This is a genomic window from Streptococcus sp. 517s (assembly GCF_054445985.1).
On record NZ_CM136847.1, the window covers coordinates 325,934 to 383,604 of the forward strand.

Genomic DNA, 57,671 nt, shown 5'->3' on the forward strand with positions numbered 1-57,671 from the left:
TTCTTCCTTGGCTTTCTGTGTACCAGTTTCACCAAAGGCGGCAGCTAATGATTCGATATTGGTCTTGGTAGAAGTCCAGTAGTCGTCCTTACTTGCTTGGAAGAGAACAGTCGGAGCAATTTCTTTGAACTTGTCTACGAATTTTTGGGTACGTGGGGAAGCAATGATCAAATCTGGTTCAAGAGCAGCGATGGCTTCTAGGTCTGGCTCAACCATAGAACCCACATTGTTGACATTCCCTGCAAGCTCTCTTAGGTAGGTCGGAACAGTTTTTGTAGGCATTCCGACGATATTTTTTTCAAATCCAAGAGCACGAATAGTATCCGCAGCACCAAGGTCAAAGGTAACAATCTTTTCAGGAACCTTTGAAAGTTTGACATCGTCTAGTGAACTTTTGATAGTTACTTCTGTTTGAGCAGAACTGCTTGTCTCTGTTTGCTTCGTAGTTTTAGTTGTACTACATGCACCAAGTAAGAGCAAGAAGCTAGCCGCTAGGGCAGTGAGATAAAGTTTAAGGGATGTTTTCATGATTTCTCCTTTTTAAAATGTGATAACGATCTAGGGAGTCTCTGGGACTTATTGACCAAGAGACAGAGGTTTCTCTAACATGATTTCTGCTTGTCTAGCTATAGATACAGATCTTTTTGCCATTGATATCAGCCAGAGTGATGGGAATCTCATAAAGTTGGCTGAGCAGGTCAGCCTGCATGATTTGAGCAGTTGTTCCCTTGCAGAAAACTTGGCCGTCTTTGAAGGCGACAATTTCATCCGCATACTGACTGGCTATGTTGATATCGTGGAGGACGATGATAATGGTTTTGCCAAGTTCCTCCACCAGTCGTCGAAGAATCTGCATCATGCTGACGCTTTGCTTGATATCGAGATTGTTAAGCGGTTCGTCTAGCAAGATAAAGTCTGTATCCTGGGCCAGTACCATCGCGATAAAAACACGTTGGAGCTGTCCACCAGACAGGCTATCGATGTAGCGGTCTTTTAAGTTGGTCAGTTCCAGATAGTCCAGAGTTTCTCGGATTTTTTCCCAGTCTTTCGCCCTCAGTCTACCTCGACTGTAGGGAAAACGTCCAAAACTGACCAATTCTTCAACAGTCAATTTGGCTTGGTAATTGATTTTCTGCTTTAGGATGGTAAGCTCTCGAGCCAGTTCTTGCGAATTCCAGCTCTCGATTTCACGGCCTTTGATACTGAGGATTCCCTGATCTTTCTTGGTCAGTCTGCTCATGATGGAAAGAAGAGTCGATTTCCCGGCGCCGTTTGGACCAATAAAGGCTGTCAGTTTCTGAGGACTGACTTCAAGGGAAATGTCTTGCAAAATATCCTGTTTTTGAATGGATTTGTCAATGTTTTCCAGTTTCATTGACGCGCCCTCCTGTAAAGTAAGATAAAGAATAAGAAGCCACCCACACTCTCAATGATCATACTGATGCGAATTTCCAGTGCAAAGACTCGTTCGATGAGGGCTTGCCCCAAGGTCAAACTAATAAATCCAATCAGAATGGCTACGATAAAGAGCAACTTGTGCCGATAATCTTTGACGATTAGGTAGGTAAGATTGGCCAACATAAAGCCGAAGAAGGCCATAGGTCCTACCAAGGCAGTGGCTGTTGAGGTCAAAAGCACGATGCCCCAGAGGAGTTCTTTTTGTTCTTTTTCAACATCGAGCCCCAGTATCTGAGCTGTTTCTCTTTGCAGGTGCAAGACATCTAGAACAACTGCTTTTCGAAAGAAAAAGATTGTCAAAGCGAGGATGATCAGAGAACCGATGGCTAGGATGGGAGTGTTGAGATGCTGAAAGGAGGCAAAGAGACTGTTCTGCAGTTTATCGTATTCATTTGGATCCATCAGGACTTGGAGGAAGGTACTGATATTTCGAAAGAGACTTCCGAGGGCTAGACAGATTAGCAGAATGAAGACCAGATCTTGCTTCATCAGCGTCTTCAAGTAGCCTTGTAAGGCGAGAAAGAAGAGGGATTGAAGCAGAAGCAAGACTAGAAATTCTAAGATAGGGGACTTTCCAAGCTGAAGAAATTTACTTTCAAATATCAGTAGCAGGGTTTGTAGCAAGACATAGAAGGATTCGATTCCCAAAATACTTGGCGTCAGAAAGTGATTTTCCGTCAGGGTTTGAAAACTAATAGTCGAAATCCCTGTCGCGATAGCTACCAAAAGATAAACGATGATTTTTTGGGAACGCAGCTTCCAGGCAAAGGCAGACAGCTGGGTGATGGGCCAAAAGTAGAGGAGACAAGCTCCGATGGCCAGAATAATGAGAAGGCAGAAGAGTTTCACATGTTTGCTTTTAAGCTGCATCTTTTCGTCCCCCTCTCCATAGAAGTAGGATAAAGACGAGGCTACCGATGATTCCTAGTAGGAGACTGACAGACAGCTCATAGGGCCGAATCAAGACTCTAGAGAGGATGTCGCAGGCCAGAACCAGATTGGCTCCGACCAGTGCGACCATGAGTTTGGTTTGACTCAGATTGTCTCCATAGCGCTTGCGAACCAGATTGGGAACGATAACCCCGAGAAAAGGCAAGGCACCCACGGTAATCATGGTGACACTTGTCGTTAGCGCCACTAGAAAGAGGGCCAGTTTTTCAAGTAGGGAGTAAGAAATACCCAAACTTTCGCTGGTTTCCTTGCCCAGATTCATGATGGTGAAGGTTTGGGATAATTTCCAAACGGCTATCAGGATGATGAGGCCTAAGAAGAGCCACTCATACTGATGGGTCTGAATCATGGAGAAGGAGCCCTGGGTCCAAGCCGTCATACTCTGAACCAGATTGAAACGATAGGCGATAACTTCTGTGATAGAACCGATAATCCCACTATAGATGATCCCGATCAAGGGCAACATCCACCTTTCCTTTATAGAAAAAATAGTCATAAAGGCCAGGAAGAAGAGGGTAAATAAGATGGATGAGACAAAAGCAAAGAGCATCTTTTGGGTCAGACTCGCAGATGGAAAGACAAAGAGGCTCAACACCATTCCCAGTTTGGCGGCTTCTGTCGTTCCGACTGTACTCGGAGCAGCAAATTGATTTTGAGTAATGGTCTGCATGAGGAGTCCTGCCATGCTCATACTGGAAGCTGCAAGGAGAATACTGATGGTTCTTGGAAGACGCGACTCTTGAAAGAGAAGCCAGGTCTGTTGGTCAAAAGTAAAGAATTTTTCCCAAGAAAAATCACTGGTTCCAATACTAATGGAGAGAAAGACCAGGAGTAGAAGTAAGCCTGTTAAAATATGAGAGAGTTTCATGCCCCGTCCTTTCATGTAGATTAGGTATAAAAATACCCTTGGAGATAATGTAACACGAATTCTCTAATCTGTCAATAAATTTTCTGACAATTTAATGTAAAAAGAAAGAAAAATTCCTGAAATTACATCTGCCCCTCTCTTTTATTGGAAAAATGAGTAAAAACCAATCTACCTTCCCACTATCCTTCTCCTATAAAAAGTGGTAAAATGGAGGACAGAAAGAAGGAACTGATATGACAACATTATTTTCAAAAATCAAAGAAGTAACAGAGCTTGCTGCGATCTCAGGTCATGAAGCACCTGTCCGGACTTATCTTCGTGAAAAGTTGACACCGCACGTGGATGAAGTAGTGACAGATGGCTTGGGCGGTATTTTTGGTATCAAACATTCAGAAGCAGCCGATGCACCACGCGTCTTAGTCGCTTCTCACATGGATGAAGTTGGTTTTATGGTCAGCGAGATTAAGCCAGATGGAACCTTCCGTGTGGTTGAAATCGGTGGCTGGAACCCTATGGTGGTCAGCAGTCAACGCTTTAAACTTTTTACGCGTGACGGTCGTGAAATTCCTGTGATCTCAGGTTCTGTTCCTCCACATTTGACTCGTGGAAAGGGTGGACCAACCATGCCAGCCATTGCCGATATCGTTTTTGATGGTGGGTTTGCGGACAAGGCTGAGGCAGAAAGTTTTGGCATCCGTCCAGGTGACACCATTGTCCCAGATAGTTCTGCTATCTTGACGGCCAATGAAAAAAATATCATCTCAAAAGCTTGGGATAACCGCTATGGTGTCCTCATGGTAAGCGAGCTTGCAGAAGCTCTGTCAGGCCAAAAGCTCGGAAATGAACTCTATCTTGGTGCCAATGTCCAAGAAGAAGTTGGTCTCCGTGGCGCTCATACCTCTACAACTAAGTTTGATCCAGAAGTTTTCCTAGCAGTTGACTGTTCACCTGCTGGTGATGTTTACGGTGGCCAAGGCAAGATTGGGGACGGAACCTTGATTCGCTTCTACGATCCAGGTCACTTGCTTCTCCCAGGTATGAAGGATTTCCTTTTGACAACAGCTGAAGAAGCTGGCATCAAGTACCAATACTACTGTGGAAAAGGTGGAACAGACGCTGGAGCAGCTCATCTGAAAAATGGTGGTGTCCCATCTACAACTATCGGTGTCTGCGCTCGTTATATCCATTCTCACCAAACTCTCTACGCGATGGATGACTTCCTAGAAGCTCAAGCTTTCTTGCAAGCCTTGGTGAAAAAATTGGATCGTTCAACGGTTGATTTGATTAAACATTATTAAACATAAGGGAGGTGGTCAGGATGGCAGAACCAAACCTAGAAAGCCTTATAAGAGATCTCTATAATCATGCCCGTCAGGGCTTGAGTGAAGATTTAGTTGCTGCTCTCCTAGAGACTGCTAAAAAACTGCCTACTACAAATGAGCAATTACTAGCAGTCCGTCTCTCAGGACTGGTCACCCGTGAATTGCTCACCAATCCCAAACACCCAGCACCTGAATTGATCAACTTGGCTCGCTTTATCAAAAGAGAAGAAGCCAAGTACAGAGGTACTGCAGTTTCTGCTATCATGTTTGGTGAACTCTTTAAGATGCTTTGATTACACTGTGAATCAAAGCATTTTTTATGTCAGAAAAGCCATTCTTGATGAGGAGACGAAAAAAGCCATCCCATTCAGGATAGCTTTTTGTTTATTAGATTTGTTCAGCGATGACTTTTTCAGCTAGATTCATAGCGTGGTCAGATACACGAGTATAGTGGGAAATGATATCGATAAAGTTGACCCCAGCTTGTGTAGAACACTCGCCCTTGTTAAGGCGTTTGATGTGGGTCTTTCTGAGAACGCGTTCCATATTGTTGATTTCTTTATGACGTTCAATCAGCCTTTGAGCTTTTTCAATATCATTGTTTTCCACACTATCAAGGGCGTCTTTGATAAATGCAGTCGTTGCTTGATAAATCTCAGCTAATTCCTGCAAAGCTGCTTCAGAAAAATGAACATTCTTACGTTGGAGATAGTCTGTTAGGTTGAGCAAGCCTTCTGCGTGGTCCCCAATTCGTTCCAAATCACGAGATGAATCCAGAATGTTGGTCAAGACTTCGCTTTCCTTTTGACTCAAGGATTCGCTTGAGAGTCTGATGAGGTAACGAGTGAGTTTTTCATCGATGGTGTTGATGGCTTCCTCTGTCTTGTGCCCTTTTTCAGCTACCTTTTCATCCAAACCGATGATATAGCTATAAGAAAGGTCAAAAGCTTTGGCTGCATAGTTCCCCAAGTGCAAGAGTTCTTTTTTGGCATTTCCTAGGGCAATAGAAGGAGATTGCTGGATAAGCTGTTCGTCGAGATAAAGAGGCTCGTACTTAACAACTTCGTCTTCACCAGGGATGATCTTGGTGACAAAGTAGGCCAAGGCTCCGATGAATGGAAATTGTACAATGGTATTGCTTACGTTAAAGGCTCCGTGAGAGAAGGCGATGGTCATCTCAGGTGAGAGATGAAGTAAAGCTTGGAAATACTCAATCATAGCAGTGAAGGGGCCTAACAAGATTAAGCAAAGGATGGTTCCTAAAACGTTAAAGGTAACGTGAGTTGCCGCAACACGTTTAGCGGAGATGTTAGCTCCAGCTGCGGCAATGATAACGGTTAAGGTTGTCCCGATATTATCTCCGAAGAGAACTGGTAGCGAACCTTTAAGGTCAAGGAAACCACCTGCATAGAGACCTTGTAGAATCCCGATAGTTGCAGAAGATGCCTGAATGAGGACAGTAATCACCGCGCCAGCAAAAACTCCCAACACAGGATTTTGTCCTAAGGTTACCATATATTCCTTGAATTGTGGTAAATCTTTAAGCGGACTCATACCAGCACTGATGAGGTTGAGAGCGTAGAAGATCCCCCCGACACCAAACAGGATGCGCCCGATATTGTTTGCTGTTCTGTTTTTTGTAAAGAAGAGGAACATGGTTCCAAGGAAAATCAAGGGTAAAGCATACTCGCCTAGTTTGAAACCGATGATAAAGGAAGTAACAGTGGTTCCAATATTGGCTCCCATGATAATTCCGATAGCCTGTCTAAGAGTTAGAAGACTAGCGCTGACCAGTCCAACCGTGATAACTGTAACCCCTGTGCTTGACTGAATGAGAGCAGTTACGACAATCCCGACTAGAACACCTAAAAAGGGATTGCTAGTGTACTTGTCAATGTAAAAACGAAGGCGATCTCCAGCAGCTTGTTGCAAACCGTCTCCCATGGTCTTAATACTATATAAAAACAGTCCTAGACCTCCTAAAAAGTGAAATAAAATTTCCTGCCAATTAATGGACATTTCTTTTTCCTCCGAAAAATAATAACGGAATTTCTCCTATTCTATTTTAAAGGATAAAAGTAAATCTCACAAGTGTTTAGCTGAAATTTTCATAAGAAACAAGAACTTTCTTTTAAAATGAGAGATAGATTCCCTTTAAGATAGATGATTTATAGGATTGTGTCCAAATTTTACTGATTTTTATCCTAGTTATAGTTTTTATGTTAAATAGATTGACATCGCTTTCATATAGGATAAAATGAAGATGATCCTGTTCTGGTGTCGTACACTGAGAACAGTTACTTCTTATCAAAAAGCAAAGCGCTTACTTTATATTTTATTAGGAGGATAAGATGAAAAATCTATTTTTTGAAAAACGTTGCCGTTACAGTATTCGTAAGCTGTCGATTGGGGCTTGTTCCTTGATGATTGGTTCAGCTCTATTTGCGAGTCCAGCTCTTGCCGAACAGGTCGCTGTCCCTGAAACAGCCGCAAACACGAGCGCTCAAGCTACAAGCACTAATGAGACAACTAATCCAGATACTGCAGCTATCGAAAAACAATTATCGGAAACAGAGAATAAAGTAGCTGAGCAACCAATTTCAGAAAACACTCCGGCAATAACGGATTTGGTTAATGAAAAAGAAGAAGCAAAGCCAACTCCGACAGATAAAACTGAAAAACCTGCTCAACCAACTGAAAAAGAAGAAGTCAAACCAGAGGAAGCTCCTCAAGTGGCTGAGAAGAAAGCCGACAAACCAACTCTAGCAGATGTTCCTAAAAATGAAGCAAAGAGTCTCCGACCAAAAGAAATCAAATTTGATACTTGGGAGGATTTGTTGAAATGGGAACCGGGTGCGCGTGAGGATGATCCTATCAACCGTTCTTCTGTTGAACTCGCTAAGCGCCACAGAGGCCAGTTGGTCAATGAAAAAGCAAGCAGAAGAGGCAAGGTTCAAGCACTAGCAAACACCAACTCAAAGGCCAAAGACCATGCTTCAGTTGGTGGAGAAGAATTCAAGGCCTACGCTTTTGACTACTGGCAATACTTGGATTCAATGGTCTTCTGGGAAGGTCTAGTTCCAACTCCCGATGTCATTGATGCAGGGCACCGCAACGGAGTTCCCGTTTATGGAACCCTCTTTTTCAACTGGTCAAACAGCATTGCTGACCAAGAGAAATTTGCCGCTGCTTTGAAACAAGATGCAGATGGTACCTTCCCGATCGCACGAAAACTTGTCGATCTTGCTAAGTATTACGGATTTGATGGCTATTTCATCAACCAAGAAACAACGGGTGAATTGGTAGAACCTCTTGGTGAAAAAATGCGCCAATTCATGCTCTATACAAAGGAATACGCAGCCAAAGTCAACCATCCAATCAAGTATGCTTGGTACGATGCCATGACCTACAAATATGGTCGTTACCACGAAGATGGCCTTGGTGAATACAACTACCAGTTCATGCAAAAAGAAGGTGACAAGGTTCCTGCAGATCAATTCTTCGCCAACTTCAACTGGAACAAGGAAAAGAATGACTACTCTGTAGAGATGGCAAAATGGCTAGAACGTAGTCAATATGATGTCTTTGCAGGCTTGGAATTGCAACAAGGTGGTTCTTATAAGGCCAAAGTCAAATGGGATGCCCTCTTAGATGAAAAAGGCAAGTTGCGTTTGTCACTTGGACTCTTTGCACCAGATACGATTACCAGTCTAGGAAAAACAGGCGAAGACTACCACAAGAATGAAGACATCTTCTTTACAGGTTACCAAGGAGATCCAACGGCTCAAAAACCAGCAGATAAAGAGTGGTATGGAATTGCCAATTTAGTTGCTGACCGCACACCAGCAGTAGGACGTACCTTCACCACCTCTTTTAATACAGGTCATGGTAGAAAATGGTTTGTAGACGGTAAAGTTTCTAAGGATTCTGAGTGGAACTACCGTTCGGTTTCAGGTGTTTTGCCAACATGGCGCTGGTGGCAGACTTCGACGGGGGAAAAACTTCGTGCAGAATACGACTTTACAGATGCCTACAATGGTGGGAACTCCCTTAAATTCTCAGGTGATGTAGCTGGTAAGACGGATCAGGATGTGAATTTGTATTCTACCAAACTAGAAGTAACTGAGAAAACCAAACTTCGTGTTGCCCACAAGGGAGGAAAAGGCTCTAAAGTTTATATGGCCTTCTCTACGACTCCAGACTACAAATTTGAGGATGCAGCTGCATGGAAAGAGCTAACACTTTCTGATAACTGGAAGAATGAAGAATTTGACCTTAGCTCACTAGCAGGTAAAACCATCTATGCAGTCAAACTCTTCTTCGAACATGAAGGGGCTGTAAAAGATTATCAGTTCAACCTAGGACAATTAACAATTTCGGACAATCACCAAGCACCACAAGCGCCGACGGGGCTATCTGTGGTGAAACAATCTCTTAAAAATGCCCAAGAAGCTGAAGCAGTGGTCCAATTTGCTGGTAACCAAGATGCAGATTTCTATGAAGTCTACGAAAAAGATGGGGATAACTGGCGCTTATTGACAGGATCATCTGCTTCAACCATCTACTTGCCAAAAGTTAGCCGTTCTGCTAATGCGACTGGTACGACTCAGGAACTGAAAGTCGTTGCAGTTGGTAAAAATGGCCTCCGTTCTGAAGCGGCGAAGGCATCCTTCAACTGGGGCATGACTGTTCAGGATACAACTCTCCCAAGACCTTTGGCTGAAAATATTGTTCCAGGGGCAACGGTTATTGGTAGCACTTTCCCGAATACTGAAGGCGGCGAAGGTATCGAAGGTATGTTGAACGGTACCATTACTAGCTTGTCAGATAAGTGGTATTCAGCTCAGTTGAGCGGTAGTGTGGATATTCGCTTGACCAAGTCACGTACCGTTGTTAGATGGGTCATGGATCATGCGGGAGCTGGTGGAGAATCCGTAAACGACGGTTTGATGAACACCAAAGACTTTGACCTTTATTATAAAGATGCGGATGGTGAATGGAAGTTAGCTAAGGAAGTCCGTGGCAACAAAGCACACGTGACGGATATCACTCTTGACAAACCAATCACTGCCCAAGACTGGCGCCTAAAAGTTATCACTTCAGATAATGGGACACCTTGGAAAGCCATTCGTATCTATAACTGGAAGATGTACGAAACCTTGGATACAGAAAGTCAAAATATTCCAATGGCTAAGGTAGCTGCCCGTTCACTTGGAAACCATCAAGTTCAACTTGGTTTCTCTGATGTTCCAGCGGGTGCAACTATCACCGTTTACGACAAGGCAGATTCACAAACACCGATTGCAACCTTGAAGTCTGAAACTGGAGGCGACTTGGCAACAGCACCATTGGCTTTTGACAAGCAGCCAACTCTCCTCTACTATCGTACCCAACTACCTGGCAAAGAAATCAGCAACATCTTGGCAGTAGCGATTCCACAGGATGAGAGGAAAATTGCTGCAGTTAGTCTTGAAAAAGGGCCTAAGAAGACAGTTTATAAAGAGGGAGAAAAACTTGACCTCAGAGGCGGAACCCTCCGTGTTCAATACGAAGGGGGGCAAGCCGATGAGCTGATCAACCTTACTCACTCAGGTGTGACAGTATCTGGTTACGACGCTCATCAAAAAGGGGAACAAAAGCTCACAGTCAGCTACCTTGGACTTCCAGTTACTGGTGACTTGAAGGTACAAGTGACTGGTCAAGATGAAGGAAAACCAAAGGAAGTAGCAGGTCTGTACATTACTCAGAAACCGAAAACAGACTATCTAGTAGGAGAGCAACTGGATCTTGCAGAAGGTCGCTTCGGCGTTCTCTATGATGATGAGACAGAAGAAAGTCATGCCTTCACAGATCAAGGTGTTGAAATTACAGGTTACGATGCTCAAAAGACTGGACGACAAACCTTGACCTTGCATTACAAGGGGCACACCGCTGAGTTTGATGTCTTGGTTTCTCCAAAAGCAGCTGTCAACGATGAGTACCTCAAACAAGAAATCACTGCTGCCCAAGGCCGTCAGTCAACTCTTGCCTACACCTTCTCAAGCGAGGACAAACAAGCAGCGCTAGTAGAGAAGCTCAATGCAGCGAAAGCAGTAGCAGAAAACCACAATGCTAGCCAAGAAGAAGTCAACCAGGCTTTGAATGAGTTGAAACAAGCAGGAGCAGACCTGGATGGAAATCAACGTTATCAGACTGCTAGAGAAGAATTGGAAGGCTTGTTGACAAAAGTTCGTGAAAAAGATTCTCAAGCTGAGTTGATTGCCCAAGCAGAAGCTTTATTATCTTCACAAACATCAACTCCTCAAGCATTTGCGGACATGAAAGAAAAGCTAAATAAGAAACTAGCTCCTGCAGAAGAAAGCCACCATGTTGGTAGCATGGATCCAAATGAAGTAGCTCCGACAGTTGAGGCCCTCCCTGAACTAGTTATTGAAATTGAAACAACAGCCTATGAACGTCAGGAGCGACCAAATTCCGAATTTCTCAAAGGACAACGCCGTGTTGTGCAAGCAGGAGCGGAAGGGCAAATTCGTCATTTAGTAGAAGTAAATGCCCAAGGCAAACGCACTCTTCGTTCGACTGAGGTAGTCAAGGAAGCAATCCCAGAAATCACCGAAGTTGGTACAAAAGTTCTATCAAGCAACCAACCAGCTGAAGGTGTGAAAGATCTAGTTTTAGAAATTCCGAAACTGGAAATTGAAGAGGGGACAGTTTCCTTCGAACGTCAGGAACGACCAAATGCAGCCCTTCTCAAAGGCCAACGGCAGCTAGTTCAAGCAGGAGTTGAAGGCCAAGTTCGTCGCTTTGTAGAAGTTGATGCTCAGGGCAAACGCACCCTTCATTCTATTGAGGTTCTCAAGGAAGCCCTTCCAGAAATTGTTGAAGTTGGAACGAAAGAAGTGGCGCCAAGTCTAGATAAACCTCATGCTGATCCCCTCTCTAAAGAGCAAAAGGGACTTCCAGCTACACCAAGTACAAATGCTCCAACTGCAGAAGTGCCTGTCAAAGTTGAAGCAGCAAGCAAACAACTTCCAAATACAGGTACTGAAGTAGATGCAAATCTAGTAGCATTTGGACTTCTTGGAGTTTTAAGTGGTTATGGACTTGTAGCTTGGAAGAAAAAAGAAGATTAAACGACTCAAGATTTCTTGATTCGTTTGAGGGAAAAATAAAAAAAGATTTGATTCTAACTAGAATCAAATCTTTTTTGAGTTTAAGAAGTGAAAATCTTGTTTTTGGGGGGTTAAAATGCATTCCAAATAAATAGGAAGATAAAAATACACCCCCAAGCGTTGCCTGTTCTCTTTTGAATAACGAGCATACCATAAATCAAGATAAAAACAGACAAGGCCTCTAAAATGGCATGGAGATGAAAGCTAATCATCCCATGAATCATCAGACAGATCAGAGCACAAGTTAGGGCTCCGTAATCAAGCCAAGTATGATGTGATGGAAAGCGACAGTTGATTTTGTTTGCAATGACAACATAATTAAAACCTTCCCAGAATCCCCAAACAAGAGCAGTGAAGAGAATGCCCAAGACATTTGTAGGGAAAGGACTTGTGAGAATTTCTTTGGCAATGAGGATGGATTGAAAAGGGAGATAGGAATGAAGCTGTCCTCTACTGATGAGAAAAAGAAGTAAGGGGAGACAGATAATAGCCGTCTGAATGAGGGTTGGGAGGAAGTGTTTAGCTAGCAAACCATATTGTTTCCAGCTTTCTTTTCTTCGAATCATTACCACGCTCGTCCCCAATCCAGCAACACAAAACTGAAGAGTTGCGAGAAAAAGAAGACGAATCCAGATGGGAAACTCTGTTTGGTGAGAGAAATCAAGTATTTGTTTTTGGAAAAGGATATATCCTATAAACGAAAGAATTGTCAAAATGGCAATAATATTGAGGTCTTGATCGGCTTCTTTTTGCTTAACTGTCAGAGTATTTTTCATCATTTAGAGCTCCTTACTTTATTTCTTATTATAAAATAATAAAAAATAAAGGGCAATAAAGAACCGGAAAAGTTTAGGGTTTTGCTATCTCTTTTGCTGATTTTGTGATATAATTAACACGTATAAAAAAAGAAGGAGTCATATCTAATGGCAAAATTGACTGTTAAAGACGTTGACTTGAAAGGGAAAAAAGTTCTCGTTCGTGTTGACTTCAACGTACCTGTTAAAGATGGCGTGATTACCAACGACAACCGTATCACTGCAGCTCTTCCAACTATCAAGTACATCCTTGAACAAGGTGGACGTGCAATCTTCTTCTCTCACCTCGGACGTGTAAAAGAAGAAGCAGACAAAGCTGGTAAATCACTTGCTCCTGTAGCTGCTGACTTGGCTGCTAAATTGGGACAAGAAGTTAAATTTATCCCAGGTGTTACACGTGGTGCTGAATTGGAAGCAGCAATCAACGCTCTTGAAGATGGACAAGTTCTCTTGGTTGAAAACACTCGTTTTGAAGATGTTGATGGCAAGAAAGAATCTAAAAACGATCCTGAACTTGGTAAATACTGGGCATCACTTGGAGATGGTATCTTCGTAAATGATGCATTCGGTACAGCTCACCGTGCTCATGCATCTAACGTTGGTATCTCAGCAAACGTTGAAAAAGCTGTTGCTGGATTCCTTCTTGAAAATGAAATTGCTTACATCCAAGAAGCTGTTGAAACTCCAGAACGCCCATTCGTAGCCATCCTTGGTGGTTCAAAAGTATCAGACAAGATCGGTGTTATCGAAAACTTGCTTGAAAAAGCTGATAAAGTCCTTATCGGTGGTGGGATGACTTACACATTCTACAAAGCTCAAGGTATCGAAATCGGTAACTCACTTGTAGAAGAAGACAAATTGGATGTTGCGAAAGCTCTTCTTGAAAAAGCAAACGGTAAATTGATCTTGCCAGTTGACTCAAAAGAAGCAAACGCATTTGCTGACTACACTGAAGTGAAAGACACTGAAGGTGAAGCAGTAGACCCAGGTTTCCTTGGTTTGGATATCGGTCCAAAATCTATCGCTAAATTCGATCAAGAATTGACTGGTGCGAAGACAGTTGTATGGAACGGACCAATGGGTGTATTTGAAAACCCTGACTTCCAAGCTGGTACAATCGGTGTCATGGACGCTATCGTGAAACAACCAGGCGTGAAATCAATCATCGGTGGTGGTGACTCAGCTGCCGCAGCAATCAACCTTGGTCGTGCAGACAAGTTCTCATGGATCTCTACTGGTGGTGGTGCCTCAATGGAACTCCTCGAAGGTAAAGTATTGCCAGGATTAGCTGCACTTACAGAAAAATAAGTTTTCTTAAATGAAATGATAGAAAAGAGGAACTCTGTTTCCTCTTTTTTATAGCCTAAATTAAAAACGCTTCCTATTGATTTTTACTCATAAAATCAACTGATTTATGTTAAAATGGTAGTAGAAAGTTGAGATTATGAGTTATTTTAACAAATATAAATTCGATAAGTCACAGTTCAAACTTGGTATGCGGACTTTTAAAACGGGAATTGCCGTTTTTCTAGTTCTTTTGATTTTCGGCTTTTTTGGCTGGAAAGGTCTTCAAATCGGTGCTCTGACAGCGGTTTTTAGTCTGAGGGAGAGTTTTGATAAGAGCGTCCATTTTGGAACTTCACGTATTCTAGGAAATAGTATCGGTGGCTTCTACGCCCTTATCTTTTTTCTCTTAAATACCCTATTTCATGAAGCCTTTTGGGTAACCTTGGTGGTTGTTCCAATCTGCACTATGTTAACCATTATGACAAATGTGGCCATGAATAATAAATCGGGGGTTATTGGTGGTGTAGCAGCTATGTTAATCATTACCCTATCAATACCGAGCGGTGAAACAATTTTGTACGTGTTTGCGCGCGTATCGGAAACTTTCATGGGAGTTTTTGTCGCAATTCTCGTAAATTATGATATTGATCGTATTCATCTCTTTTTAGAGAAAAAAGAAAAATAATGTTACATTTTATGACATTATTAATTGACGTTTGTCTTTTTTTAGACTATAATAGACAGAAAGAAGGAAAATGTAAATGAAGGAAAAAGAATTTCGCCGAAATATGGCTGTTTTTCCTATCGGCAGTGTTATGAAGTTGACCGATCTCTCGGCGCGTCAGATTCGTTATTATGAAGATCAAGAGTTGATTAAACCTGATCGAAACGAAGGAAACCGTCGCATGTATTCGTTGAATGATATGGATCGTCTGCTTGAAATCAAAGATTATATCTCTGAAGGCTACAATATCGCTGCCATTAAGAAAAAATATGCTGAACGTGAGGCGAAGTCCAAGAAAGTGGTGAGTCAGACGGAGGTGCGTCGCGCACTTCATAATGAACTCCTCCAGCAGGGACGCTTTGCTTCAGCACATTCACCTTTTGGTCGCGGTTAGGCAATCGCAAGTAGTCATATATTAAGGAGAAAAACCATGCCAATCACAGCTGCAGATATTCGTCGTGAAGTCAAGGAAAAAAATGTTACCTTTATTCGTCTCATGTTCTCAGATATTTTGGGAACGATGAAAAACGTCGAAATTCCTGCTACAGATGAACAGTTAGATAAAGTCTTATCAAACAAGGCTATGTTTGATGGATCTTCTATTGAAGGTTTTGTACGTATCAATGAGTCAGATATGTACTTGTACCCAGACTTGGATACATGGACAGTCTTCCCTTGGGGAGATGAAAACGGAAGTGTTGCAGGTTTGATCTGTGATGTCTATACAACAGAAGGTAAGCCATTTGCAGGTGACCCTCGTGGCAATTTGAAACGTGCTCTTCGTCATATGGAGGAAGTAGGATTCAAATCCTTCAACCTTGGTCCAGAACCAGAATTCTTCCTATTTAAGCTGGATGAAAATGGGGATCCGACTCTTGAAGTAAATGACAAGGGTGGCTACTTCGATTTGGCACCTACAGACCTTGCGGACAATACACGTCGTGAAATCGTTAATGTCTTGACTAAAATGGGATTTGAAGTAGAAGCAAGTCACCACGAGGTTGCGGTTGGACAGCACGAAATTGACTTCAAGTATGATGAAGTCCTCCGTGCCTGTGACAAGATTCAAATCTTTAAACTCGTTGTTAAAACGATTGCTCGTAAACATGGTCTTTACGCAACCTTTATGGCAAAACCAAAATTTGGTATCGCTGGATCAGGTATGCACTGTAATATGTCCTTGTTTGATGCAGAAGGAAACAATGCCTTCTTTGATCCAAATGATCCAAAAGGAATGCAGTTGTCTGAAACGGCCTACCATTTCCTTGGTGGTTTGATCAAGCATGCCTACAACTATACTGCCATCATGAACCCAACAGTTAACTCATACAAACGTTTGGTTCCAGGTTATGAAGCACCTGTTTACATTGCTTGGGCTGGTCGTAACCGTTCGCCACTTGTGCGCGTACCAGCTTCACGTGGTATGGGAACTCGTCTTGAGTTGCGTTCAGTGGACCCAATGGCAAACCCATACATCGCTATGGCGGTTCTTTTGGAAGTTGGTTTGCATGGTATTGAAAATAAAATCGAAGCACCAGCTCCTATCGAAGAAAATATCTATATCATGACAGCTGAAGAGCGTAAAGAAGCTGGTATTACCGACCTTCCATCAACGCTTCACAATGCTTTGAAAGCTTTGACAGAGGATGAAGTGGTCAAGGCTGCCCTAGGAGATCACATCTACACTAGCTTCCTTGAAGCGAAACGTATCGAGTGGGCTAGCTATGCGACGTTTGTGTCACAATGGGAAGTTGATAATTATCTTGATTTGTATTAAGAACATAAAAAAGATTGTCTGATTGGGCAATCTTTTTTTGCTTATCAAAGAAGAAAAATTTATATTCTATATTGGATAGGTATTTGAATAAAGTATAATAGGGAAGGTGTCCTAGTTTGATGTAATTAAAAATACGAGGTAGTCGGAATTTAAAGTACTGTCTAATCAATCTTTGCTATCACAAATAGGCTTACTGCCAAGAACCTAATTGAAATTTTATCTATCAAATGGTAAAATGTTTCCTAGTTAGGGTCGGTAAAAAATAGGCAGTTCAAGTTCTTGTCCTGCTTCTATCTTTAAACTACTCAGTTCTAAAATATAGAATAACTAAAAAAGATAAAAAATGAAAAAAGATAAGCGATGGCTTCTAATTTTGGTGGTAGGAAGTTTCCTTCTTATGGTGCTTGGTATTTTTTACTATACCAACCATGGTAAAATAGGACAGGGAGATGCCAACCAATCTCAAACATCGTCAACGAGTAATCTAGAAAATAGAGCACTGGAATTAAATTCTCAACAACTACCGGATTTTAAGATAACTTCACCTGATGGTAGAGAACTTTTGATTTCTAGTTTTTCTGACAGACCTCTTTTAATAGTAGAATGGGCTAGTTGGTGTCCTGATTGTCGAAATCAACTGCCAATTATCCAAAAAATGTATGAAAAATATGGAGACCAGGTGTATTTTGTATTGATAAATTTGATTGAGCCAGAGAAGGAAACTACAGAGACTGCTAATCGCTATATTACTCAAGGTGAGTATACCTTCCCTTACTACTACGATATGGATCAGTCTGCAGCGGATGCGCTTCAAGTACAAACGATTCCGAGTATGTATTTTGTAGACAAACAAGGTCAAATCAAGAATGTACTTATCAAACATACTCCTGAAGATGCCTTGGAGAAAGAATTAAAGGAATTGTTGGAATAATATTGATGTGAGATTAAATCAAGACAGAAACTGCTTTCTAGTATTTTTTGTCCTGCTTAAAGTTTCGCTGTTGTTTGTTTTTGGGTGAAAAGCAATTTTTCAACCTGAGAATCAGGGGTGAATATCGATGAAAAATAAGTTTCTAGGTCTTCAGACTGATTTTTAGCACTCTTGGCAAAAGAGTGCTAATTTTTTAAGTTTTTGTCTTGACATTCTCTTCTAAGGGTGTATAATAGAATCATGAGTTAGCACTTGGACATATAGAGTGCTAATCGATCGGACAGAGAGGAGTGATGAGATGGTTACAGAGCGTCAGCAGGATATTTTAAATCTGATTATTGACATCTTTACCAAAACGCACGAACCTGTCGGATCCAAAGCCTTGCAAGAGTCTATTAACTCTAGCAGTGCTACCATTCGTAATGATATGGCGGCTCTAGAAAAACAAGGATTGCTTGAAAAAGCGCATACTTCCAGCGGTCGGATGCCAAGTGTCGCGGGATTTCAGTACTATGTGAAACACTCACTTGATTTTGATCGACTGGCCGAAAATGAGGTTTATGAGATTGTCAAAGCCTTTGATCAGGAATTCTTCAAACTGGAAGATATTCTACAAGAGGCTGCTAATGTCTTGGCAAACTTAAGTGGCTGCACAGTTGTAGCGCTAGATGTTGAGCCGAGCAGGCAACGTTTGACAGCCTTTGATATCGTTATTTTAGGACAACATACAGCCTTGGCAGTATTTACCTTAGACGAATCGCGAACGGTTACCAGTCAGTTTCTGATTCCAAGGAACTTCTTGCAGGAGGATTTGCTGAAACTGAAGAGCATCATTCGGGAGCGTTTCCTCGGACACACTGTTCTAGATATTCACTACAAGATTCGGACGGAGATTCCGCAGATTATCCAGCGTTACTTTACGACAACGGACAATGTCATGGATCTCTTTGAACACATTTTTAAAGAAATGTTCAATGAAAACATTGTGGTATCGGGCAAGGTCAATCTCTTGAATTTTGCCAATCTAGCAGCCTATCAGTTCTTTGACCAACCACAGAAAGTGGCTCTGGAGATTCGTGAGGGTCTGCATGAAGATCAGATGCAAAATGTTCGTGTTGCGGACAGTCAGGAATCCTGTCTAGCTGACTTGGCGGTGATTAGCAGTAAATTCCTCATTCCTTATCGAGGTTTTGGAATTCTAGCGATTATCGGTCCGGTCAATCTGGATTACCAGCAATTGGTCAACCAAGTCAATGTAGTCAACCGCGTATTGACCATGAAGTTGACAGATTTTTATCGCTACCTCAGCAGTAATCATTACGAAGTACATTAAGATTGAAATCATTAAAGGAGGCGAAAATGGCCCAAGATAAAAAAAACGAAGAAATGAAAGAAGAGGAAATTGTTGAAACAGTAGAAGAAACAACTCCTGAGAAGTCTGAGTTGGACTTGGCAAATGAACGTGCGGATGAGTTCGAAAACAAATACCTTCGCGCTCATGCAGAAATGCAAAATATTCAGCGCCGTGCCAATGAAGAACGTCAACTCTTGCAGCGCTATCGTAGCCAAGACCTGGCAAAAGCAATTTTACCATCGCTCGACAACTTAGAACGTGCACTTGCAGTTGAAGGATTGACAGACGATGTCAAAAAAGGATTGGAGATGGTGCAAGAGAGTTTGATTCACGCTTTGAAAGAAGAAGGAATCGAAGAAATCGCAGCTGACGGCGAATTTGACCATAACTATCATATGGCCATCCAAACTCTCCCAGCAGACGATGAACACCCAGCAGACACTATTGCACAAGTCTTCCAAAAAGGCTACAAACTCCATGACCGCATTCTACGCCCAGCCATGGTAGTTGTTTATAACTAAGATACAAAGCCTGTAAAAAGCTCACAGTAAAAATAGGAGATTGACGAAGTGTTCGATGAACACAAGAAAATCTATCTTTTTTACCCAGAGCTTAGGGCGTGTTTGATTAGGCAATTCTGACGGTTGCAACATACATAATAGAAAACTTGTCCGAAACGACAATAAACTACGAAAGAAAGATAAGAAATTGTTCAGCTTTGCAATAGTGAGCAAAGCGAACCAAAGACGATACTCTTCGCCGTGGCGCTATTTGCGCAAACTTTGAGACCTTAGGCTCAAAGTTTAGTCAAAGAGATTGACGAGTCAAGCTCTGACGGCGTCGCCACCTAAGAAGAGTATCAACAAAAAGAAAGAATATAAAATTTAAGGAGAAAAACACATGTCTAAAATTATTGGTATTGACTTAGGTACAACAAACTCAGCAGTTGCAGTTCTTGAAGGAACTGAAAGCAAAATCATCGCAAATCCAGAAGGAAACCGCACAACTCCATCTGTAGTATCATTCAAAAACGGTGAAATCATTGTTGGTGATGCTGCAAAACGTCAAGCAGTCACAAACCCAGATACAGTTATCTCTATCAAATCTAAGATGGGAACTTCTGAAAAAGTTTCTGCAAATGGAAAAGAATATACTCCACAAGAAATCTCAGCTATGATCCTTCAATACTTGAAAGGTTATGCGGAAGATTACCTTGGTGAAAAAGTAACCAAAGCAGTTATCACAGTTCCAGCTTACTTCAATGACGCTCAACGCCAAGCAACAAAAGACGCTGGTAAAATCGCTGGTCTTGAAGTAGAACGTATCGTTAACGAACCAACTGCAGCAGCTCTTGCTTACGGTTTGGACAAGACTGACAAAGAAGAAAAAATCTTGGTATTTGACCTTGGTGGTGGTACATTCGACGTATCTATCCTTGAATTGGGTGACGGTGTCTTCGACGTATTGGCGACTGCAGGGGATAACAAACTCGGTGGTGACGACTTTGACCAAAAAATCATCGATCACATGATTGCAGAATTCAAGAAAGAAAATGGTATTGACTTATCAACAGACAAGATGGCTCTTCAACGTTTGAAAGATGCGGCTGAAAAAGCTAAGAAAGACCTTTCAGGTGTAACTTCAACTCAAATCAGCTTGCCATTTATCACTGCTGGTGAATCTGGACCTCTTCACTTAGAAATGACCTTGACTCGTGCGAAATTTGACGATTTGACTCGTGATCTTGTAGAGCGTACAAAAGTTCCAGTTCGTCAAGCCCTTTCAGATGCAGGTTTGAGCTTGTCAGATATTGACGAAGTTATCCTAGTTGGTGGTTCTACTCGTATCCCAGCCGTTGTAGAAGCTGTTAAGGCTGAAACTGGTAAAGAACCAAACAAATCAGTAAACCCTGATGAAGTAGTTGCTATGGGTGCTGCGATCCAAGGTGGTGTGATCACTGGTGATGTGAAAGACGTTGTTCTTCTTGATGTAACGCCATTGTCACTTGGTATCGAAACAATGGGGGGTGTCTTCACAAAACTCATCGACCGTAACACAACAATTCCAACATCTAAATCACAAGTCTTCTCAACTGCAGCAGACAACCAACCAGCCGTTGATATCCACGTCCTTCAAGGTGAACGCCCAATGGCGGCAGATAACAAGACTCTTGGACGTTTCCAATTGACAGACATCCCAGCTGCTCCTCGTGGTATCCCACAAATCGAAGTAACATTTGACATCGACAAGAACGGTATCGTATCTGTTAAGGCTAAAGATCTTGGAACTCAAAAAGAACAAACTATTGTCATCCAATCTAACTCAGGCTTGACTGATGAAGAAATCGACCGCATGATGAAAGATGCAGAAGCAAATGCTGAAGCAGATAAGAAACGTAAAGAAGAAGTTGACCTTCGTAACGAAGTAGACCAAGCAATCTTTGCGACTGAAAAAACAATCAAAGAAACTGAAGGCAAAGGCTTTGACGCAGAACGTGACGCTGCTCAAACTGCCCTTGATGACCTTAAGAAAGCCCAAGAAGACAACAACTTGGACGAAATGAAAGCAAAACTCGAAGCATTGAACGAAAAAGCTCAAGGACTTGCTGTTAAACTCTACGAACAAGCCGCAGCAGCCCAACAAGCTCAAGCAGGAGCAGAAGGCGCACAAGCAACAGGAAACGCAGGCGATGACGTCGTAGACGGAGAGTTTACGGAAAAATAAGATGCAAAGCCCGTTAAAACCTCACAGTGAAAATAGGAAATCTGACGCAGAAACTTTAGTTTCTAGGAAGATTTGTCTTTTTCACCAAGAGGTTAGGGCGTGCTCAATTCGGTAAGATGTTGAGGCGTTAAGAAAACGAAAGAAAAATAGGAAGCCATCGCTTTGTGCGATGCACAAAAGATGGCTTATCTTTTTTCCGAAGTTTTTAGCGGAAACTCAGTTAAGCCTAACTCGTTAAGAATGACGAATTACTAAGGTTCATTGTCTAAATGTAATAATGATAGGAAGAAATCCAGAGGTTGCAACCCAGCCTCTGTTTTTCGGTAAAAAGGGACTTACCTGATTTGTTTGTGGTTTGTCTCATCAACATAAAAGAAAGGAATTGAACCCGACCTAAATCGAGGGTTGATTCACAATATCAATAGAAAGGAATAAGGGTGTTCGAGTAACTGAACACGGGCTACGGACTGTGTCAAAAAGATAGTTTTTTATAGGATGTAAGCGTCCATCGTCAAAACTCCTAGATGGCTGTGTCCGTTTGACGCCCTTTGTATCTTGAATTATGAACAATACTGAATTTTATGATCGTCTGGGGGTGTCAAAAAACGCTTCGGCAGACGAGATCAAAAAGGCTTATCGTAAGCTTTCGAAGAAATATCACCCAGATATCAACAAGGAGCCTGGTGCTGAGGAAAAGTACAAGGAAGTTCAAGAAGCCTATGAGACTTTGAGTGACGACCAAAAACGTGCAGCCTACGACCAATATGGTGCTGCAGGTGCCAACGGTGGCTTTGGTGGTGCCGGTGGTTTTGGTGGCTTTGACGGAGCAGGTAGCTTCGGTGGTTTTGAGGATATTTTCTCAAGTTTCTTCGGTGGAGGCGGAGCTTCGCGCAATCCAAACGCTCCTCGTCAAGGGGATGACCTCCAGTATCGTGTGAACTTGACCTTTGAAGAAGCTATCTTCGGAACAGAAAAGGAAGTTAAATACAATCGTGAAGCCAGCTGTCGCACATGTAACGGCTCTGGTGCTAAGCCAGGGACAAGTCCAGTCACTTGTGGACGCTGTCATGGCGCTGGTGTCATTAACGTCGATACGCAGACTCCTCTTGGTATGATGCGTCGCCAAGTAACCTGTGATGTCTGTCATGGTCGCGGAAAAGAAATCAAAGATCCATGTACAACTTGTCACGGAACAGGTCATGAAAAACAAGCTCATAGCGTACATGTGAAGATCCCTGCTGGTGTGGAAACAGGCCAACAAATCCGCCTAGCGGGTCAAGGTGAAGCAGGATTTAACGGTGGACCTTATGGTGACTTGTATGTGGTGGTTTCAGTAGAAGCTAGTGATAAGTTTGAACGTGAAGGAACCACTATCTTCTACAATCTGAACCTCAACTTTGTCCAAGCAGCTCTTGGTGATACTGTGGAAATTCCAACCGTGCATGGTGATGTTGAATTGGTCATCCCAGAAGGAACTCAGACTGGCAAGAAATTCCGTCTACGTGGTAAGGGAGCACCGAGCCTTCGTGGCGGTGCCGTTGGTGACCAATATGTTACAGTTAATGTCGTGACTCCGACAGGTTTGAACGACCGCCAAAAAGCAGCGCTTAAAGAGTTCGCAGCTGCAGGTGACTTGAAAGTCAATCCAAAGAAAAAAGGCTTCTTTGACCATATAAAAGATGCCTTTGAAGGAGAATAAAGTAAAAAGAGCCGATGGGCTCTTTTTTTGTTATCATTGAAAATTTAGTGTCGAAAAATCATTTTCCAGTTAGTCTATTATTTGTACTTTTGAGTGAGTAAGCCAGCCACATCCATCTCCTGAATGAGTTGCTTAAGTTCCGCTTCTTTACCAGGTTTCACAGTGACAGTATCGATATGTTTGATTGCCGAATTATCCTGAATATCCACTAAAGTCAAAGCTTTTTCATAGAATGCAATTCCCTTTTTTAGGCTTTCATGATTATTCCAAAAGAGAATTGAGTAATTAGGGTTAAATTTCTTTCCTTTTTCTTGGAGATACTTCTCGCTTTCCTTCTCTAAAAATTGGAATAAGCCATGATTGAACAAGTTATCTCCAACTTTATAGTATGAAATATCCCCTGCCTGTAGGACATAGACTTCCAGTCGGTTTTTGGTGAGTTTTGGACTTTTTTTTAGGACGGGGTGACTATTGATAACCTCATCTGAGAAAGTAACATAAAAGTTTAAGCCTCCACCCTCGTATTGATAGTGTCCATCTGATTCGACTTTCTCGGGAGGGAGGTCAAGGGAGGTAAAGATTTGTTTTAAGTCGTCATTCCCTTTTTGGATGTCACTCGGTGAGGCCTTGAAAAGATTGGCCACTAGTAGAAATGCCAAGGCTGCAAGCAGGCAGAGGCAACCACAAGGGATCGCGATGACCTTCGCTAGAACTTTTAAAAACTGTTTCACTTTCATTGCCTCCCTTTTCTGTTCAAACCTAGTATCCAAAAAAGAGTTTAAGGAAAGTTGGAGACTCTCTTATCCTTGTTTTTCTTCTTGGAGGACTGCCATTCTGGTTTGGAAATCCTTTTCCAAGACTTTGAACCTGTAGGTCAAGTCTTTTTGGTATTCCTTGATAAGGGCTTTTTGTTGGTCGATGATTTGCAGGCTGTTTTGAATGACATCCAAATCCTCCTTCATAGCCTCGACACGGTCGCTAGTATCCATAAATTCCTCTGTGATGGCTTGGCGATTTTTTACGACAAAATAACTTCCGGCTGCAGCCCCTGCAAATAGCAATAGATTGGATAGTTTCATGGCAACTCCTTAGGCATTTCTAATGGTTTCAGCGACTTGGGCAAGTTTGTCAAAGTCAGGTTCGTGGGCGATAAAGTCAATCTTGAGGTCATCTTCAGCGCTATAGCGAGGCACGAGGTGTACATGGGTATGAAAGACTGTTTGACCAGCGACTTCTTCGCAGTTGGCGATGATATTCATGCCGACAGCCTTGGTAGCCTTCATGACTTTTTGAGCCACTGTTGGCACTTGGGCAAAGAGTTGGCTGGCACTCGCAGCATCCATTTCTAAAAGATTGCGATAGTGCTCTTTTGGTACAATGAGGGTGTGTCCAGGCGTTACTTGAGAGATATCAAGGAAGGCAAGAATCTGCTCATCCTCGTATACTTTTGAAGCAGGAATCTCCCCTGCGATGATCTTACAAAAAATGCAATCTGACATAAAATCCACCTCTACTGTATTGAATTTTGATATAATATAGCTACATTATACCAGATTCGGAGAAAATATGTTAGAAATTAAAAACCTGACAGGAGGCTATATTCACGTTCCTGTCTTGAAAGATGTGTCCTTTACAGTTGAAAGTGGGCAGTTGGTCGGTTTGATTGGTCTCAATGGTGCTGGGAAATCAACGACAATCAATGAGATTATTGGTCTGTTGACACCTTACAGTGGGGAAATCAAGATTAATGGTCTCACCCTGCGAGAAGATGCGACCAACTATCGCAAGCAGATTGGCTATATTCCTGAAACGCCTAGCTTGTACGAGGAATTGACCCTCAGAGAGCATATCGAGACGGTTGCCATGGCCTATGGTATTGAGCAAAAAGTGGCTTTTGAGCGAGTAGAACCTTTGTTGAAAATGTTTCGTTTGGATCAAAAATTAGACTGGTTTCCAGTGCATTTCTCCAAAGGGATGAAGCAGAAGGTCATGATTATCTGTGCCTTTGTGGTGGATCCGAGTCTTTTCATTGTTGATGAGCCTTTCCTTGGGCTCGATCCGCTGGCTATTTCTGACTTGATTCAGCTTTTGGAAGTGGAAAAGCAAAAAGACAAGTCTATCCTCATGAGTACCCACGTGCTAGATTCGGCGGAGAAGATGTGTGACGCCTTTGTTATTCTCCACAAGGGGGAGGTGCGGGCTCAGGGGAACCTCCAGCAACTCCGTGAAGCCTTTGCCATGCCTGAAGCTAGTTTGAATGACATTTATCTGGCTCTGACCAAAGAGGAGGAGCTATGAAAGACTTGTTTTTAAAGAGAAAGCAGGCTTTTCGTAAGGAATGTGTCGGTTATCTGCGCTATGTCCTCAATGACCACTTTGTCTTGTTCCTGCTAGTTCTTATCGGTTTTCTAGCTTACCAGTACAGTCAACTCCTGCAACATTTTCCTGAAAATCATTGGCCTATCCTCTTGTTTTTGGGGATTGTATCTGCCTTGCTTTTGGCTTGGGGAGGAATCGCGACCTACATGGAAGGACCTGACAAGCTCTTTCTCTTAGTCAGTGAAGAGGAGGTTAGGTCTCACCTCAAAGATCAGACAGTGCGCTCACTGGTCTTTTGGCTCTTTGTCCAAACCCTTTTCTTGCTTTTATTTGCGCCCTTATTTTTAGCCATGGGTTATGACTTGCCAGTTTTTCTCATCTATGTGCTTTTATTGGGAGCTGGGAAATATCTGGTCTTTCGCCAAAAAGCCAGTAAATTTTTTACTGACAATGGACTTGACTGGGACTATGTGATCGCCCAAGAAAGCAAGCGCAAGCAAATCTTGCTTCGTTTCTTTGCTCTCTTTACTCAGGTCAAGGGCGTTTCAAATAGTGTCAAACGTCGCGCTTATCTGGATTTTATCCTAAAGACTGTTCAAAAGGTGCCGAGCAAGATTTGGCAGAACCTCTATCTTCGTTCTTATTTGAGAAATGGAGATATGTTTGCTCTTAGTTTGCGCCTCTTGCTCCTATCCTTGTTAGCTATGATCTTTATCAAGCAAGCTTGGATCGCGACGGCAGTGGTGGTTCTATTTAACTACCTCTTGCTCTTCCAGTTACTGGCCCTCTATCACGCCTTTGATTACCAATACTTGACCCAGCTCTTTCCACTAGAAAAAGGGGAGAAAGAGAAGGGATTGAAACAGATTTTGCTCGGTGTGGGAAGTGCAGTTCTTTTGCTGGAATTGCTGGTCGGAGCAGTGGTTTTTCAAGAAAAAATAGCCTTGTTGGCTCTTGCAGGAGCTGGTCTCTTCCTACAATTGTTTTATTTGCCTTACCAACTAAAAAGATTGGTTGACGAATAGACCAAAAACTAGTAGAATAGTAAGGAAACTTTATACGGAGGAAAGAAATGGACTTGGGTGATAATGAGCTAACGCTGACCCCTATCCCTGGGAAGAGCGGCAAAGCTTATATGGGAAGCTACCCTGATGGGAAGCGCGTCTTTGTAAAAATGAACACCTCTCCAATCCTACCTGGCCTAGCCAGAGAACAAATCGCTCCTCAATTACTATGGACTCGTCGTTTGCCAGATGGCAGTGATATGTGTGCTCAGGAATGGCTGACGGGCAAAATCTTGACCCCTTACGACATGAATCGCAAGCAGATTATCAATATCTTGAACCGTCTCCACCGCTCGCATCCCTTGATGAAGCAGTTGAGCCGTTTGGGATATACCATGGAAACGCCAGTTGATTTGCTACGTTCTTGGCAGCAAGGAGTTCCAGAAATCTTGAAGCAGAATCACTATTTGAACAGTGTGATTGCGGAGCTAGGTAAGACGGTTCCAGGTTTTAGAGAAGACTATGCAACGATTGTGCATGGGGATCTTCGCCATAGTAATTGGATTGAGACAGAGAGTGGACTCGTTTATCTAGTGGATTGGGATTCGGTTCGCCTGACGGATCGTATGTTTGATGTGGCGCATTTGCTATGCCACTACATTCCAGATTATCAGTGGCGCCAATGGTTGAGAGACTATGGCTATAAGTACAATCAGACAGTGTTAGATAAATTGTATTGGTATGGTCAGTATTCTTACTTGAACCAGATTGCCAAATACTGTGAAAATCAAGATTTAGACAATGTAAACCGGGAGATTTATGCCTTGCGCGTCTTCCGTGACAAGTATGGAAAGAAGAGATGAGAGTTAGAAATCGTAAAGGGGCGACAGAATTACTAGAGGCTAATCCCCAGTATGTGGTCCTCAATCCCTTGGAAGCAAAAGGGAAATGGCGAGACTTGTTTGGAAATGATCATCCTATTCATGTTGAAGTTGGAAGTGGGAAAGGGGCCTTCGTATCAGGAATGGCCAAGCAAAATCCTGACATCAACTACATCGGGATTGACATTCAAAAGTCGGTATTGAGTTATGCCTTGGACAAGGTGCTTGAAGTTGGGGTGCCCAATATCAAATTGTTGTGGGTAGATGGTTCAGATTTGATCGACTACTTTGAAGACGGTGAGATTGATCGTCTCTACCTCAACTTTTCAGATCCCTGGCCTAAAAAACGCCATGAAAAACGTCGTTTGACTTACAAGAGTTTCTTGGATACCTTCAAGCGCATCTTGCCTGAGAATGGGGAAATCCATTTCAAGACGGATAACCGTGGCTTGTTTGAGTACAGCCTGGTGAGCTTTTCTCAGTATGGAATGAAACTCAATGGTGTCTGGCTGGACTTGCATGCCAGTGACTTTGAAGGCAATGTCATGACAGAATATGAGCAAAAATTCTCCAGCAAAGGTCAAGTGATCTACCGAGTTGAGGCAGAATTTTAAGAAATAGCTTGAAAACCAGCTGTTTGAGTGCTAATGCTTTACATAAATTGACAAACGTGCTATACTGATAGTAAGAATAAGAGAAAGAGAGGCGGGGAAATATCTTCGCCTCTTGCTTATGAGGAGGTGGACGCAATCGCAACAATCGTAGAATTAGTCAGAGAAGTTGTAGAACCTGTCATCCAAGCGCCTTTCGAACTCGTGGATATCGAGTATGGAAAGATTGGCAGTGACATGATTCTCAGTATTTTTGTAGATAAACCTGAAGGAATTACCTTGAACGACACGGCAGATTTGACAGAAATCATCAGTCCTGTCCTAGACACCATCAAGCCTGATCCCTTCCCAGAACAATATTTCCTAGAAATCACCAGTCCAGGCTTGGAACGTCCTTTGAAAACCAAGGATGCTGTCGCTGGAGCAGTTGGGAAATACATCTATGTCGGGCTCTACCAAGCCATCGATAAACAAAAAGTCTTTGAAGGAACTTTGGTATCCTTTGAAGAGGATGAGTTGACCATGGAATATATGGACAAGACACGTAAGAAAACTGTCCAAATTCCATACAGTTTAGTATCAAAAGCACGTTTAGCAGTTAAACTATAGAAAAGAAAGGATAGCTTTTGAGGATTCAAAAGTAAAAAGAACATGAGTAAAGAAATGCTAGAGGCCTTCCGCATTTTGGAAGAAGACAAGGGAATCAAAAAAGAAGACATCATCGACGCAGTAGTAGAGTCGCTTCGTTCCGCTTATCGCAGACGCTATGGTCAATCTGACAGTGTAGCCATCGACTTCAATGAAAAAACAGGAGACTTTACAGTTTATACTGTCCGTGAAGTTGTTGATGAAGTATTTGATAGTCGTTTGGAAATTAGCTTGAAAGATGCCCTTGCCATTAATTCAGCCTATGAGCTTGGTGACAAAATCAAGTTTGAAGAAGCACCAGCTGAGTTTGGTCGTGTAGCAGCCCAATCTGCTAAACAAACCATCATGGAAAAAATGCGCAAGCAAACACGTGCCATCACTTACAATACTTACAAGGAACATGAACAAGAAATCATGTCTGGTACAGTAGAACGATTTGACAACCGCTTTATCTATGTCAACCTTGGTAGCATCGAAGCCCAATTGTCCAAACAAGACCAAATCCCTGGAGAAGTCTTTGCTTCCCACGACCGTATCGAAGTATATGTCTACAAGGTTGAAGACAATCCTCGTGGTGTCAACGTCTTTGTTAGCCGTAGTCATCCAGAAATGATCAAACGCTTGATGGAGCAAGAAATTCCAGAAGTCTACGATGGAACTGTCGAAATCATGAGCGTAGCCCGCGAAGCTGGTGACCGTACTAAGGTTGCTGTTCGTAGCCACAATCCAAACGTGGACGCTATTGGGACAATCGTTGGACGTGGTGGGGCTAATATCAAGAAAATCACCAGCAAATTCCATCCAGCTCGTTACGATGCCAAGAGCGACCGCATGATTCCTGTCGAAGAAAACATCGACGTTATCGAGTGGGTAGCAGATCCAGCTGAGTTTATCTACAATGCCATCGCACCGGCAGAGGTTGACCAAGTTATCTTTGATGAAAATGACAGCAAACGTGCCTTGGTCGTTGTACCTGATAACAAGCTTTCTCTTGCCATTGGTCGTCGTGGACAAAACGTTCGCTTGGCTGCTCATTTGACAGGTTACCGTATCGATATCAAGTCTGCAAGTGAATTTGAAGCTATGGAAGAAGCAGGTCAAGTGGATTACGCAGCTGCGGATGAATTGACAGAAGAATAAAAGCTGCTAGAGGAGGGAAAGATGAAAACAAGAAAAATCCCTTTGCGCAAGTCTGTTGTATCCAACGAAGTGATTGATAAGCGTGATTTGCTCCGCATCGTCAAGAACAAAGAAGGACAGGTCTTTATCGATCCGACAGGCAAGGCCAATGGCCGTGGCGCTTATATCAAGCTAGACAATGCCGAAGCCCTAGAGGCAAAAAAGAAGAAAGTCTTTAACCGCAGCTTTAACATGGAAGTGGAAGAAAGCTTTTATGACGAGTTGATCGCTTATGTGGATCACAAAGTGAAAAGAAGAGAGTTAGGACTTGAATAAGCAAAAGATAAGCAATCTCTTGGGACTTGCTCAACGAGCAGGCCGGATCATATCAGGTGAGGAATTGGTGGTCAAAGCCATCCAAGACCAGAAAGTAAAACTGGTATTTTTAGCCCATGATGCTGCTCCCAATCTGACCAAGAAGATTCAAGATAAAAGTGACTATTATCAAGTAGAAGTTATAACCGTGTTTTCAACACTGGAATTAAGCATAGCAGTCGGAAAATCGAGAAAGGTTTTGGCTGTGACAGATGCTGGATTTACAAAGAAAATGAGGTCTCTTATGGAATAGAAGAGGAGGACATGATTTGTCTAAGAAAAGATTGTACGAAATCGCAAAAGAACTTGGAAAAGAAAGTAAAGAAGTTGTAGCGCGTGCAAAAGAGTTGGGCTTGGATGTGAAAAGCCACTCATCGAGCGTGGAAGCTGTTGCTGCTGAACAAATCGCAGCTAGCTTTAAACCTGCACCTGCTCCTAAGGCAGAAGCAAAACCTGCAACGCCAAAAGCAAGTGTAGAAAAGAAAGCGGAAAAGCCTGCATCAGCTAAACCAGTAGCCACTAAGGAAGAAAGTAAACCAGCTGCACCTGCAGCTCCTAAGGAAGAAAAAGTAGTGGCCGCAAGACCACAAAGCCGAAACTTCAAGGCGGAGCGTGAGGCGCGTGCCAAAGAGCAGGCAGAACGACGCAAACAAAACAAGGGCAACAACCGTGACCAACAACAAAACGGCAACCGTCAGAAAAACGACGGCCGTAATGGTGGTAAACCTGGTCAAGGAAACCGCGACAATCGCCGATTTAACGACCAAGGGAAAAAACCACAAGGTCAGGGAAACCGTGGCAATAATCGCCGTCAGCAACAAGACTTCCAGCCAAAACAAGCTGGACCGCGTGTTGACTTTAAAGCCCGTGCAGCAGCCCTAAAAGCAGAGCAAAATGCAGAGTACGCACGCTCAAGCGAGGAGCGCTTCAAACAATCGCAAGCTGCCAAAGAAGCCTTGGCTCAAGCTAATAAACGCAAGGAGCCAGAGGAAATCTTTGAAGAAGCTGCTAAGCTAGCTGAACAAACGCAACCAGCAGTAACAGTAGTTCCTGTAGTGAAAGAAGCGCCAGTGGATACACGTCGTAAAAAACAAGCTCGACCAGACAAAGAACGTGATGATTATGATCACGAAGAAGATGGTCCTAGAAAACAACAAAAGAATCGAAGTAGTCAAAATCAAGTGAGAAATCAAAGAAATAGTAACTGGAATAACAATAAGAAGAACAAAAAAGGCAATAACAAGAACAACCGTAATCAGGCTCCAAAACCTGTTACAGAGCGCAAGTTCCATGAATTACCAACAGAATTCGAATATACAGATGGTATGACTGTTGCGGAAATCGCAAAACGTATCAAACGTGAACCAGCTGAAATCGTTAAGAAACTCTTTATGATGGGGATTATGGCCACACAAAACCAATCTTTGGATGGAGAAACCATTGAACTCCTCATGGTAGATTACGGTATCGAAGCCAAACAAAAGGTTGAAGTGGACAATGCCGACATCGAACGTTTCTTTGTCGAAGATGGTTACCTCAATGAAGATGAATTGGTTGAGCGTCCACCAGTTGTAACCATCATGGGACACGTTGACCATGGTAAGACAACACTTTTGGATACCCTTCGTAATTCTCGTGTTGCGACAGGTGAAGCGGGTGGAATCACTCAGCATATCGGTGCCTACCAAATCGTGGAAAATGGCAAGAAGATTACCTTCCTTGATACGCCAGGACACGCGGCCTTCACATCTATGCGTGCGCGTGGTGCTTCTGTTACCGATATTACCATCTTGGTTGTAGCGGCCGACGACGGGGTTATGCCTCAAACTATCGAAGCCATCAACCACTCAAAAGCGGCCAACGTTCCAATTATCGTAGCCATCAATAAGATTGATAAACCAGGTGCCAACCCAGAACGCGTTATCGGTGAATTGGCTGAACACGGTGTCATGTCAACTGCCTGGGGTGGAGATTCTGAATTTGTCGAAATCTCCGCTAAATTCAACCAAAACATCGATGAACTCTTGGAAACGGTCCTACTTGTAGCTGAAATCCAAGAACTCAAGGCAGACCCAACAGTGCGTGCGATCGGTACTGTTATCGAAGCTCGCTTAGATAAAGGAAAAGGTGCGGTCGCAACCCTTCTTGTGCAACAAGGTACTTTGAATGTCCAAGATCCAATCGTTGTCGGAAATACCTTCGGTCGTGTCCGTGCTATGACCAATGACCTTGGTCGTCGTGTTAAGGTTGCTGGACCATCAACACCAGTATCTATCACAGGTTTGAACGAAGCACCAATGGCTGGTGACCACTTTGCCGTTTACGAAGATGAAAAATCTGCGCGTGCAGCAGGTGAAGAACGTGCGAAACGTGCTCTTATGAAGCAACGTCAAGTAACCCAACGTGTCAGCCTTGAAAACCTCTTTGATACGCTTAAAGCAGGTGAGCTCAAGTCTGTTAACGTCATCATCAAGGCCGACGTACAAGGTTCAGTTGAAGCCCTTTCTGCTTCACTTCAAAAAATTGATGTGGAGGGAGTAAAAGTCACCATCGTTCACTCAGCGGTCGGTGCCATCAACGAATCTGATGTGACTCTTGCAGAAGCTTCAAATGCCTTTATCATCGGTTTCAACGTGCGCCCTACACCACAAGCTCGTCAACAAGCAGAAGAAGATGATGTAGAAATCCGTCTTCACAGTATTATCTACAAGGTTATCGAAGAGATGGAAGAAGCCATGAAAGGAATGCTTGATCCAGAATTCGAAGAAAAAGTTATCGGTGAAGCAATCATCCGTGAAACCTTCAAGGTATCTAAAGTGGGAACCATCGGTGGATTCATGGTTACGAGTGGTAAAGTTACCCGTGACTCTAAAGTCCGTGTTATCCGTGACGGTGTCGTTATCTATGATGGTGAACTTGCAAGCTTGAAACACTACAAAGATGACGTCAAAGAAGTTACGAACGGCCGTGAAGGTGGTCTCATGATTGATGGCTACAATGATATCAAGATGGATGATGTGATTGAGGCATACGTCATGGAAGAAATCAAGAGATAAGTTTTTTGCTCCTTTCTTAGGTGGTGAGGGACGCAAGCAAACCGATGGTTTCATTGCTTATTTTTGAGTCTAGAGTCTCAAAAATCCCCTGTGATGGGACTGATAAATCAGTTCCATCACTTTCACCACGGCGAAAGAAGCGAATGAGTTCAAATTGAACTTCGTTTCAATTTGAACTGAAAATCAAGAAATTTAAAAATAGCTAGGTCTGCTGGCCTAGCTTTTGGTTCAAAGTAGAGAAAGGAATATCATGGCAAATCATTTTCGTACGGATCGTGTGGGCATGGAAATCAAGCGTGAAGTCAATGAGATTTTGCAAAAGAAAGTCCGTGATCCGCGTGTCCAAGGTGTGACCATTACAGATGTTCAGATGCTGGGTGACTTGTCTGTTGCCAAGGTTTACTACACCATTTTGAGTAACCTGGCTTCGGATAACCAAAAAGCTCAAATTGGGCTTGAAAAAGCAACTGGTACGATCAAACGTGAACTTGGTCGCAATTTGAAATTGTATAAAATCCCAGATTTAACCTTCGTCAAGGATGAGTCCATTGAATATGGAAACAAGATTGACGAGATGCTACGCAATCTGGATAAGAATTAAGAAAGAGGGGCAACCCTCTTTTTTGGTGGAGAAATGGCAATAAAAAATACTGGAGAATCTTTCTAGAGTAAAAAATTGTTAAAAAGCTTTATAAAGCTTAGCTTGTATGATAGTATAGAAATTGGAAAGAGTGAGATGAAATGATTTCTTATCAATAACTAGCTAGTCTGGTATAGCAATCAGCTAGAAACTGCAGTTAGACGAGGGAAGGTAATATGGGGTTCATTAAAATTCTAGCCAAGACTTACGGGAATTACTTTTTTGTGATGCAAAGCGTCAAAGTCCTGAAGAACATGAAAAAAGACGACAATGCTCTAGTAGGATTCGGGAAAGTACTGCTTGCTGACAAACTGATGGATGTAGCCCAGTGGCTCGCAAAACCAGAGGATAAGGAATAACTTGAAATGAAAGAAACTAGCAGGAACTCTTCTGCTAGTTTTTTAATCTCTTCCCATATGGTATAATATAAGCAGTAAAATCATTTTATACTCTTCGAAAATCAAATTCAAACCACGTCAGCTTCACCTTGCCGTACTTAAGTACAGCCTGCGGCTAGCTTCCTAGTTTGCTCTTTGATTTTCATTGAGTATTAGAACATACAATGGAGGTCGTCATGGACAATATCATCGATGTGTCAATTCCCGTTGCAGAAGTGGTGGACAAGCATCCAGAAGTTTTGGAAATCCTAGTGGAGCTGGGTTTTAAGCCACTTGCTAATCCCCTGATGCGCAACACAGTCGGTCGCAAAGTATCGCTGAAGCAGGGTTCTAAACTTGAAGGAACTCCTATGGACAAGATTGTCCGCACGCTGGAAGCGAATGGATATGAAGTGATTGGATTAGACTAATGGCAGATGAACGGATTCACATCCTACGGGATATTTTGTTAGAATTGCACAATGGTGCCTCTCCTGAGTCAGTTCAGGAGCGTTTTGATGCGACCTTTACGGGTGTTTCAGCCATCGAGATTTCCCTCATGGAGCACGAGCTGATGAACTCAGACTCAGGTGTCACCTTTGAAGATGTCATGGAGCTCTGTGATGTCCATGCCAATCTTTTTAAAAACGCTGTTAAGGGTGTCGAAGTAGAGGATACCGAGCATCCTGGCCACCCTGTTCGCGTCTTCAAGGATGAAAATCTGGCTCTCCGTGCTGCCTTGATTCGCATTCGGAGATTGTTAGATACCTATGAAACTATGGAAGATGAAGAAATGCTGGCAGAGATGCGCAAGGGTTTGGTCCGTCAAATGGAACTTTTGGGGCAATTTGATGTCCACTACCAGCGCAAGGAAGAGCTCTTTTTCCCCCTCATGGAGCGCTATGGTCACGATTCACCCCCTAAAGTCATGTGGGGAGTGGATGATCAGATCAGGGAACTCTTTCAGACAGCTCTAGCGACAGCCAAGTCACTACCAGAAGTGTCGATTAGCAGTGTAAAGGAAACTTTCGAAGCTTTTGCGACAGAGTTTGAAAGTATGATTTTCAAGGAAGAGTCCATCCTCCTCATGATTCTCCTTGAGTCTTTCACCCAGGATGACTGGCTTCAGATTGCGGAGGAGAGCGATGCCTACGGCTATGCCATCATCCGTCCGTCTGAAAAATGGGTGCCAGAGCGCCAGAGCTTTGTTGAGGAAAAGAGTGCAGATGAGCCCGTACAACTAGACACGGCTGAAGGTCAAGTTCAGCAAGTTATCGATACACCCGAAGGCCAGTTTACTATTACCTTTACCCCTAAGGAAAAGGAAGCGGTGCTGGACCGCCATAGCCAACAGGCTTTTGGCAATGGCTATCTCTCCGTCGAGCAGGCCAACCTCATCCTCAATCACCTCCCTATGGAGATCACCTTTGTCAATAAAGACGATATTTTCCAGTATTACAATGACAATGCGCCAGCTGATGAGATGATTTTCAAACGGACGCCGTCCCAAGTCGGGCGCAATGTAGAACTCTGCCATCCGCCTAAGTACCTAGACAAGGTGAAGGCCGTTATGAAAGGTCTTCGTGAAGGTAAAAAAGACAAGTATGAAATGTGGTTCAAGTCGGAGTCGCGAGGCAAGTTTGTCCACATCACCTATGCTGCGGTACACGATGAAAACGGGGAATTCCAAGGCGTGCTAGAGTATGTTCAGGATATCCAGCCCTACCGAGAGATTGATACGGATTATTTCCGTGGATTAGAATAAGGAGAATCAATGAGTTACGAACAGGAATTTATGAAGGAATTTGAAGCCTGGGTCAATACCCAGATCATGATCAACGATATGGCGCATAAGGAAAGTCAAAAAGTCTACGAGGAAGACCAAGACGAGCGTGCCAAAGATGCCATGATTCGCTACGAAAGTCGCTTGGATGCTTATCAGTTCTTGCTTGGTAAGTTTGAAAATTTCAAGGCGGGCAAGGGATTCCATGACTTGCCAGAGGGATTGTTTGGTGAGCGAAACTATTAAAATTCAGATACTTTCTTGATTTTTTGCCAAAATCTTGATAGAATATCTCTATTAAATCCTTGTCAGAGCAGGGATTTTTTATTGAAAGGATTTTATCATGTCAAAGAAACTCCAACGTAAAAAACAATTGCGAAATAGCCTTCGTCGCTCAGGTGCATTTTCAAGTACGGTGACCGAGGTTGTAGAAGAGACCAAGAAAGTCGTGAAACACGCAGAAAAATCTGCCAGCGAAGCAGGAAAAGTTGTCTCTAAAAAAGTGGAACAAGCAGTAGAAGCGACTAAGGAACAAGCTCAAAAAGTAGCCAGTTCAGTAGAAGATTTCGCAGCGACTTTGGGCGGTCTCTCAGTAGATCGTGCTAAGACTTTCTATGATGAAGGCATCAAATCAGCTGCTGATTTTAAAAACTGGACGGAAAAAGAACTCCTTGCCTTGAAAGGAATCGGCCCAGCTACCATCAAGAAATTAAAAGAGCACGGAATCAGCTTCAAGTAATCTTTCTTGAGCCTTGCATTTCCGAGAAAAACTTGCTACAATAGAGCCATCAGAGGTGTTTTGGATCCCACATTTTACAGAAAGTGGCGGTGCTGAGAAGTCCACAAATGTGTCAAAACTGGTTGCTGATGGATAAAAATGAAATAATATTGTCTTTTTGTTTTAAAGACAAGAGTTGCGGGCATCTGCCCGAAATTGGGTGGTACCGCGGATAAGCACATTCGTCCCTGTCATGTAGATGGCAGGGGCGATTTTTTGTAGAAGGCGAGGAAGAAGAATGACAAGAGCAGCATTATCTGAACGAATCGAAACGGAGCGACTTATCCTACGAGTCCGTACCGTGGCTGATGTTGTGGATATCTTTGACTATGCCAGTAGGCCAGAAGTTTCCTACCCAGCAGGCTTTCCGCCCGTCAAGACCTTGGAAGATGAGATTTATTATCTGGAGCATATTCTTCCCGAACGTAATGAAAAAGACAATCTCCCAGCTGGTTACGGCATTGTGGTCAAAGGAACTGATACAATCATCGGCTCTGTTGATTTTCCTCATCGACACGAAGACGATGTGCTGGAGATTGGCTATACCTTGCACCCAGACTATTGGGGTCTAGGTTATGTTCCAGAGGCGGCACGTGCCTTGATTGACCTAGCTTTTAAAGAACTTGATCTTCACAAGATTGAACTGACTTGCTTTGGGTATAACCTTCAAAGTCAACGAGTTGCAGAGAAACTTGGCTTTACCCTCGAAGCTCGCATAAGAGACCGCAAAGATGCCCAAGGAAATCGCTGTGACAGTCTGATATATGGCTTGCTGAGGAGTGAGTGGGAGACTAGAAAGGAAAATAGTCAAAATGAATAAATTAAAAACAATGTTAAAAGTAGAAAAACTCCATCCTAAAGAAAGATATTATGTAACAAAAGTAGATGAGTTTTCTCACGTTGTAAATAGTGGTTTATTTTTATCATCCAAGAAAACAAAGCGTAATATCGCTTATAGTTTAAGATATCTAGAATTTTTGAAAATTCAATTAGATGAACTTGTTTTGGATGATTTAATGAAAAAAATGATATGGAAAAATTTCATTATTACTTCGATATCTGTAATTGAGGTAATAATGCAAGACAGAACTAATAATAATAAATTTGGAGAAAAATTATTAAATGAATTTCGAGAAAAAAATCCATTAAGTCTTAGTGATAATGATTTAGATAAATTGGATGATTTCAGAAAGTTAAGAAACCGAGTACATATTGAAATTAAATATGATGATGATGACACAGATTGGTTCATGTTTGGAGAAAAAGAATATTTGGAAATGAAAAATTTACTGTATAATTTTTTAACAAGTGAAAAAATGTTTAATTCTATGTATACAAAGAACGTAGATTTTTTAAAATCATAAAAGGAGAACACACATGTCTAAAGAACTTTCACCTAAATACAATCCAGCCGAGGTTGAGGCTGGTCGTTACCAAAAATGGCTTGACGAAGATGTTTTCAAACCTTCAGGCGATCAAAAGGCTAAGCCTTACTCTATCGTGATTCCACCACCAAACGTAACTGGTAAACTCCACCTTGGTCATGCTTGGGATACGACTCTTCAGGATATCATCATCCGTCAAAAACGTATGCAAGGTTTTGATACGCTTTGGCTTCCAGGGATGGACCACGCGGGTATTGCAACTCAAGCTAAGGTTGAGGAGCGCTTGCGTGGCGAGGGCATTAGCCGTTATGACCTCGGCCGTGAGAAGTTCCTGGACAAAGTCTGGGAATGGAAAGACGAGTATGCGACGACTATCAAGGAACAATGGGGCAAGATGGGTCTCTCTGTAGACTACTCTCGCGAGCGTTTCACCCTTGACGAAGGTTTGTCAAAAGCCGTTCGCAAGGTCTTTGTAGACCTGTACAAGAAAGGCTGGATCTACCGTGGTGAGTTTATCATCAACTGGGACCCAGCAGCTCGCACAGCCCTTTCTGATATCGAGGTCATCCACAAGGATGTCGAAGGTGCCTTCTACCACATGAACTACATGCTAGAAGACGGTTCACGTGCCCTTGAAGTTGCGACAACTCGTCCTGAGACCATGTTTGGGGACGTTGCGGTTGCAGTCAATCCAGAAGACCCACGCTACAAGGACTTGATTGGTAAAAATGTCATCCTTCCAATCGCTAATAAATTGATTCCAATCGTTGGAGATGAGCACGCTGATCCAGAGTTTGGTACTGGTGTCGTGAAAATCACACCTGCCCATGATCCAAACGACTTCTTGGTTGGTCAACGACACAACTTGCCACAAGTCAACGTCATGAACGACGACGGAACGATGAATGACTTGGCCTTCGAATTTGCAGGTATGGATCGTTTTGAAGCTCGTAAGGCAGTCGTTGCTAAGTTGGAAGAAATCGGTGCCCTCGTTAAAATCGAAAAACGTGTCCACAGTGTTGGTCACTCAGAACGTACAGGCGTTGTGGTTGAGCCTCGCTTGTCTACGCAATGGTTTGTCAAGATGGACCAATTGGCCAAGAATGCTATTGCCAACCAAGACACAGAGGACAAGGTAGAATTCTACCCTCCTCGTTTCAACGATACCTTCCTCCAATGGATGGAAAATGTCCACGACTGGGTAATCTCACGTCAGCTCTGGTGGGGTCACCAAATCCCTGCTTGGTACAATGCTGAGGGTGAAATGTACGTCGGTGAAGAAGCTCCAGAAGGCGACGGATGGACTCAGGACGAAGATGTCTTGGATACGTGGTTCAGTTCTGCCCTTTGGCCATTCTCAACCATGGGCTGGCCGGATGTCGACTCAGAAGACTTCAAACGTTACTTCCCGACTTCAACCTTGGTAACAGGTTACGACATCATCTTCTTCTGGGTGTCTCGTATGATCTTCCAATCATTGGAATTCACAGGTCGTCAACCATTCCAAAACGTCCTTATCCACGGTCTTATCCGTGACGAGCAAGGACGCAAGATGTCTAAATCTCTGGGTAACGGGATTGACCCAATGGATGTTATCGAGAAATATGGTGCCGATGCCCTTCGTTGGTTCCTTTCAAACGGTTCTGCACCTGGTCAAGACGTGCGCTTCTCTTACGAGAAAATGGATGCGTCTTGGAACTTCATTAACAAGATTTGGAACATCTCTCGCTACATTCTCATGAACAATGAAGGTTTGACACTTGAGCAAGCAACAGCTAATGTCGAAAAAGTTGCCAACAAGGAAGCTGGAAACGTCACTGACCGCTGGATTCTCCACAATCTCAATGAAACTATCGGAAAAGTTACTGAAAACTTTGCCAAGTTTGAGTTTGGTGTAGCTGGACATATCCTCTACAACTTCATCTGGGACGAGTTTGCGGACTGGTACGTTGAGTTGACCAAGGAAGTCCTTTATAGCGATAACGAAGATGAAAAAGTCATCACACGTTCTGTTCTTCTTTACACCTTGGACAAGATCCTTCGTCTCCTTCACCCAATCATGCCATTCGTGACAGAGGAAATCTTTGGACAAATCTCAGAAGGCTCTATCGTTACAGCAGAATACCCAACTGTTAACCCAGCCTTTGAAGACCTTTCGGCTCACACTGGTGTGGAAAGCCTCAAAGACTTGATCCGTGCCGTTCGTAATGCGCGTGCGGAGGTAAACGTAGCTTCAAGCAAGCCAATCACCATCCTTGTGAAGACAAGCGATAGCGACTTGGAAGCCTTCTTTAACAGCAATGTCAACTACATCAAACGCTTCACAAATCCAGAACACTTGGAGATCGCATCAACCATCCCTGCACCTGAACTCGCTATGTCAAGCGTCATCACAGGAGCAGAAATCTACCTGCCACTGGCAGACCTCCTCAATGTCGAAGAAGAATTGGCTCGTCTCGACAAGGAACTCGCTAAATGGCAAAAAGAACTGGATATGGTCGGTAAGAAGCTCTCTAACGAACGCTTCGTAGCCAACGCCAAACCAGAAGTCGTCCAAAAAGAACGCGACAAACAAGCCGACTATCAAGCTAAGTACGATGCGACCGTAGCACGTATTGATGAGATGAAGAAGTTGGTTTGATGTGAATCCTTGTAATACGTTTTGAAAAGAGAAGAAAAATCAGAATGAATTTTGAAAATATATTAAAAATAATAACGGTTTTTGTTACATATGGGATACCTGTCTTATCATTTTTATGGCAAATAAAAAGTGACTTTAGTGATAAAAAACAGATAGAGTCTATTGTATCTAATTATAATTATCAAAATAATTCAAATTTTGATTTCAAGGACGTAAGTATTCAAAATGGTTATATACAAATTAATAACCCACAGACCATAAATATAGAATTAAAGAATGAACTTGAAAAATTTGAGAAGGAGAGATTAGAAGATAAAAAATTTTTATCAAACAAGTTATACAAAGCATCTCTTTGGATTATTTTAGTTGTTTTTATTTTCAATATAATTAATAACATTTCAAGTGATTTTAAAAATATATCCTCGATTTTGGAAGTAAATATAATAAAAAATAATCTAGTTTTATCGTTTGATACAACTTTAAAGCAAATGTTGTTAATGATTTTAATCTATATTGTTTTAGTAGTTATTAAGTATTTACTAGATAAGCAAAACATTATCAATACTTTAGGATTTACAGTAGCTATCTTTTTATATTTATTTACTTATTCAGAGATTAAGCAAGGTTTTATACAGTTTTTGAAGTATCCTATTATTTTATCTAGTCTCTCAGTATTTATTTCTATAATTGTTGCCTTGGTTGTTCTATTCCCATTATTCTTTAGTTTAAATATTTTGATTGTAAGATTACATAGTTTAATTTCAGTATACGATTCTAAAATACAAACAAAACTTGTCAATTCTCTCTCTTCCATAAGTACAGTTATTGCTCCAATACTTATTTTTATAGTAAAAATGGTATTTAGATAATAAGAAACTATTATTTTATGAATTTCTTTTGGGTATTAGTATAATTGAATAATACTTACTAATGAATATGATAGTCGTGAATAAAAGATTGAAAAATATAAAATTAGCCGTAATTGCTTTATAAATTAGATTTTCTATTTTTAAATTATCCTTTATGTCGTATTAGAAAGATTAATATTTTAGAAATCAGTTTACTATATAACAAACTCAGGCAATTCATGCCCGTACCAATCCACCAAGCGATGCCATCGGCTGGGTAGCAAAGAAATAAAAAGTCCTGTCACTTTCTCTCATTTAACCTTTGACTATTCCGCAAAATTATCGTACAATAAAGAGTACATGATAAAATGAGGTCAGAGTCTGTTCACTCTGGCGATAGTAGTAAAAATGAGGAGAAACGCTTTGGAATTAGAAGTATTTGCTGGGCAAGAAAAAAGTGAACTATCTATGATTGAGGTAGCGCGTGCTATCTTGGAACTTCGTGGTCGCGATCATGAGATGCATTTTAGCGATCTTGTAAACGAAATTCAAAACTACCTTGGAACATCAAACAGCGATATCCGCGAAGCTTTGCCTTTGTTCTACACAGAGTTGAACTTTGACGGTAGCTTCATCTCTCTTGGAGACAACAAATGGGGGCTTCGTTCATGGTATGGTGTAGACGAAATCGATGAAGAAATCATCGCTCTTGAAGAAAGTGATGACGATGAAGTGGCACCAAAAGCTAAGAAAAAACGTGTCAATGCCTTCATGGATGGTGATTCAGATGCCATTGACTACAATGCAGATGATCCAGAAGACGAAGATGCATACGAAGCAGACCCAGCCCTTTCATATGATGATGAAAATCCAGATGATGAGAAAAATGAAGTGGAAGCTTATGATGCAGAAATCAACGAAATTGCCCCTGATGACTTGGGTGAAGACGTGGATCTTAACGAAGAAGACGATGAGTTTTCAGACGATGACGCTGAAACGAGTGAAGAAGAGTAAAAGACTTCACAGAGGAGATTGCCTGATCTCCTTTTTTGTTGCTTGAGCGTGTTGTCCGTTTGGATGCGGATTTTTAGTTGGTTTTCTGAAAGTAATCTTCTTATTTTCAGGTTTTACCGATTCGGGTTGACAAATGTTCTGCTTTAAGGTATCATATTGTTCGGGCACCTCTTTTAGAGGTCGGGGCTCCCTAGTTACTAGGGAGCTATTTTTGTTTTTCAGGAAGTTTTCTTGAAAAGTCGTTATTCATAAGGGTCTTGTTTTCGATGTCCCCTTGTAGTTAACAAGGCCTTGAGCATTTTAGAAAGAGGAATCTATGTCTACGAAATATATTTTTGTAACTGGTGGTGTGGTATCGTCTATTGGGAAAGGGATTGTCGCAGCAAGTCTGGGGCGTCTCTTGAAAAATCGTGGTCTAAAAGTGACTATTCAGAAGTTTGACCCTTATATCAATATCGATCCGGGAACCATGAGTCCTTACCAGCACGGGGAAGTCTTTGTGACAGATGATGGGGCTGAGACAGATTTGGACTTGGGTCACTATGAACGTTTCATCGATATCAACCTCAACAAATATTCCAACGTGACAACTGGTAAAATTTACAGTGAAGTTCTTCGCAAGGAACGCCGTGGTGAGTACCTTGGGGCAACTGTTCAAGTCATTCCTCATATCACAGATGCTTTGAAAGAAAAAATCAAGCGTGCTGCTGTAACGACTGATTCGGATGTCATTATCACAGAGGTTGGTGGAACCGTTGGGGATATCGAGTCCTTGCCATTTCTAGAGGCCCTTCGTCAGATGAAGGCAGATGTGGGTGCAGATAATGTCATGTATATCCATACAACCTTGCTTCCTTACCTCAAGGCTGCTGGTGAGATGAAGACCAAGCCAACTCAGCATTCTGTAAAAGAACTGCGTGGTTTGGGAATCCAGCCAAATATGTTGGTTATTCGTACGGAGAAACCAGCTGGTCAGGGAATTAAAAATAAACTAGCACAGTTCTGTGATGTGGCACCAGAAGCTGTTATCGAATCTTTGGATGTCGAACACCTTTACCAAATTCCATTGAATTTGCAGGCACAAGGCATGGACCAAATTGTCTGTGACCATTTGAAACTAGACGCACCAGTAGCGGATATGACTGAGTGGTCAGCCATGGTGGACAAGGTTATGAACCTCAATAAACAAGTCAAGATTTCCCTCGTTGGTAAGTATGTGGAGTTGCAAGATGCCTACATCTCAGTGGTCGAAGCCTTGAAACACTCTGGTTATGCCAACGACGCAGAAGTGAAGATTAATTGGATCAATGCCAATGATGTGACAGCAGAGAATGTAGCAGAGCTCTTGTCTGATGCGGACGGAATCATCGTACCAGGAGGTTTTGGCCAACGTGGTACGGAAGGGAAAATCCAAGCCATCCGTTATGCGCGTGAAAATGATGTTCCAATGTTGGGAGTCTGCTTGGGAATGCAGTTGACTTGTATCGAGTTTGCTCGTCACGTTTTAGGGCTTGAAGGTGCCAATTCTGCAGAACTTGCACCAGATACAAAATACCCTATCATCGATATCATGCGTGACCAGGTTGATGTTGAGGATATGGGTGGAACCCTTCGTTTGGGACTTTATCCATCTAAGTTGAAACGTGGTTCTAAGGCAGCAGCTGCTTATCATAATCAAGAAGTGGTGCAACGCCGTCACCGTCACCGTTATGAGTTTAACAACGCCTTTCGTGAACAGTTTGAAGCAGCAGGCTTTGTCTTTTCAGGAGTTTCACCTGATAATCGTTTGGTAGAAATCGTGGAAATTCCTGAAAATAAATTCTTTGTAGCTTGTCAGTATCACCCTGAACTTTCCAGCCGTCCAAACCGTCCAGAAGAACTCTACACTGCCTTTGTCACCGCAGCAGTTGAGAACAGTAATTAGCAAAATTCGAACCTTTGAGAAGAATCTCAGAGGTTTTTTATTCATTTAGAAAAGTCTTGCTAACTCAGGCGCTTGGCAATAAGAATTAGACTCACTGGGGGAAGAGATTTTCCTTGCTCGTATTCGGCTTCCCTATTTGTCCTAGAGCCCTTTTTGTGTTACAATGAATGGTATGAAAGCTAAGAAATTATGGATGACTGGCTTGACTGTGGCTGGTCTAAGTGCCCTTGTTTTAGGGGCTAAAAAAGCAGCAGATAACCACAAACTCATGAAGTCTCAAGAAGAGTTGACCGCTATCGTGCGCGAACTTTTCTCAGATATGGGTGAGATTGCGACTCTCTATGTTCAAGTCTACGAAGGTAGCCTAGAGCGACTTGTCGGAGGAGTCATTTTCGAGGATGGCCGTCATTATACCTTTGTCTATGAAAATGAAGACCTGGTCTATGAGGAGGAAGTCTTATGATTACTCCCAATAGTATAGAAGAACTAGCAGGTTTTGTCGAGCAAGATGGCAAGAAGGTCTTCCTTTTTGTGGCAGACTGGTGTGGCGATTGTCGTTATATCTATCCATTCTTGCCAGAGATTGAGGAGACCAATCCAGAGTTCACCTTTATTCGAGTGGACCGAGACCAGTATCTGGATCTGGCCAAACTCTGGGATGTGTACGGCATTCCTAGCCTTGTTGTGCTAGAAAAGGACAAGGAAATCGGCCGTTTTGTCAATCGCGACCGTAAAAGCAAGGAAGAAATTAACGACTTTTTAGCAGGACTGAAATAGGAGAAAAGGAAAGAATGATTTTTACATATAACAAAGAGCATGTTGGCGATGTCCTTATGATCATCGTGAAAAATAGTGGTGATGCCAAGTTGGACGTGGAGCGCAAAGGCAAGGTTGCCCGTGTTTTCCTCAAAGAAAATGGTGAAACGGTAGCTTGGAATATTTTCGAAGTTTCAAGTTTGTTTGAAATTGCAGAGCGTGGTCAAGTCTTTTTATCAGATGAGCAAGTAGCACGTTTGAACCAAGAGTTGCAGGCGGAAGGCTTTACAGAAGAAATTGTTAATGATAAGGAACCAAAGTTTGTTGTCGGTGAGATTGTCGAGATGGTAGCTCATCCAGATAGTGACCACCTCAACATCTGTCAAGTGGCCGTTGCAAGTGATAAGACAGTGCAAATCGTGGCAGGAGCACCTAATGCGCGTGTTGGGTTGAAAACCATTGTAGCTCTTCCTGGAGCGATGATGCCAAAAGGCAATCTCATTTTTCCAGGCGAGCTTCGTGGTGAAAAGAGTTTTGGCATGATGTGTAGCCCTCGTGAATTGCATCTACCAAATGCTCCGCAAAAACGTGGGGTTATTGAATTATCAGAAGACCAAGTTGTCGGAACTCCATTTGACCCAGCCAAACACTGGACTGCCTAGGAAATTGTCGGTATTTGATAGATCAGATAGAGGGAGATAAGATGGCGAAAAATGTAGTGATTACAGGAGCGACCTCAGGAATCGGTGAAGCGATTGCGCGTGCTTATCTGGAGCAGGGGGAGAATGTCGTTCTAACAGGGCGACGGACAGACAGACTAGTGGTCCTCAAGTCAGAGTTTGCAGAAACTTTTCCAAATCAAACAGTTTGGACCTTTCCACTGGATGTGACGGATATGACTATGGTCAAGACTGTCTGCTCCGATATTTTGGAAACGATAGGGCAGATTGATATCTTGGTCAATAATGCCGGACTAGCTCTTGGCTTGGCTCCCTATCAAGACTACGAAGAGTTGGATATGCTGACCATGTTGGATACCAATGTCAAGGGTTTGATGGCAGTTACTCGCTGTTTCTTGCCAGCAATGGTAAAAGCGAATCAGGGTCATATTATCAACATGGGATCGACCGCAGGAATCTATGCCTATGCTGGGGCAGCAGTTTACTCAGCCACCAAGGCGGCAGTTAAAACCTTTTCAGATGGTTTGCGAATTGATACCATTGCGACAGACATCAAGGTGACCACTATTCAGCCAGGAATTGTCGAAACAGATTTTTCTGCGGTACGTTTCCACGGTGACAAAGAGCGTGCTGCTACCGTCTATCAGGGAATCGAAGCTCTGCAAGCACAAGACATCGCAGACACTGTTGTCTATGTGACCAGTCAGCCTCGTCGTGTGCAGATTACAGATATGACTATTATGGCCAATCAACAGGCGACAGGTTTCATGGTGCATAAAAAATAAAAAATTTTCTCGAAAAGTTACAAATTTTTGTAACTTTTTTTGATTCCTTACGAATAGATAAGTAGGAGGAAGAAAATATGTATAATAAAGTTATTCTTATCGGACGCTTGACGTCTACACCAGAATTGCACAAAACCAACAATGACAAGTCAGTAGCGCGAGCAACTATCGCTGTGAACCGTCGTTACAAAGACCAAAATGGTGAACGTGAAGCTGATTTTGTCAATTTGGTTCTTTGGGGAAAATTGGCTGAAACATTGGCAAGTTACGCGACCAAAGGAAGCCTCATTTCAGTAGATGGGGAACTTCGTACCCGTCGTTTTGAGAAAAATGGCCAGATGAATTATGTGACCGAAGTCCTTGTCACAGGATTCCAACTCTTGGAAAGCCGTGCCCAACGTGCCATGCGTGAAAATAATGCAGGACAGGATTTGGCAGATTTGGTCTTGGAAGAGGAAGAATTGCCATTTTAATACTCTTCGAAAATCTCTTCAAACCACGTCAGCTTCACCTTGCTGTAGGTATAGGTAGCTGACTTCGTCAATCTTATCTACAACCTCAAAACCATGTTTTGAGCTGACTTCGTCAGTTCTATCTACAACCTCAAAGCAGTGCTTTGAGCAACCTGTGGCTAGCTTCCTAGTTTGATCTTTGATTTTCATTGAGTAGAAACATTGAAAAGTCTGAGTTGGTCTCAGGCTTTTTTATATTGAGAAAGTCAGACTTTTTTCTTGACTATTTCTGACCAAGTGATACAATAGAACTATAAATTAGCACTCAGTCATAAAGAGTGCTAATAATATGTAGTTTATCATGGAGGAAAGCAGATGTTGAAACCATTAGGAGACCGTGTGGTCTTGAAAATCGAAGAAAAAGAACAAACTGTTGGAGGCTTTGTCCTTGCAGGCTCAGCCCAAGAAAAAACAAAAACAGCCCAAGTTGTAGCTACTGGACAAGGTGTTCGTACCTTGAACGGTGACTTGGTTGCTCCAAGCGTTAAGCCTGGGGACCGTGTCTTAGTTGAAGCTCATGCAGGTATTGATGTCAAAGATGGCGATGAAAAGTACATTATCGTAGGCGAAGCCAACATCTTGGCAATCATTGAAGAATAGAAGGAGAAAGTAAGTATGTCAAAAGAAATTAAATTTTCATCTGATGCTCGTTCAGCGATGGTCCGTGGTGTCGATATCCTAGCGGACACAGTTAAAGTAACCTTAGGACCAAAGGGTCGTAATGTCGTTCTTGAAAAATCATTTGGCTCACCATTGATTACCAATGACGGTGTTACTATTGCCAAAGAAATTGAATTAGAAGACCATTTTGAAAATATGGGTGCCAAATTGGTATCAGAAGTAGCTTCAAAAACAAATGATATTGCAGGTGACGGAACAACAACTGCAACTGTTTTGACTCAAGCAATCGTCCGCGAAGGAATCAAAAACGTCACAGCAGGTGCTAATCCAATCGGCATTCGTCGTGGGATTGAAGCAGCAGTTGCCGCAGCTGTAGAAGCCTTGAAAAACAATGCCATTCCAGTTGCTAATAAAGAAGCCATCGCTCAGGTTGCTGCCGTATCTTCTCGTTCTGAGAAAGTCGGTGAATACATTTCTGAAGCCATGGAAAAAGTTGGTAAAGATGGTGTCATCACTATTGAAGAATCACGTGGTATGGAAACAGAACTTGAAGTTGTTGAAGGAATGCAGTTCGACCGCGGTTACCTATCGCAGTACATGGTGACAGATAGCGAAAAAATGGTGGCGGACCTTGAAAATCCATATATTTTGATTACTGACAAGAAGATTTCCAATATTCAAGAAATCTTGCCACTTCTAGAAAGCATTCTCCAAAGCAATCGTCCACTCTTGATTATTGCGGATGATGTAGATGGTGAAGCTCTTCCGACTCTTGTATTGAACAAGATTCGTGGAACCTTCAATGTCGTAGCTGTTAAAGCACCTGGCTTTGGTGACCGTCGTAAGGCTATGTTAGAAGACATCGCTATCTTGACAGGCGGAACAGTCATCACAGAAGATCTTGGTCTTGAGTTGAAAGACGCTACTATTGAGGCGCTTGGTCAAGCTGCTAGAGTAACTGTGGACAAAGATAGCACTGTTATCGTAGAAGGTGCTGGAAATCCTGAAGCTATTTCTCACCGTGTTGCAGTTATCAAGTCTCAAATTGAAACTACAACATCTGAATTTGACCGCGAAAAATTGCAAGAACGCTTGGCAAAATTGTCAGGTGGTGTCGCAGTGATCAAGGTCGGTGCTGCAACTGAAACTGAGTTGAAAGAAATGAAACTCCGCATTGAAGATGCCCTTAACGCTACTCGTGCAGCCGTGGAAGAAGGAATCGTTGCAGGTGGTGGAACAGCTCTTGTAAATGTCATCCCAGCTGTTGCTGATTTGGAATTGACAGGAGATGAAGCGACAGGACGCAATATTGTTCTCCGTGCCTTGGAAGAACCTGTTCGTCAAATTGCCCACAATGCAGGATTCGAAGGTTCTATTGTTATTGACCGTTTGAAAAATGCTGAAGTTGGTACAGGCTTCAACGCAGCAACTGGCGAATGGGTCAACATGATTGAAGAAGGAATCATCGACCCAGTTAAAGTGAGCCGTTCAGCCCTTCAAAATGCAGCCTCTGTAGCCAGCTTGATTTTGACAACAGAAGCAGTCGTAGCCAATAAACCGGAACCAGCAGCCCCAGCTCCAGCAATGGATCCAAGCATGATGGGCGGGATGATGTAAAAGTAACTTATAAAAAACACAAAAGAAGGGAATACATATCCCTTCTTTTTATGATAATCACTTCTAAATTGGATTGAGCTCTCCTAACTTATATGATAAAATAAGACTAGAAAAAGGAGAAGAACATGATCGATGTAGAAGAAATTCTGAGCAAGATGAATCCCAATCAGAAGATTAATTATGACCGTGTCATGCAGAAAATGGTTCAGGTTTGGGAAAAAAATGAGGAACGTCCCACTATTCTCATGCATGTTTGCTGTGCTCCTTGTAGTACCTACACCCTAGAATACCTGACAAAATACGCTGATGTGACTATCTATTTTGCCAATTCCAATATCCATCCCAAGGCAGAATACCACAAGCGAGCTTACGTCACCAAGAAATTTGTCAGTGATTTCAATGAGCGAACAGGAAATACGGTCCAGTATATAGAAGCGCCTTATGAACCAAATGAATACCGGAAGTTAGTCAGAGGACTGGAAGAAGAACCAGAAGGCGGCGACCGTTGCAAGGTTTGTTTTGACTACCGTTTGGACAAAACAGCACAGGTAGCTATGGACTTGGGCTTTGACTACTTTGGTTCAGCCTTGACCATCAGTCCTCATAAGAATTCTCAAACCATCAACAGCATCGGAATCGATGTGCAAAAGATTTACACAACCCACTATCTTCCAAGTGATTTCAAGAAAAATCAAGGCTACAAGCGCTCGGTAGAGATGTGCGAGGAGTATGATATCTATCGTCAATGTTATTGTGGATGCGTCTATGCAGCTCAAGCCCAGAACATTGATCTTGTTCAGGTTAAGAAGGATGCCACGGCTTTCTTGTTGGATAAGGATGTTGAAAAAGACTATTCCCATATCAAGTTTACTGTCACTAAATTAGATATATAGCAATTAACCCAGCTTCCAGACTGGGTTTTTCAAATAAAAAACCAGGGCTCTCACCCCGGTTTGACAACTTTACCGATTCTTTAGTTCTATGTAGCGTTTGTACCAAATGTTGACATAGGCCTCTGAGAAAGGACCGCGACCATTGTTGATCCAATCAACAAGGATTTTAACATGCTCTTTCAAAATATAGTCTAAATCATCCGAATACTTCATTTTGCGTTTATGGCGTTCATATTCTTCAACGTCCAAGAGACGCTTTTCACCATCAGTGAAAACCTTGACATCCAAATCATAATCAATGTATTTCAGGGCTTCTTCATCAAGATAGTAAGGACTTGCCATATTGCAATAGTAGGAAATCCCATTATCGCGAATCATAGCAATGATATTAAACCAATATTTTTTGTGAAAGTAAACAATAGCCGGTTCTCGAGTCACCCAACGACGACCGTCACTTTCGGTAACAAGTGTGTGGTCGTTGACGCCGATAATGGCGTTCTCTGTTGTTTTTAGTACCATGGTGTCCCGCCAAGTACGGTGAAGACTCCCATCATGCTTATAACTTTGAATTGTAATAAAGTCGCCTTCTTTTGGAAGTTTCATAACTAACCAACTTTCTACAATTTATAAGTTTATCGTTTACTATTATATCATAAATTGGTCTAATTTTTTTGAATTTTACATGAAAATGTTAAAGATATTCTCTGAGAGCGCTTGCTATATCCGAAAAATCATAGCCCTTTCTAGCCAAAACTTGAGTCAAACGTTGCTTTAGTTCGTAACCTTCATATTTGCGAGCGTATTTAGTATATTGTTTGTCTAGTTCTTTGAAAATGAGTTCCTGAGTCGTTTCTTGGTCAACTTGACTATCCAAGTTATCAAAGGCACTTTTTGCATCAGAATAGGAGAAGCCTTTGTTCGTCAAGCTTTGAATGATCTTATCTTGCAAGGCACGAGCAGGAAGCTTTCCATTGTATTTTTTAAGCAGTTTTTCTGCAACACGTTGAGCAACCTCTGAAAAATCAAAATTCTTTAAAACCTCTTCAATAGTTGATTTGGCAATCCCTTTTTGAGACAGTTTTTGAGCTAGCACATAGGGCCCCTTATCTCCAGAAAGTTGATTGGCATTGATGATAGAGTAGGCATACTGATGATCATTAATCCAGTTATCTTCTTTAAGATTAGCGATAACTTGACTAGTGATTTTTTCATCAAGATCATACTTTTTCAGATACTCACGAACTTCCTTTTCGGTTCGAGCTTTAAATGATAGATGGTAGAGGGCGAGATTCTTACCATAAGAAAACTGAGCAAAGTCCTGTACCTCGGTCAATTCTTCTGTGCTAATGACCTTATCTTTAGACAACATAAAACGGACAATGGTATCTTCCGTGATATAAGAGGTTTGCTGCACATCTAACTCCATCAAGTAGAGACGTTTTTTCTTTTCAAGTTTTGTGATTTTCATAGTTCTATTATACCCTAAAATGTGATAAGATAGGGGTATGAATCTGAAAGTCAAACAAAAAATACCTTTAAAAATCAAGCGGATGGGCATCAATGGTGAGGGAATCGGCTTCTACCAGAAAACTCTCGTTTTTGTGCCTGGCGCCCTCAAAGGAGAAGATATCTATTGTCAGATTACTTCTATTAAACGTAACTTTGTTGAAGCCAAATTACTAAAGGTTAATAAGAAGTCTAAATTTCGAGTCGTACCAACTTGTACGATTTATAATGAATGTGGTGGTTGCCAAATCATGCACCTCCACTATGATAAACAGTTAGAGTTCAAAACGGATCTGCTTCACCAAGCCCTGAAAAAATTCGCTCCTGCGGGATATGAAAACTATGAAATCCGTCCAACTATCGGAATGCAGGAACCAAAGTACTACCGTGCTAAGTTGCAATTTCAGACTCGAAAATTTAAAAATCAGGTCAAGGCAGGTTTGTATGCGCAAAACTCTCATTACCTCGTAGAGTTGAAAGACTGCTTGGTGCAAGATAAGGAAACCCAAGTGATTGCTAATCGCCTAGCTGAACTTCTTACTTACCACCAAATCCCCATCACCGATGAGAGAAAAACGCTCGGCGTTCGCACTATCATGGTACGTCGAGCAAGAAAAACGGGGCAAGTTCAGATAATCATTGTCACGAATCGCCAGCTTAATTTAACCCAGCTGGTAAGAGACTTAGTTAAAGATTTTCCAGAAGTTGTCACAGTTGCAGTCAATACAAATACAGCAAAAACAAGTGAAATCTATGGTGAAAAGACGGAAATTATCTGGGGCCAAGAGAGTATTCAAGAAGGAGTACTCGACTATGAGTTTTCTCTCTCCCCTCGAGCTTTCTATCAGCTTAATCCTGAGCAGACAGAAATTCTCTATAGTGAAGCAGTTAAGGCACTGGATGTCAGCAAAGAGGAGCATCTGATTGATGCCTATTGCGGTGTTGGGACGATCGGATTTGCCTTCGCAAATAAGGTCAAGAGTCTCAGAGGGATGGATATTATTCCAGAAGCCATAGAAGATGCTAAGCGAAATGCTAAAAAAATGGGATTTGACAATACCCATTATGAAGCGGGAACAGCAGAAGAGATTATTCCACGCTGGTATCAAGAAGGCTACCGAGCAGATGCCTTGATAGTTGACCCTCCTCGTACAGGCTTAGATGATAAGCTGTTGGATACCATCCTGACCTATGTTCCAGAAAAAATGGTCTATGTATCCTGCAATGTTTCGACCTTAGCGCGAGATTTAGTTAAACTGGTAAAAGTCTATGATCTCCAGTATATCCAGTCAGTTGATATGTTTCCCCACACTGCACGGACAGAAGCAGTTGTTAAGTTAGTGAAGAAAAGAAAAAATCAAATTCACTGAAAAAAAGATCTTGACAAAGTAGGAAAAGTAGGTATAATAGAAAGAGTTGAAAAGCTCAAGGTCCGTTGGTCAAGGGGTTAAGACACCGCCTTTTCACGGCGGTAACACGGGTTCGAATCCCGTACGGACTATGAGTGTATCACAGGTGAGAAAAAAAGTAAAAAAAAGTTTCAAAAAAGTGTTGACATAGGTCAGCAGCTGTGATATACTAATATAGTTGTCGCTTGAGAGAGATTGAGTGACAAAGACCTTTGAAAACTGAACAAGACGAACCAATGTGCAGGGCACTATAACTAAGGTTATAGTACTGAACAATGAAAAAACAATAAATCTGTCAGTGACAGAAATGAGTGAGAACTCAAACTTTTAACGAGAGTTTGATCCTGGCTCAGGACGAACGCTGGCGGCGTGCCTAATACATGCAAGTAGAACGCTGAAGAGAGGAGCTTGCTCTTCTTGGATGAGTTGCGAACGGGTGAGTAACGCGTAGGTAACCTGCCTGGTAGCGGGGGATAACTATTGGAAACGATAGCTAATACCGCATAAAATGGATTATCGCATGATAATCCATTGAAAGGTGCAAATGCATCACTACCAGATGGACCTGCGTTGTATTAGCTAGTTGGTGGGGTAACGGCTCACCAAGGCGACGATACATAGCCGACCTGAGAGGGTGATCGGCCACACTGGGACTGAGACACGGCCCAGACTCCTACGGGAGGCAGCAGTAGGGAATCTTCGGCAATGGACGGAAGTCTGACCGAGCAACGCCGCGTGAGTGAAGAAGGTTTTCGGATCGTAAAGCTCTGTTGTAAGAGAAGAACGAGTGTGAGAGTGGAAAGTTCACACTGTGACGGTATCTTACCAGAAAGGGACGGCTAACTACGTGCCAGCAGCCGCGGTAATACGTAGGTCCCGAGCGTTGTCCGGATTTATTGGGCGTAAAGCGAGCGCAGGCGGTTAGATAAGTCTGAAGTTAAAGGCTGTGGCTTAACCATAGTACGCTTTGGAAACTGTTTAACTTGAGTGCAAGAGGGGAGAGTGGAATTCCATGTGTAGCGGTGAAATGCGTAGATATATGGAGGAACACCGGTGGCGAAAGCGGCTCTCTGGCTTGTAACTGACGCTGAGGCTCGAAAGCGTGGGGAGCAAACAGGATTAGATACCCTGGTAGTCCACGCCGTAAACGATGAGTGCTAGGTGTTAGACCCTTTCCGGGGTTTAGTGCCGCAGCTAACGCATTAAGCACTCCGCCTGGGGAGTACGACCGCAAGGTTGAAACTCAAAGGAATTGACGGGGGCCCGCACAAGCGGTGGAGCATGTGGTTTAATTCGAAGCAACGCGAAGAACCTTACCAGGTCTTGACATCCCTCTGACCGCTCTAGAGATAGAGTTTTCCTTCGGGACAGAGGTGACAGGTGGTGCATGGTTGTCGTCAGCTCGTGTCGTGAGATGTTGGGTTAAGTCCCGCAACGAGCGCAACCCCTATTGTTAGTTGCCATCATTTAGTTGGGCACTCTAGCGAGACTGCCGGTAATAAACCGGAGGAAGGTGGGGATGACGTCAAATCATCATGCCCCTTATGACCTGGGCTACACACGTGCTACAATGGCTGGTACAACGAGTCGCAAGCCGGTGACGGCAAGCTAATCTCTTAAAGCCAGTCTCAGTTCGGATTGTAGGCTGCAACTCGCCTACATGAAGTCGGAATCGCTAGTAATCGCGGATCAGCACGCCGCGGTGAATACGTTCCCGGGCCTTGTACACACCGCCCGTCACACCACGAGAGTTTGTAACACCCGAAGTCGGTGAGGTAACCATTTGGAGCCAGCCGCCTAAGGTGGGATAGATGATTGGGGTGAAGTCGTAACAAGGTAGCCGTATCGGAAGGTGCGGCTGGATCACCTCCTTTCTAAGGATAAGGAACTGCGCATTGGTCTTGTTTAGTCTTGAGAGGTCTTGTGGGGCCTTAGCTCAGCTGGGAGAGCGCCTGCTTTGCACGCAGGAGGTCAGCGGTTCGATCCCGCTAGGCTCCATTGGTGAGAGATCACCAAGTAATGCACATTGAAAATTGAATATCTATATCAAATAGTAACAAGAAAATAAACCGAAACGCTGTAGTATTAATAAGAGTTACTGACTGAAAGGTCAGAAAATAAGGTTAAGTTAATAAGGGCGCACGGTGGATGCCTTGGCACTAGGAGCCGAAGAAGGACGTGACAAACGACGATATGCCTTGGGTAGCTGTAAGTAAGCGATGATCCAGGGATTTCCGAATGGGGGAACCCAACAGGTACTACCTGTTACCCACATCTGTTAAGGATGTGAGGAGGAAGACGCAGTGAACTGAAACATCTAAGTAGCTGCAGGAAGAGAAAGCAAAAGCGATTGCCTTAGTAGCGGCGAGCGAAACGGCAGGAGGGCAAACCGAAGAGTTTACTCTTCGGGGTTGTAGGACTGCAATGTGGACTCAAAGATTATAGAAGAATGATTTGGGAAGATCAGCCAAAGAGAGTAATAGCCTCGTATTTAAAATAGTCTTTGTACCTAGCAGTATCCTGAGTACGGCGGGACACGAGAAATCCCGTCGGAATCTGGGAGGACCATCTCCCAACCCTAAATACTCCCTAGTGACCGATAGTGAACCAGTACCGTGAGGGAAAGGTGAAAAGCACCCCGGGAGGGGAGTGAAATAGAACCTGAAACCGTGTGCCTACAACAAGTTCGAGCCCGTTAATGGGTGAGAGCGTGCCTTTTGTAGAATGAACCGGCGAGTTACGATATGATGCGAGGTTAAGTTGAAGAGACGGAGCCGTAGGGAAACCGAGTCTGAATAGGGCGCATTAGTATCATGTCGTAGACCCGAAACCATGTGACCTACCCATGAGCAGGTTGAAGGTGCGGTAAGACGCACTGGAGGACCGAACCAGGGCACGTTGAAAAGTGCTTGGATGACTTGTGGGTAGCGGAGAAATTCCAAACGAACTTGGAGATAGCTGGTTCTCTCCGAAATAGCTTTAGGGCTAGCGTCGACATCAAGATTCTTGGAGGTAGAGCACTGTTTGGGTGAGGGGTCCATCCCGGATTACCAATCTCAGATAAACTCCGAATGCCAAAGAATTATGGTCGGCAGTCAGACTGCGAGTGCTAAGATCCGTAGTCGAAAGGGAAACAGCCCAGACCACCAGCTAAGGTCCCAAAATAATTGTTAAGTGGAAAAGGATGTGGGGTTGCACAGACAACTAGGATGTTAGCTTAGAAGCAGCTATTCATTCAAAGAGTGCGTAATAGCTCACTAGTCGAGTGACCCTGCGCCGAAAATGTACCGGGGCTAAAACAATTTACCGAAGCTGTGGATACCTTTATAGGTATGGTAGGAGAGCGTTCTATGTGTGGAGAAGGTGTACCGTGAGGAGCGCTGGAACGCATAGAAGTGAGAATGCCGGTATGAGTAGCGAAAGACAGGTGAGAATCCTGTCCACCGTAAGACTAAGGTTTCCAGGGGAAGGCTCGTCCGCCCTGGGTTAGTCGGGACCTAAGGAGAGACCGAAAGGTGTATCCGATGGACAACAGGTTGATATTCCTGTACTAGAGTATGTAGTGATGGAGGGACGCAGTAGGCTAACTAAAGCAGACGAATGGAAGAGTCTGTCTAAGCAGTGAGGTGTGAATTGAGTCAAATGCTTAATTCTATAACATTGAGCTGTGATGGGGAGCGAAGTTTAGTAGCGAAGTTAGTGACGTCACACTGCCAAGAAAAGCTTCTAGCGTTAAACATACTCTACCCGTACCGCAAACCGACACAGGTAGTCGAGGCGAGTAGCCTCAGGTGAGCGAGAGAACTCTCGTTAAGGAACTCGGCAAAATGACCCCGTAACTTCGGGAGAAGGGGTGCTGACTTTAGGTCAGCCGCAGTGAATAGGCCCAAGCAACTGTTTATCAAAAACACAGCTCTCTGCTAAATCGTAAGATGATGTATAGGGGGTGACGCCTGCCCGGTGCTGGAAGGTTAAGAGGAGTGCTTAGAGGTAACTCGAAGGTATGAATTGAAGCCCCAGTAAACGGCGGCCGTAACTATAACGGTCCTAAGGTAGCGAAATTCCTTGTCGGGTAAGTTCCGACCCGCACGAAAGGCGTAATGATTTGGGCACTGTCTCAACGAGAGACTCGGTGAAATTTTAGTACCTGTGAAGATGCAGGTTACCCGCGACAGGACGGAAAGACCCCATGGAGCTTTACTGCAGTTTGATATTGAGTGTCTGTACCACATGTACAGGATAGGTAGGAGTCTAAGAGATCGGGACGCCAGTTTCGAAGGAGACGTTGTTGGGATACTACCCTTGTGTTATGGCCACTCTAACCCGGATAGGTGATCCCTATCGGAGACAGTGTCTGACGGGCAGTTTGACTGGGGCGGTCGCCTCCTAAAAGGTAACGGAGGCGCC

At 42.9% G+C, this 57,671-nt stretch carries 53 protein-coding genes, 2 tRNA genes and 2 rRNA genes (2 of these 57 running past the window's edge); 46 read left to right on the top strand and 11 right to left on the bottom strand.

The window, feature by feature from the left end; genetic code table 11:
• From ACVX3R_RS01780 to ACVX3R_RS01795, 4 genes are all read right to left on the bottom strand, one after another.
• Positions 1 to 528 carry the 5' portion of a siderophore ABC transporter substrate-binding protein gene (locus ACVX3R_RS01780; protein WP_458795247.1) on the bottom strand. Its footprint begins 438 nt before the window's first position, so the window shows 528 of its 966 coding nt (coding positions 1-528); it begins with the start codon at positions 526 to 528; its stop codon lies off the left edge, out of view.
• A 94-nt stretch (positions 529 to 622) separates the two neighbouring features.
• Positions 623 to 1,375: an iron ABC transporter ATP-binding protein gene (locus tag ACVX3R_RS01785; RefSeq protein WP_458795248.1), complete on the bottom strand. Its 753-nt coding sequence runs from the start codon at positions 1,373 to 1,375 to the stop codon at positions 623 to 625.
• The gene (locus ACVX3R_RS01790; RefSeq protein ID WP_458795249.1) at positions 1,372 to 2,328 is read right to left on the bottom strand and encodes an iron chelate uptake ABC transporter family permease subunit; all 957 of its coding nucleotides are present in this window, start codon (positions 2,326 to 2,328) and stop codon (positions 1,372 to 1,374) included. Before ACVX3R_RS01790 ends, ACVX3R_RS01785 begins: the two co-directional genes overlap by 4 nt.
• Entirely contained in the window at positions 2,318 to 3,277 is a 960-nt protein-coding gene (locus tag ACVX3R_RS01795; protein ID WP_458795250.1) for an ABC transporter permease, read from the bottom strand. Before ACVX3R_RS01795 ends, ACVX3R_RS01790 begins: the two co-directional genes overlap by 11 nt.
• 233 nt (positions 3,278 to 3,510) lie before the next feature.
• Here ACVX3R_RS01795 and pepA point away from each other — a divergent pair, with 233 nt between their 5' ends.
• Positions 3,511 to 4,575: a glutamyl aminopeptidase gene (gene pepA / locus ACVX3R_RS01800; protein ID WP_458795251.1), complete on the top strand. Its 1,065-nt coding sequence runs from the start codon at positions 3,511 to 3,513 to the stop codon at positions 4,573 to 4,575.
• Positions 4,576 to 4,595: 20 nt separating this feature from the next.
• Positions 4,596 to 4,892: a bacteriocin immunity protein gene (locus ACVX3R_RS01805; protein ID WP_000840148.1), complete on the top strand. Its 297-nt coding sequence runs from the start codon at positions 4,596 to 4,598 to the stop codon at positions 4,890 to 4,892.
• A gap of 94 nt (positions 4,893 to 4,986) precedes the next feature.
• On the opposite strand, the gene ACVX3R_RS01810 is transcribed toward ACVX3R_RS01805, so the two are convergent.
• Positions 4,987 to 6,618, bottom strand: a complete 1,632-nt coding sequence (locus tag ACVX3R_RS01810) for a Na/Pi cotransporter family protein (RefSeq protein WP_458795252.1) — start codon at positions 6,616 to 6,618, stop codon at positions 4,987 to 4,989.
• 332 nt (positions 6,619 to 6,950) lie between these two features.
• Here ACVX3R_RS01810 and ACVX3R_RS01815 point away from each other — a divergent pair, with 332 nt between their 5' ends.
• A complete protein-coding gene (locus ACVX3R_RS01815; RefSeq protein WP_458795253.1) occupies positions 6,951 to 11,732 on the top strand; it encodes an endo-beta-N-acetylglucosaminidase in 4,782 nt (1,593 codons plus the stop codon).
• Positions 11,733 to 11,842: 110 nt separating this feature from the next.
• On the opposite strand, the gene ACVX3R_RS01820 is transcribed toward ACVX3R_RS01815, so the two are convergent.
• The gene (locus ACVX3R_RS01820) at positions 11,843 to 12,550 is read right to left on the bottom strand and encodes a hypothetical protein (protein WP_458795254.1); all 708 of its coding nucleotides are present in this window, start codon (positions 12,548 to 12,550) and stop codon (positions 11,843 to 11,845) included.
• 144 nt (positions 12,551 to 12,694) lie between these two features.
• Here ACVX3R_RS01820 and ACVX3R_RS01825 point away from each other — a divergent pair, with 144 nt between their 5' ends.
• From ACVX3R_RS01825 to dnaJ, 9 genes are all read left to right on the top strand, one after another.
• Positions 12,695 to 13,894, top strand: coding sequence for a phosphoglycerate kinase (locus tag ACVX3R_RS01825; RefSeq protein WP_458795255.1), 1,200 nt, complete (start codon positions 12,695 to 12,697; stop codon positions 13,892 to 13,894).
• Between the two features lie 136 nt (positions 13,895 to 14,030).
• Positions 14,031 to 14,558: an FUSC family protein gene (locus ACVX3R_RS01830; protein WP_458795256.1), complete on the top strand. Its 528-nt coding sequence runs from the start codon at positions 14,031 to 14,033 to the stop codon at positions 14,556 to 14,558.
• A gap of 76 nt (positions 14,559 to 14,634) precedes the next feature.
• On the top strand, positions 14,635 to 14,991 hold the full coding sequence (gene glnR, locus ACVX3R_RS01835; RefSeq protein ID WP_000659550.1) for a transcriptional repressor GlnR: 357 nt from the start codon (positions 14,635 to 14,637) through the stop codon (positions 14,989 to 14,991).
• Positions 14,992 to 15,027: 36 nt separating this feature from the next.
• The gene (gene glnA, locus ACVX3R_RS01840; protein WP_001122896.1) at positions 15,028 to 16,374 is read left to right on the top strand and encodes a type I glutamate--ammonia ligase; all 1,347 of its coding nucleotides are present in this window, start codon (positions 15,028 to 15,030) and stop codon (positions 16,372 to 16,374) included.
• 343 nt (positions 16,375 to 16,717) lie between these two features.
• Positions 16,718 to 17,305, top strand: a complete 588-nt coding sequence (locus ACVX3R_RS01845; RefSeq protein WP_458795257.1) for a TlpA family protein disulfide reductase — start codon at positions 16,718 to 16,720, stop codon at positions 17,303 to 17,305.
• Positions 17,306 to 17,603: 298 nt separating this feature from the next.
• Positions 17,604 to 18,638 (top strand): heat-inducible transcriptional repressor HrcA, encoded by a 1,035-nt coding sequence (gene hrcA / locus ACVX3R_RS01850; RefSeq protein WP_458795258.1) that lies wholly within the window; start codon positions 17,604 to 17,606, stop codon positions 18,636 to 18,638.
• 26 nt (positions 18,639 to 18,664) lie between these two features.
• On the top strand, positions 18,665 to 19,180 hold the full coding sequence (gene grpE / locus ACVX3R_RS01855) for a nucleotide exchange factor GrpE (RefSeq protein ID WP_458795259.1): 516 nt from the start codon (positions 18,665 to 18,667) through the stop codon (positions 19,178 to 19,180).
• A gap of 379 nt (positions 19,181 to 19,559) precedes the next feature.
• On the top strand, positions 19,560 to 21,383 hold the full coding sequence (gene dnaK / locus ACVX3R_RS01860; protein WP_458795260.1) for a molecular chaperone DnaK: 1,824 nt from the start codon (positions 19,560 to 19,562) through the stop codon (positions 21,381 to 21,383).
• A 562-nt stretch (positions 21,384 to 21,945) separates the two neighbouring features.
• The gene (dnaJ, locus tag ACVX3R_RS01865) at positions 21,946 to 23,082 is read left to right on the top strand and encodes a molecular chaperone DnaJ (RefSeq protein WP_458795261.1); all 1,137 of its coding nucleotides are present in this window, start codon (positions 21,946 to 21,948) and stop codon (positions 23,080 to 23,082) included.
• Between the two features lie 77 nt (positions 23,083 to 23,159).
• Here the strand turns inward: dnaJ and ACVX3R_RS01870 are convergent, their stop codons facing one another.
• The 3 genes from ACVX3R_RS01870 to ACVX3R_RS01880 all read right to left on the bottom strand — a co-directional run bounded on the left by ACVX3R_RS01870 (position 23,160) and on the right by ACVX3R_RS01880 (position 24,581).
• A complete protein-coding gene (locus ACVX3R_RS01870) occupies positions 23,160 to 23,819 on the bottom strand; it encodes a hypothetical protein (protein ID WP_458795262.1) in 660 nt (219 codons plus the stop codon).
• A gap of 63 nt (positions 23,820 to 23,882) precedes the next feature.
• Positions 23,883 to 24,161, bottom strand: a complete 279-nt coding sequence (locus ACVX3R_RS01875; RefSeq protein ID WP_458795263.1) for a hypothetical protein — start codon at positions 24,159 to 24,161, stop codon at positions 23,883 to 23,885.
• Between the two features lie 9 nt (positions 24,162 to 24,170).
• Complete coding sequence (locus ACVX3R_RS01880; protein WP_458795264.1) at positions 24,171 to 24,581, bottom strand: HIT family protein; 411 nt, start codon at positions 24,579 to 24,581, stop codon at positions 24,171 to 24,173.
• Positions 24,582 to 24,648: 67 nt separating this feature from the next.
• On the opposite strand from ACVX3R_RS01880, the gene ACVX3R_RS01885 reads away from it, so the two are divergent.
• The 29 genes from ACVX3R_RS01885 to ACVX3R_RS02025 all read left to right on the top strand — a co-directional run bounded on the left by ACVX3R_RS01885 (position 24,649) and on the right by ACVX3R_RS02025 (position 50,349).
• Positions 24,649 to 25,380: an ABC transporter ATP-binding protein gene (locus ACVX3R_RS01885; protein WP_458795265.1), complete on the top strand. Its 732-nt coding sequence runs from the start codon at positions 24,649 to 24,651 to the stop codon at positions 25,378 to 25,380.
• Entirely contained in the window at positions 25,377 to 26,426 is a 1,050-nt protein-coding gene (locus tag ACVX3R_RS01890; RefSeq protein WP_458795266.1) for an ABC transporter permease, read from the top strand. Before ACVX3R_RS01885 ends, ACVX3R_RS01890 begins: the two co-directional genes overlap by 4 nt.
• 47 nt (positions 26,427 to 26,473) lie before the next feature.
• Positions 26,474 to 27,268 (top strand): cell cycle regulator CcrZ, encoded by a 795-nt coding sequence (ccrZ, locus tag ACVX3R_RS01895; protein WP_458795267.1) that lies wholly within the window; start codon positions 26,474 to 26,476, stop codon positions 27,266 to 27,268.
• Positions 27,265 to 27,900, top strand: coding sequence for a tRNA (guanosine(46)-N7)-methyltransferase TrmB (trmB, locus tag ACVX3R_RS01900; protein WP_458795268.1), 636 nt, complete (start codon positions 27,265 to 27,267; stop codon positions 27,898 to 27,900). The genes ccrZ and trmB overlap by 4 nt, the downstream gene beginning before the upstream one ends.
• A 126-nt stretch (positions 27,901 to 28,026) precedes the next feature.
• Positions 28,027 to 28,506, top strand: coding sequence for a ribosome maturation factor RimP (gene rimP, locus ACVX3R_RS01905; RefSeq protein WP_458795269.1), 480 nt, complete (start codon positions 28,027 to 28,029; stop codon positions 28,504 to 28,506).
• A gap of 42 nt (positions 28,507 to 28,548) precedes the next feature.
• On the top strand, positions 28,549 to 29,685 hold the full coding sequence (gene nusA, locus ACVX3R_RS01910; RefSeq protein ID WP_000032278.1) for a transcription termination factor NusA: 1,137 nt from the start codon (positions 28,549 to 28,551) through the stop codon (positions 29,683 to 29,685).
• A 21-nt stretch (positions 29,686 to 29,706) separates the two neighbouring features.
• Positions 29,707 to 30,000, top strand: a complete 294-nt coding sequence (gene rnpM, locus ACVX3R_RS01915) for an RNase P modulator RnpM (RefSeq protein ID WP_000857560.1) — start codon at positions 29,707 to 29,709, stop codon at positions 29,998 to 30,000.
• Positions 29,993 to 30,292 (top strand): YlxQ-related RNA-binding protein, encoded by a 300-nt coding sequence (locus tag ACVX3R_RS01920; RefSeq protein ID WP_458795270.1) that lies wholly within the window; start codon positions 29,993 to 29,995, stop codon positions 30,290 to 30,292. Before rnpM ends, ACVX3R_RS01920 begins: the two co-directional genes overlap by 8 nt.
• A gap of 16 nt (positions 30,293 to 30,308) precedes the next feature.
• Positions 30,309 to 33,095: a translation initiation factor IF-2 gene (infB, locus tag ACVX3R_RS01925; RefSeq protein WP_458795271.1), complete on the top strand. Its 2,787-nt coding sequence runs from the start codon at positions 30,309 to 30,311 to the stop codon at positions 33,093 to 33,095.
• A 250-nt stretch (positions 33,096 to 33,345) separates the two neighbouring features.
• Positions 33,346 to 33,696 (top strand): 30S ribosome-binding factor RbfA, encoded by a 351-nt coding sequence (rbfA, locus tag ACVX3R_RS01930; protein WP_001273601.1) that lies wholly within the window; start codon positions 33,346 to 33,348, stop codon positions 33,694 to 33,696.
• A 215-nt stretch (positions 33,697 to 33,911) separates the two neighbouring features.
• Complete coding sequence (locus ACVX3R_RS01935; protein ID WP_000505782.1) at positions 33,912 to 34,094, top strand: hypothetical protein; 183 nt, start codon at positions 33,912 to 33,914, stop codon at positions 34,092 to 34,094.
• 215 nt (positions 34,095 to 34,309) lie between these two features.
• Positions 34,310 to 34,543 (top strand): DUF1858 domain-containing protein, encoded by a 234-nt coding sequence (locus tag ACVX3R_RS01940; protein ID WP_000368739.1) that lies wholly within the window; start codon positions 34,310 to 34,312, stop codon positions 34,541 to 34,543.
• The gene (locus tag ACVX3R_RS01945) at positions 34,543 to 35,877 is read left to right on the top strand and encodes a DUF438 domain-containing protein (RefSeq protein ID WP_458795272.1); all 1,335 of its coding nucleotides are present in this window, start codon (positions 34,543 to 34,545) and stop codon (positions 35,875 to 35,877) included. The genes ACVX3R_RS01940 and ACVX3R_RS01945 overlap by 1 nt, the downstream gene beginning before the upstream one ends.
• Positions 35,878 to 35,886: 9 nt before the next feature.
• Positions 35,887 to 36,141, top strand: coding sequence for a DUF1912 family protein (locus ACVX3R_RS01950; protein WP_000119707.1), 255 nt, complete (start codon positions 35,887 to 35,889; stop codon positions 36,139 to 36,141).
• A 97-nt stretch (positions 36,142 to 36,238) separates the two neighbouring features.
• A complete protein-coding gene (locus ACVX3R_RS01955; protein WP_458795273.1) occupies positions 36,239 to 36,634 on the top strand; it encodes a helix-hairpin-helix domain-containing protein in 396 nt (131 codons plus the stop codon).
• Between the two features lie 277 nt (positions 36,635 to 36,911).
• Positions 36,912 to 37,493, top strand: a complete 582-nt coding sequence (locus ACVX3R_RS01960; protein ID WP_458795274.1) for a GNAT family N-acetyltransferase — start codon at positions 36,912 to 36,914, stop codon at positions 37,491 to 37,493.
• Positions 37,486 to 38,037: a hypothetical protein gene (locus ACVX3R_RS01965; protein WP_001037589.1), complete on the top strand. Its 552-nt coding sequence runs from the start codon at positions 37,486 to 37,488 to the stop codon at positions 38,035 to 38,037. The genes ACVX3R_RS01960 and ACVX3R_RS01965 overlap by 8 nt, the downstream gene beginning before the upstream one ends.
• Before the next feature lie 13 nt (positions 38,038 to 38,050).
• The gene (locus ACVX3R_RS01970) at positions 38,051 to 40,699 is read left to right on the top strand and encodes a valine--tRNA ligase (protein WP_458795275.1); all 2,649 of its coding nucleotides are present in this window, start codon (positions 38,051 to 38,053) and stop codon (positions 40,697 to 40,699) included.
• 44 nt (positions 40,700 to 40,743) lie between these two features.
• Positions 40,744 to 41,568, top strand: coding sequence for a hypothetical protein (locus ACVX3R_RS01975; RefSeq protein ID WP_458795276.1), 825 nt, complete (start codon positions 40,744 to 40,746; stop codon positions 41,566 to 41,568).
• Between the two features lie 402 nt (positions 41,569 to 41,970).
• Positions 41,971 to 42,561, top strand: a complete 591-nt coding sequence (gene rpoE / locus ACVX3R_RS01980) for a DNA-directed RNA polymerase subunit delta (RefSeq protein ID WP_000418415.1) — start codon at positions 41,971 to 41,973, stop codon at positions 42,559 to 42,561.
• A 316-nt stretch (positions 42,562 to 42,877) separates the two neighbouring features.
• The gene (locus tag ACVX3R_RS01985) at positions 42,878 to 44,485 is read left to right on the top strand and encodes a CTP synthase (protein WP_268710731.1); all 1,608 of its coding nucleotides are present in this window, start codon (positions 42,878 to 42,880) and stop codon (positions 44,483 to 44,485) included.
• Positions 44,486 to 44,648: 163 nt separating this feature from the next.
• Positions 44,649 to 44,948 (top strand): DUF4651 domain-containing protein, encoded by a 300-nt coding sequence (locus tag ACVX3R_RS01990; RefSeq protein ID WP_458795277.1) that lies wholly within the window; start codon positions 44,649 to 44,651, stop codon positions 44,946 to 44,948.
• On the top strand, positions 44,945 to 45,262 hold the full coding sequence (locus tag ACVX3R_RS01995; RefSeq protein ID WP_458795278.1) for a thioredoxin family protein: 318 nt from the start codon (positions 44,945 to 44,947) through the stop codon (positions 45,260 to 45,262). Before ACVX3R_RS01990 ends, ACVX3R_RS01995 begins: the two co-directional genes overlap by 4 nt.
• A 14-nt stretch (positions 45,263 to 45,276) precedes the next feature.
• Entirely contained in the window at positions 45,277 to 45,903 is a 627-nt protein-coding gene (gene ytpR, locus ACVX3R_RS02000; protein WP_458795279.1) for a YtpR family tRNA-binding protein, read from the top strand.
• Between the two features lie 41 nt (positions 45,904 to 45,944).
• A complete protein-coding gene (locus tag ACVX3R_RS02005; protein ID WP_458795280.1) occupies positions 45,945 to 46,706 on the top strand; it encodes an SDR family NAD(P)-dependent oxidoreductase in 762 nt (253 codons plus the stop codon).
• A gap of 77 nt (positions 46,707 to 46,783) precedes the next feature.
• Positions 46,784 to 47,179 (top strand): single-stranded DNA-binding protein, encoded by a 396-nt coding sequence (locus ACVX3R_RS02010; protein WP_000282437.1) that lies wholly within the window; start codon positions 46,784 to 46,786, stop codon positions 47,177 to 47,179.
• A 354-nt stretch (positions 47,180 to 47,533) separates the two neighbouring features.
• Positions 47,534 to 47,818: a co-chaperone GroES gene (gene groES, locus ACVX3R_RS02015; RefSeq protein WP_000917326.1), complete on the top strand. Its 285-nt coding sequence runs from the start codon at positions 47,534 to 47,536 to the stop codon at positions 47,816 to 47,818.
• Positions 47,819 to 47,833: 15 nt separating this feature from the next.
• Positions 47,834 to 49,456 carry a chaperonin GroEL gene (groL, locus tag ACVX3R_RS02020; RefSeq protein WP_000031559.1) on the top strand — a complete coding sequence of 541 codons (1,623 nt, stop codon included), beginning with the start codon at positions 47,834 to 47,836 and terminating at the stop codon, positions 49,454 to 49,456.
• A gap of 125 nt (positions 49,457 to 49,581) precedes the next feature.
• Positions 49,582 to 50,349 (top strand): epoxyqueuosine reductase QueH, encoded by a 768-nt coding sequence (locus tag ACVX3R_RS02025; protein ID WP_458795281.1) that lies wholly within the window; start codon positions 49,582 to 49,584, stop codon positions 50,347 to 50,349.
• 69 nt (positions 50,350 to 50,418) lie between these two features.
• Here ACVX3R_RS02025 and ntdP read toward each other — a convergent pair whose 3' ends face one another.
• Both ntdP and recX read right to left on the bottom strand, forming a co-directional pair.
• The gene (gene ntdP / locus ACVX3R_RS02030) at positions 50,419 to 50,952 is read right to left on the bottom strand and encodes a nucleoside tri-diphosphate phosphatase (protein ID WP_000775318.1); all 534 of its coding nucleotides are present in this window, start codon (positions 50,950 to 50,952) and stop codon (positions 50,419 to 50,421) included.
• Between the two features lie 88 nt (positions 50,953 to 51,040).
• Complete coding sequence (gene recX / locus ACVX3R_RS02035; protein WP_458795282.1) at positions 51,041 to 51,817, bottom strand: recombination regulator RecX; 777 nt, start codon at positions 51,815 to 51,817, stop codon at positions 51,041 to 51,043.
• 37 nt (positions 51,818 to 51,854) lie between these two features.
• Between recX and rlmD the strand changes: the two genes are divergently transcribed.
• The 5 genes from rlmD to ACVX3R_RS02060 form a co-directional block, all read left to right on the top strand.
• The gene (gene rlmD / locus ACVX3R_RS02040; protein WP_458795283.1) at positions 51,855 to 53,225 is read left to right on the top strand and encodes a 23S rRNA (uracil(1939)-C(5))-methyltransferase RlmD; all 1,371 of its coding nucleotides are present in this window, start codon (positions 51,855 to 51,857) and stop codon (positions 53,223 to 53,225) included.
• A gap of 59 nt (positions 53,226 to 53,284) precedes the next feature.
• Positions 53,285 to 53,356: transfer RNA gene (locus ACVX3R_RS02045), tRNA-Glu, on the top strand.
• Positions 53,357 to 53,590: 234 nt separating this feature from the next.
• Positions 53,591 to 55,138 (top strand): 16S ribosomal RNA (locus ACVX3R_RS02050).
• A 51-nt stretch (positions 55,139 to 55,189) separates the two neighbouring features.
• Positions 55,190 to 55,262 (top strand) — tRNA-Ala (locus ACVX3R_RS02055).
• Between the two features lie 123 nt (positions 55,263 to 55,385).
• A 23S ribosomal RNA gene (locus ACVX3R_RS02060) occupies positions 55,386 to 57,671 on the top strand; it runs 616 nt beyond the window's last position.
• Together the 16S and 23S rRNA genes with 2 tRNA genes alongside form the textbook arrangement of a ribosomal RNA operon.

Excerpts from the sequence above, each read along its gene's own strand:
- ACVX3R_RS01785 (WP_458795248.1), bottom strand. The coding sequence starts at position 1,375 with ATGAAACTGGAAAACATTGACAAATCCATTCAAAAACAGGATATTTTG.
- ACVX3R_RS01790 (WP_458795249.1), bottom strand. The coding sequence starts at position 2,328 with ATGCAGCTTAAAAGCAAACATGTGAAACTCTTCTGCCTTCTCATTATT.
- ACVX3R_RS01795 (WP_458795250.1), bottom strand. The coding sequence starts at position 3,277 with ATGAAACTCTCTCATATTTTAACAGGCTTACTTCTACTCCTGGTCTTT.
- pepA (WP_458795251.1), top strand. The coding sequence starts at position 3,511 with ATGACAACATTATTTTCAAAAATCAAAGAAGTAACAGAGCTTGCTGCG.
- ACVX3R_RS01805 (WP_000840148.1), top strand. The coding sequence starts at position 4,596 with ATGGCAGAACCAAACCTAGAAAGCCTTATAAGAGATCTCTATAATCAT.
- ACVX3R_RS01810 (WP_458795252.1), bottom strand. The coding sequence starts at position 6,618 with ATGTCCATTAATTGGCAGGAAATTTTATTTCACTTTTTAGGAGGTCTA.
- ACVX3R_RS01815 (WP_458795253.1), top strand. The coding sequence starts at position 6,951 with ATGAAAAATCTATTTTTTGAAAAACGTTGCCGTTACAGTATTCGTAAG.
- ACVX3R_RS01820 (WP_458795254.1), bottom strand. The coding sequence starts at position 12,550 with ATGATGAAAAATACTCTGACAGTTAAGCAAAAAGAAGCCGATCAAGAC.
- ACVX3R_RS01825 (WP_458795255.1), top strand. The coding sequence starts at position 12,695 with ATGGCAAAATTGACTGTTAAAGACGTTGACTTGAAAGGGAAAAAAGTT.
- ACVX3R_RS01830 (WP_458795256.1), top strand. The coding sequence starts at position 14,031 with ATGAGTTATTTTAACAAATATAAATTCGATAAGTCACAGTTCAAACTT.
- glnR (WP_000659550.1), top strand. The coding sequence starts at position 14,635 with ATGAAGGAAAAAGAATTTCGCCGAAATATGGCTGTTTTTCCTATCGGC.
- glnA (WP_001122896.1), top strand. The coding sequence starts at position 15,028 with ATGCCAATCACAGCTGCAGATATTCGTCGTGAAGTCAAGGAAAAAAAT.
- ACVX3R_RS01845 (WP_458795257.1), top strand. The coding sequence starts at position 16,718 with ATGAAAAAAGATAAGCGATGGCTTCTAATTTTGGTGGTAGGAAGTTTC.
- hrcA (WP_458795258.1), top strand. The coding sequence starts at position 17,604 with ATGGTTACAGAGCGTCAGCAGGATATTTTAAATCTGATTATTGACATC.
- grpE (WP_458795259.1), top strand. The coding sequence starts at position 18,665 with ATGGCCCAAGATAAAAAAAACGAAGAAATGAAAGAAGAGGAAATTGTT.
- dnaK (WP_458795260.1), top strand. The coding sequence starts at position 19,560 with ATGTCTAAAATTATTGGTATTGACTTAGGTACAACAAACTCAGCAGTT.
- dnaJ (WP_458795261.1), top strand. The coding sequence starts at position 21,946 with ATGAACAATACTGAATTTTATGATCGTCTGGGGGTGTCAAAAAACGCT.
- ACVX3R_RS01870 (WP_458795262.1), bottom strand. The coding sequence starts at position 23,819 with ATGAAAGTGAAACAGTTTTTAAAAGTTCTAGCGAAGGTCATCGCGATC.
- ACVX3R_RS01875 (WP_458795263.1), bottom strand. The coding sequence starts at position 24,161 with ATGAAACTATCCAATCTATTGCTATTTGCAGGGGCTGCAGCCGGAAGT.
- ACVX3R_RS01880 (WP_458795264.1), bottom strand. The coding sequence starts at position 24,581 with ATGTCAGATTGCATTTTTTGTAAGATCATCGCAGGGGAGATTCCTGCT.
- ACVX3R_RS01885 (WP_458795265.1), top strand. The coding sequence starts at position 24,649 with ATGTTAGAAATTAAAAACCTGACAGGAGGCTATATTCACGTTCCTGTC.
- ACVX3R_RS01890 (WP_458795266.1), top strand. The coding sequence starts at position 25,377 with ATGAAAGACTTGTTTTTAAAGAGAAAGCAGGCTTTTCGTAAGGAATGT.
- ccrZ (WP_458795267.1), top strand. The coding sequence starts at position 26,474 with ATGGACTTGGGTGATAATGAGCTAACGCTGACCCCTATCCCTGGGAAG.
- trmB (WP_458795268.1), top strand. The coding sequence starts at position 27,265 with ATGAGAGTTAGAAATCGTAAAGGGGCGACAGAATTACTAGAGGCTAAT.
- nusA (WP_000032278.1), top strand. The coding sequence starts at position 28,549 with ATGAGTAAAGAAATGCTAGAGGCCTTCCGCATTTTGGAAGAAGACAAG.
- rnpM (WP_000857560.1), top strand. The coding sequence starts at position 29,707 with ATGAAAACAAGAAAAATCCCTTTGCGCAAGTCTGTTGTATCCAACGAA.
- rbfA (WP_001273601.1), top strand. The coding sequence starts at position 33,346 with ATGGCAAATCATTTTCGTACGGATCGTGTGGGCATGGAAATCAAGCGT.
- ACVX3R_RS01935 (WP_000505782.1), top strand. The coding sequence starts at position 33,912 with ATGGGGTTCATTAAAATTCTAGCCAAGACTTACGGGAATTACTTTTTT.
- ACVX3R_RS01940 (WP_000368739.1), top strand. The coding sequence starts at position 34,310 with ATGGACAATATCATCGATGTGTCAATTCCCGTTGCAGAAGTGGTGGAC.
- ACVX3R_RS01945 (WP_458795272.1), top strand. The coding sequence starts at position 34,543 with ATGGCAGATGAACGGATTCACATCCTACGGGATATTTTGTTAGAATTG.
- ACVX3R_RS01950 (WP_000119707.1), top strand. The coding sequence starts at position 35,887 with ATGAGTTACGAACAGGAATTTATGAAGGAATTTGAAGCCTGGGTCAAT.
- ACVX3R_RS01955 (WP_458795273.1), top strand. The coding sequence starts at position 36,239 with ATGTCAAAGAAACTCCAACGTAAAAAACAATTGCGAAATAGCCTTCGT.
- ACVX3R_RS01960 (WP_458795274.1), top strand. The coding sequence starts at position 36,912 with ATGACAAGAGCAGCATTATCTGAACGAATCGAAACGGAGCGACTTATC.
- ACVX3R_RS01965 (WP_001037589.1), top strand. The coding sequence starts at position 37,486 with ATGAATAAATTAAAAACAATGTTAAAAGTAGAAAAACTCCATCCTAAA.
- ACVX3R_RS01970 (WP_458795275.1), top strand. The coding sequence starts at position 38,051 with ATGTCTAAAGAACTTTCACCTAAATACAATCCAGCCGAGGTTGAGGCT.
- ACVX3R_RS01975 (WP_458795276.1), top strand. The coding sequence starts at position 40,744 with ATGAATTTTGAAAATATATTAAAAATAATAACGGTTTTTGTTACATAT.
- ACVX3R_RS01985 (WP_268710731.1), top strand. The coding sequence starts at position 42,878 with ATGTCTACGAAATATATTTTTGTAACTGGTGGTGTGGTATCGTCTATT.
- ACVX3R_RS01990 (WP_458795277.1), top strand. The coding sequence starts at position 44,649 with ATGAATGGTATGAAAGCTAAGAAATTATGGATGACTGGCTTGACTGTG.
- ACVX3R_RS01995 (WP_458795278.1), top strand. The coding sequence starts at position 44,945 with ATGATTACTCCCAATAGTATAGAAGAACTAGCAGGTTTTGTCGAGCAA.
- ytpR (WP_458795279.1), top strand. The coding sequence starts at position 45,277 with ATGATTTTTACATATAACAAAGAGCATGTTGGCGATGTCCTTATGATC.
- ACVX3R_RS02005 (WP_458795280.1), top strand. The coding sequence starts at position 45,945 with ATGGCGAAAAATGTAGTGATTACAGGAGCGACCTCAGGAATCGGTGAA.
- ACVX3R_RS02010 (WP_000282437.1), top strand. The coding sequence starts at position 46,784 with ATGTATAATAAAGTTATTCTTATCGGACGCTTGACGTCTACACCAGAA.
- groES (WP_000917326.1), top strand. The coding sequence starts at position 47,534 with ATGTTGAAACCATTAGGAGACCGTGTGGTCTTGAAAATCGAAGAAAAA.
- groL (WP_000031559.1), top strand. The coding sequence starts at position 47,834 with ATGTCAAAAGAAATTAAATTTTCATCTGATGCTCGTTCAGCGATGGTC.
- ACVX3R_RS02025 (WP_458795281.1), top strand. The coding sequence starts at position 49,582 with ATGATCGATGTAGAAGAAATTCTGAGCAAGATGAATCCCAATCAGAAG.
- ntdP (WP_000775318.1), bottom strand. The coding sequence starts at position 50,952 with ATGAAACTTCCAAAAGAAGGCGACTTTATTACAATTCAAAGTTATAAG.
- recX (WP_458795282.1), bottom strand. The coding sequence starts at position 51,817 with ATGAAAATCACAAAACTTGAAAAGAAAAAACGTCTCTACTTGATGGAG.
- rlmD (WP_458795283.1), top strand. The coding sequence starts at position 51,855 with ATGAATCTGAAAGTCAAACAAAAAATACCTTTAAAAATCAAGCGGATG.